Below are 56,097 nucleotides of genomic sequence, written 5' to 3' on the forward strand. Positions count from 1 at the left end.
ACCCCGGTTCTAAGAACGGCAGCGGCCTGTTCCAGGTGCTGGTGGGTCTCAAAATGCGCGCCACCTACGAGCGCCTAATCGCCGCCAACCGCGAAGTAGCCGCCACCGCCTAGGATCTGGCTCAATGCGCTGAGCGCGATAGCGTATCTGGCTCAATCAGGAGAGGATATCGATGCGGATGTCCTCTCCTTTTTACGTGCCATGGAACTGACTACTCCGGCCCTGCTGTTTCCCGCTATTTCGCTGCTGCTGCTGGCCTACACCAACCGCTTTCTGGTGCTAGCTCAGCTGATTCGTCAGCTGCACAGCGCCGATCGCGACTATTTTCAAACCATGGTGCAGCGCCAGATCGCCAATCTTCGCCAGCGCATTGCCCTAATTCGCCTGATGCAGGCCCTGGGGGTATCGAGCTTTATTTTTTGCACCCTGTCGATGCTGGGCTTGTTTGTAGCCCAGCAGCAGCTGGCGGAGATAATGTTTGGCCTCAGTCTGCTGCTGCTGATGGCGTCGCTGCTGACCTCGCTGTACGAAATTGCCATCAGCACCCGGGCGATCGAGGCCGAACTGGCTGACATCGACGCCAAGTGTCGTATTCCCCCTAGCTAGCAATTTAGGCCAGGCGGCATCGAAGCCCGGAAGCAAAGCCTACTGACTCGTCAGAGTCAGGGTCTGGTTAGGCTCTACCACTACCACCCGCTGGGCGGTTACATTGCCAATCACGGCTCCGGCGGCGGCCCCACCAACAATACTACCAATGGAGATGCGATTGCTGAAAATCCCCCCCAGGGCGGCCCCGCCCGCCGCGCCAATACCAGCGTCGGTCAAAATAGAACCGGTAGAGGTTTCGCGCGGGTCTTTGATGTCGCGCAGCAGCTCACTGGCGGCGTTGACCGGGTAAACCTGGTTGTTGACTTCTACCGCTGTGGCTACGTAGCGCACACCACCCTTGGCTGGCTCAAACCGACCCCGAATGGTGGACCCGGCAGGAATACTGCGCCCATTGAGGTTAGTGGCGGCTCCGACTCGTAGGGTTTGCTCAACCGTTGCGTTGGTGTTCAGGTAGAGCCTTTCGCTGTTGGGGGTAACCGCCTGAATAGGCGACGAGACAAAGAGCTGAGCCTGGGCAGCGGACGCTTGCCCCAGGACAGCCACAGGGCTTAGGGTTAGGGCCAGGGCGGCTAGAAAAGTTGCTTTCATCACGACCTCTAAAGGGAATTGAGAATGAAACGGTACGAGTTTTGTAGCGCAGGGGTAGAGTAAGTAGCGAGTGGTAGCCGAGGCCTGCTGAGGCTTGCGGTTAAACTTGTGGGCAAGGCGCTTCAGGGCTACTCAGTGGGCTATGGGTTTAACCTCAATCCATAAAGCTTAGCGTCAAAGCTTACCTATAGAATATGAGGACGTGTTGAGTAGTTCCCATGTTCCGATCTGTCGTCAAGGTCACCTCCTAATGGAATCTACCGCCGAATACACCTGCGCCTTTTGCGGCGAGCCCAACACGACCTTTGTGGATCTCTCTGCCGGGCTGACCCAAACCTACACTGAAGACTGCCAGGTGTGCTGCCGTCCCAATCAGCTCTACATCACGGTGGACGATCTTTCCCTGGCGATCGACATTGCCGCCGATTTTGTGGAGTAGCTCTGTAAGCTCTGGGGTTCTGGACTGAGCGGCTGCGGGCGGGGGCATTTCTGTTGCCCCTGGGCAGTTAGCTACCCCTAGCTTGGGTATGCTGGGCGAGAATGGCGATCGCGCCCCGTCCAGGCCAGTTGTCACCCCAGCCCCCGGTGTCTGGGCAGTACCCTCAGGCCTGCTCACTATCTCGCCTCCAGAGCCTATGGCACTGCTAGACTATGCCCGCCGCGCCCCTAACTCCCTCTGACGCCTTCAAAGCCCGCTTAAACAAAATCCTGCAAACCCCAGCCCTGGAATTTGCGCTAATTGGGCTGATTTTGCTGTCGGTAGTGCTGATTTTTTTAGAAATTTCCACCAGCCCAACTCAGCCTGGCTATAGCCAGCTGCTGCACCTGCAAGCAGCGCTGACGGCGGTGTTTTGGCTAGAACTTGGCGCCCGCTGCTGGGCCTCTAACAACCGCTGGCGCTTTTTGCGCCTCTACTGGGTCGATATTCTGGCGGTGCTGCCTTTTCCGATCCAGTTTCCCATTTTGCGGCTGCTGCGGCTGTTGCGGCTGCTGCGGGCCAGTGCGCTGCTCAACCGCAATCTGGCCCGAGTCTCCCCCACCCTGGCCCTAGGGCTAGGGGCTCAAATTGGAGTACTGTCTACCATTGGCGTGATCGTGCTGATTGGGGCGCTGGGGCTGTACCTGATCGAATCTGGCACCAACCCAGGCGCTGACACTCTGACAAAAACCTTTTGGTGGAGTCTGTTTACCCTAGTCGCCTCCGAACCCGTGGGGGCTGAGCCTGAAACCCTGCTGGGGCGACTGCTGGTTTTAATGCTAATGCTGGGTGGCCTGACCCTGTTTGCGGTCGTGACCGGCCTGGTCTCTGCAATTATGGTGCAACGACTGCGTACGGCGATGGAGTTTCGCGCTATGGAACTGGATGAACTGTCGGGCCACACGGTGATCTGCGGCTGGAACCGCAACGGTGCCCACGTGGTAGAGGAAATACTGTTTGACCCCGATATGCTGCACAGCGCCATTGTGGTGGTGGCTGAGTTTACCGAAACCCCCGAAAAGGAGTTGCAGCATCTGAATTTATCCAAACTGTATTTTCACTCGGCCGACTATACCCGCATCGATGCCCTGCAAACCGTCGGCATTGCCCACGCGGCCAGGGCGATTCTGCTGGCCGACACCTCGCGGCCTCGCAGCGACCAGGACATAGATGCCCGCACGGTACTGGCTGCCCTCACCATCGAAAAGCTCAACCCGGCGGTGTACACCTGCGCTCAGCTGCTCGATCGTCTCAACGATGTCGAGCTAAAGGCGGCCGGGGTAGACGACGTAATTGTGGCCGATGAGATTACCAGCCACATCATTGCCACCTCGGCCCGCGCCCAGGGGTCGGTGGATGTGCTGGCCGAGCTGCTCACGGTGCAGGTGGGCAACCAGATCTACAAAGTGCCGGTGCCCCTGACCTGGGTTGATTTGCCCTTTTGGCAGGCGGTCGAGCGCATGAAACAGCGCCAGGACGCCCTGCCCATTGCGGTAGAAATTAGCCAGTCGGCGGGGCAGCCTAAGCGGCGCACCCTGGTCAATCCCCCCGCGACCTATCGCCTTGCCTACCGAGATCAGCTGGTGGTGATTGCTCGCAAAATGCCAACCATTGTTGAAGATTAAAGCTTAAAAAAAGCCCCGTCTGATCATCGATCGCAGACGGGGCAGCGGACACACAGATTTACCGCCTTGACGGCAGGGTTAACTTAGAAGGACAGCTCGGCCAACATGTTAAAGATGAAGATGTCGGGGTTGCTGCTGAAGTTGTTCGCCTGCTTGATCCAGTAGAAAGAGGGCATAAGCGCAATGTTGCGGTTGAGCGGGTAGCGGTAGGTAAACTCTAGCTCCTGCTGCCGCCCGCCATCGCCATATCCTGAGGCCAGAAACTGCTCTCCGCTGACGACACTAAACGGGACAAGATAGGAGACGGTAGCCAGCGACCCTTCCCTAAACAGGTTGGGAAAGGCAACCCCGACCTGGAAGGACTGGGCGTCGATACTGCCGATGCCGACTCTGCTAGTGGCAGAGGTTAAGTCGACGCTGCCGTAGCTGTAGCGGCCAAACAGCCCCAGCCAGTCTACAGGCGTCCAGTCGAAGTTCACCAGAAAGGTATCGGCTGGGGCATTGGTCAACGGGCCGCCAACGCCATCGTCGGCAAAGCCGTAGATGGGTTCGCTGAAGGTGCCACCGATCTGCCCGGCGCTGTTGGGCGTCAGGTTAGATCGGGTATACAACAGCCGCAGGTTGAAGTTGTTGAAAGGCCGCACGCCGATCTGACCGGTAATAGTGCTGGTGCCCCCAAACAGACCGACACTCGGATCTTCAGGCGCCTTAGGGCCACCGATAAACTCAGTGTTTTCGGCCAGATAGCCCACGCGCACATCCAGCCAGTCGGCAACATCCCAGACCGCGATCGCCCCCGTGCCCCGGTCAACGGCGTTGACCTGGGTGCCGCCGCTGGAGTTAAAGCTGTTAGCCCCAGTCAGGAAAAAAGTGTAGCGGTTGTTATCGAAGTAGGCGTACCAGTTAACGCGAGGGCCAACGTCGATGGTAATGCTGTCCCCCACCGGGAAGGAATAGCTGAACTCGCGGATAAACACGCTAAAGTCTTGCCCAGAAGGTACCCCACCCTGATTCACAAAGGTTGTACCAAAGGTATTAAACAGACCCGCTGAGCCGTAGAGGTTGGCGGGGCCGGTTCCGGCACCAGTAAGCAACTGTAGCTTCAGGCGATCGCTGCCGCTGAAGGAGGTGTCTAAGTTAAGCCAGAGCAGGTTGGTGGTATTGATCGCAGGGTTGCGGGAGATGGTGCGCACCGTGGTTCGCCCATTGGCCCCCCGAGGCCCCGTGGCAAAGATATTGACACCCTCGGCCAAAATATTGCCGTTGGTGAAACCGCCACCAAGGTTAGAAAACACCTGGCCCCGCAGCTTGGTCACGGTGGAAAACTGCTGAGCTTGTAGCTCGGCGGTGTCTGCTTCAAGCTGGTCTACCCGCCCCCCCAGGGAGGCCAGTTCGGCGGCAAACTCCTCTTGCAGACGGCGGATGGTGGCCAAATCCTCCTCAGAAACATCGCTGCCCAGGGTGCTAACAATGACATCCAGGCAGGCATTGAGGCCAGCGGCAAACTCAAAGCGGGTCAGGGAGCGCTGCCCCCGAAAGGTGCTGTCGGGATACCCCTGAATGCAGCCATAATTTTCGACCAGGTTGCTGAGTGCCTGAAAGGCCCAGTCGGAGGGCAGCACGTCAGAAAAATCGGTAACTCGGGTCACCTGGGCCAGGTCACTTGCCGCAGTTGGGCTTACCTTAGTATCGCTTTCAAGCCCCGCCTCCAGGTCGTCAACCCGAAACATAGCGGCCTCGGCGGGGGCCGCCGGTGGCTCAGCCGCGGTGGGTTCAGCAGCCTCCAGTGGCTCAGCAGCCATTAGAACCCCGGGAGCTGCTTCAGCAGACTCGGCTGGCGCAGCTGCGCCAGCGGTCGACGCCAGGGGGGCTAGCCCAGGGGCGGCGTCTCCTTCAGCCTCGGGGGCGATCGCCGCGATCGCCGCCTGGTCACCCTCATCTCCAGTCTCCGTCGCAGGCACAGCCGCTACCGCAGTAGTAGCCGACAGCAGCAGCACCGAAGCTGCCACCAGGCCACGCTCACCATTATTCACGCAGAGGCGCGCCAAAGCCCGCCAGGACAAAACGTTCACCATTGATTTTCCTCACACCTAAACACATCCACACATTCGTCGGCCCTTAGGAACTTAACGGGCACCAACCCGTCTACGGCCATTAGACCTCGTCGTTCCTAAGCCATGAGAAACGGTCTTAAAACCCTAGAAAGCTGCCTGGACACTCACCCGGCTTTCCTGGATTTCTCCACCGTTGCCGACCTCTCAAGCCAAATAGCCCCAGCCGCTAGGGGCAAAATCTTGACCGTGGGCTAAATCAAAGCCCACAGCATGCAAAACCACTCGCGCCACAACCAGAGGTGGGCCTGGCCAAGGGCCTTCGCCCAGCCCCCCTCCAGAGGAAATCTATTCTGAGACATCAGCATCAGCAGGTCAGCGCAGCGCACTGACCTGGCCGCCGCGACCTGACGCACTGACTCAACCCTGCCCTGTGGCCGCCAGAGTAGACTGCGCGGCCATGGAGCAGCCCATCCAACCCAACGCTAAGCCTCAGAGAGCTCGGCGCTGGGTTCGACCCTAACCTTAGGTCGACCGGGCAGCAGGATATTCAGCAGAATGGCCGTTAGACCACCGGTTGAGATGCCGGACGAAAACACGTTTTTGATCAGTGCTGGTTTGTCGGCAAAAATGTCGGGGGAGTAGACCACCCCCAAACCCAGCGCCAGAGACACCGCAACGATGACTGCAGAGCGGCGATCCAGCCCGGTAGAGGCCACAATATTCAGTCCGGCTACGGCAATGGAGCCAAACATGACCAGGGTTGCCCCACCTAAAACCGACTGAGGAATAACCTGAAAAATACCCCCAATAATAGGGATCAGACCCAGGATGGCAAAGATAGCCGCCACGTAGAAGCCTACATAACGGCTGCCCACCCCCGTCATCTGAATAACACCGTTGTTTTGACTGAACGTCGTATTCGGAAAGGTGTTTAGCAGAGCCGCAATGGCTGAGTTCACGCCATCGCCGAGCACCCCGCCCTTGATTCGGCGGAAGTAGATTGGCCCCGAAACCGGCTCACCCGAAACGGCCGAGGTGGCCGTCAGGTCGCCGATGGTTTCGATCGCAGTAATCACGTAGAGAATGATAAAGGGAGCAAAGGCAGCAAAGTTGAAATCGAGGCCGTAGCGCAGGGGCAGGGGCAGCCGAATAATCGGCAGGCTGCTGAGGGAGCTAAAGTCTACTAAACCCAAAAAGATGGCAATGACGTAGCCAATCGCCAGCCCGATCGCGATCGCCCCCATTCTCAAAAAGCGATTCTGCGACAGAGTCAAAAACACCACAATGGCCAGCACCAGACCGCCCAGGGCCAGGTTTTGGGTGCTACCAAAGGTCTCAGTCTTCAGCGCCGCCGCCCCTCCAGCCAGGCTAAAAAAGCCGGTTTTAATCAGGCTGAGGCCAATAATCATGACCACAGTGCCGGTTACCACCGGGGTAATAATCTGCTGGAGCAGATGCAAAAATCGGCTCAGAATAATTTCGATGGCGGAGCCAAAAAAGCAAACACCAAAAATTAAGGCCAGCGCCTGTTCGGGAGTACTGCCGCTGGCGACAGCCGCCGTACCTACCCCAATCACCGGCCCCAAAAATGCAAAGCTGGTACCCTGCAAACTCAGGAGACCAGAGCCTATAGGCCCAAACTTGCGGCACTGAATAAACGTGCAGATACCGCTGGCAAACAAAGACATGCTGACGATAATGCCCGTGTCCGCAGGACTGACCCCCAGCGCCCCACAGATGATTAATCCTGGGGTGATGATGCCCACGAACGCAGCCAAAACGTGCTGAATGGCAACAAAAATAGACTCGCCGACCGGCGGCTTATCGGTCAAACCGTAGAGCAACTCAGACTGAAAACTAATTCTGTCACCGCCCATCTCCTGCTCGATGGTGCTTTCGCGGTCTGCCTGTGACATGTACCCTCCCACAACAGTATTTTGTAAAATGTCCGATTTTCCCGACCTAAGCCAGAATTGCAAGCAGCATCAACATTTTTTGTTCACTTAGTTACCAAAAACCTGCTTTGCCGCTGAAATGGGCAAATTCCTAAAGAAAATCCACCCACTTCCCCCAAAAACCAGTGAATCTGCCAGTTGAGCAGCGTCATCATGAATACGGTGCACTGTATACACATATTCAGAAAACTTATAGGAGAAAGTACAGAGAGATTCTGTAGTCCACAGCACAGGACTGGTTGAAAGTCCCGCAGTTTCCACGATTACAGCTGAGTCGAGATCGCCTTCGCAAAAGATAGCGGTCGGCCATCGACACCTAAAAGCCAGGGAATCGCCAGGGAGGCGTCGCTTTGAAAGCGTATCTAGAGTAACAAAGTTAGCCCTGGGCAGCGGCTACGATAGGGCCTCAAACTATATAAACCATTCGTATCAACACCTTTTTCACCACAAGGGCTAGTTATCTATGGTCAAAGGGCTGGGAAATATCCTCGGGGCCTGCCTGCTGAGCTTATGTTTACTTCTGCCCAGCTCCCCCGCCTGGGCCGACAAGGTGGCCACGCCCATGGTGTTTAATGCCGGTGACGACGCGATCGTAGTGCTGTCGCTTTACGAGACCGACCCTGCTACCCAGGCCGATGCCGTTAAGTCGTTTTATAAGATCGCGAAATCGTTTTACAAGACCATTCCCGGGTTTGATGGGCTGGGTTTGTTTTCCAGCGCCGACGGGTACCGGGTTGTAGAACTCAGCCAGTGGGAAGATCAGGCCAGCTACGAAACCTTTCAGGCGTCGCTGGCGGGGGACGGTGCAGCAGAGGACTATACCAAGTACTACGAAAAATACGCCAGCGCCAAGGGCGAAAAAGGTAAGGGCAAAGGCAAAGCGAAAGACACCCCAGTTGACTTAGGGGAACCGTTTTTAACCGCTACTTTTGCCGTTGAGGATGTGGTTTCGCCGCCGGGTATGGTTGCGGCAATTCCGGGCAGTATGGCCGTGGTGCAGATTAGCGACATTACCGCCGACTCCTCCGATCGCCAGGCCGACCTCATGGCGGCAGGAAGGGCGATTTTGGCCGATTTGCCAACCCTTTACCCAGCCCCCCGCACCGCCGTATTGCTCAAAGGCATCGATACTCCCCACATTGCTCTGTTGGCCAATTGGGGCAGCGCAGCCGAATTCAGCGATTTAGATCAAATCCCCACCCTCAAGCTGGCGATTTCCAAACCGGAGATTGGAGAGGCGGATGCTGAAGATACAGATGCTGGGCTAGACGAATTTGCCTTCACCACAGATAGCCATCTGTACCAGACCGTTAAGATGATTGCCCCCAAACCTGAGACCTACTGCAAGGGGTAATACCGTTAGCTCTGCTACCGACGACAGGCTAACAACCTCCGATGATGACCCCAAGTTTAGATATCTATCATGGTTGCGAGTTCTCCTACAAAGTCTGAGTTTAGCCTTGGCAGCTACTTTCTCAGCGATGGCCCAGCCGGGTTCATGCTGAGCTGGGTGGCGGGGTTTGTCGACACCTCGGCATTCATTATACTGTTCGGCATTTTTACGGCCCACGTCACCGGCAATATTGCCCTGGCCGGGTACGAGTTTGTAATGGCTGACGAAGAGTCTGTAATTACCCACCTGCTGATGATTCCAGCATTTATGGTGTCGGTGGCGGGGACGTCGCTGCTGGCCCGCTATGCTCGTAAGAAGAAGTGGCCTGTTTTTGCGATCTTACTAACCGCTGAGGCCGTGGCCTTGACGATTTTTTTGATCGTGGGCGTCAACTTGTCTCCCGCCCTGATTTTCAGCGTCCAAGAAGAATATATTCTGCCCATTGGCATTGCTGGGGTGGTGGCTATGGGTATTCAAAATGCCTTAATGAAAGAGGCAAAAGGCGTCTTCAAAAGCTATATTCCCACCACGGTCATGACCGGCAACACTACTCAGCTCACCATTGACTTAGTTCAGGTGGCCATATCTAAGTTTGCTGCCGCTGGAGATGAGAAAGCCGCTTTGGCGGCAGCAGAATCGGTAGAGCGGATGGGCCGAGTTGTGCCGATTATTTTAGGGTTTGCCCTGGGAGGCCTGGGGGCAACCTACTTTGTGTTAATTTCTGAAACCTGGTGGAGCCTGGTGATACCGGTAATTGTGATATCGTTTATGGCAGTTGTGGCCTTCTCTGAGCATTTTAAAGCAGTAAGTGACGAGAGCTAGGCGGCCCTCTGCGGTCGACGGTTGCAGTTCTAGTCGTGTCAAATAGAGTTGTGTTAAACAGATAGGAGAATTCCCCGATATGTTGAGAAAGCTGCTCGCCATTGCGCTGTGCACATTGGTTTCACTCACCCTGGCCGTTAGCCCTGCTAGTGCTAATCCGTTCCCTTTTTCGCTGCCGTTCTTTAACAATATTGATTTGACCGAGGGGCAAGCGGCGCTCATTGAAGAGCTTCAGTCCAAATACGTGCCCGAAATTGAGAATATTCTCTTCCCTGAGCAAGCCGAAAAGTTTGAGCAGGCCATTCAAGAGGGCTACAGCCTTCGCAAGGCCTTTAAGAGCATGGCGCTGACCCTTGAGCAAAAGTCAGAGCTGGCCTCGATCATGAAGACCATTCCCAAAGGTGAGCTGTTTGCTGCCCTCACCCCGGAGCAGAAAAAAGAGGTCTTCATGAACAAGAAAGAAATGTTCATGCCTACGCCGGAAGAGATTGCCGAAAAAATCAAGATAGGTATGGAAAGCAAAGGGATGTTTGCCCCCGATGTAGAGGGTGCTGAAATGGCCCCTACCCCCGAAGAGATTGCTGAAAAAATCAAGCTGGGCTTTGAGAAAAAGAAAGAATTCATGCCCACCATGGAGGAAATCAAAGAAAAGATTTCGGCCAAAATGGAGGCGGCCATGGAAGCGACAGACGAGTAGGCCTGCCGCTGTTTGCTGTTTTCTCTTCAGCAGAGGCCCCAGGGCCTCTGCTTTTTTGCAACTGTTTAGTGACCCTATTTAAGTGAACTCTGTTTAGTCAGCTCTGCGCGGGGGCGAGCTATGCCCCGGCTGATGAGCAGAGCCTCAATTTGCTGAAGCAGTTCAAAGTCTGCCTCCGGTAGGGATTGACTGGGCTGGGCTGGAGCGCTGCGCAGGAACTCAAAGGCGGCTAGAAATTGGGCTGGGGTAGCGGCAACTGGAGCTTCCAGGTGGGCGGGGATAATGCGCTCAAACTCCCAGGTGGCCACGGCGCTGGCCCAGTCTAAAACCGCCTCCGGTCCTCGGTTAAAAATCAAGGTTTTGAGGATCGGGGCGACCTGCATTTGGCCGTGGTTGTGCAGGGCCGCAAAGGACTGGGGCCAGTCGGGCCGCCAGCGGAAGGGGTAGAGGCCAAAGTAGTGCTGGCGCGATCGCACCGGGGCCTGCTTCGCCTCTCTAAACATGTCTCCCGCCGCTGCCACATCCAGCGTGCTGGGGCGAAAGTAAAAGGCAAACAGGGCGATCCGCTGCCAGCCCTTGCGCCGGTTGGCGGGGGTATCGACGATTGCCTCGGCGGCACTGTCTCGGGCGTGGAACAGCAGCGGAAAGGGGTCGAGCTGGAGAATCGCAGGCGGCTCTGCTGGAATCGCCACGATCGCGTCGGTCACCAGCAGCGTGCGGCTGGCCCGGTGAAAGCAGGCCGTCTCGCCAAAGGGGCCGAGGCCCAGATCGATTTTGGGCAGCAGGGCGTAGTCTACCTGGTCGGCAAAGGGGGCCTGGGAGCTATCGGCAGGCAGCAGGTGGGTGCGATCGCCCGGCAAACCCAGCCAGGGCAGCGGCAAATTGAGCGGAAAGCTCCACTGGTTAGGGGTGACATAGACCTGGGCGGCTGGAAAGCGGCGGGCAAAGGGGCCAACAAACACCTTGTGCTCAATGCCCGTTACCGTAGACATGACAATGTACTTGACCGGACCGTGGCGCTCCTCTAGCTCGCGCACCAGAGCAATGCACTCAGAGGTAGGGGCCACCGGGGAGTACACCAGCAGCCCGGTGGGTTCCAGCCGCACCACCGTCATGCGAATGGGCACCACCACGTAGAAAATGCCCTGGAACTGCTCAAAGGTCCACAGGGTATCTTTGACCACTTCTACCCGCTGGGTGGGGCGCTGCCCGTAGGGGTAAAGGGGCACTACGGGCCAGAAGGGCCAGGCGCGATCGCGGCGGCTAAAGGGAGCAGAGGTAACAACTGACATAGGGGTTCGGCGGCCATCCCTGAGGGACATCAATGGTAGTCATAGCCTACTAAAGAACGGGGGTTCAGGGGAATTGGGGCAAATTCTCACGGCCCTATCAGGGTTGCCCAGGGCAGATACGTTAAGTTAAATAAAACGGGCCGCCGGGCGATGGCGAAGCTTCCTTTTAGGGAATCGCCTGCCTGCAACCGGCCTATACCTATCGATGGTTTGACCCCGCCATGAAGCGACGTAAGCTCCTAGAAGCCGGTACCGCCGTAGTTGGCGGCACCTGGCTGCTCAATCACCTAACCGCTGAGAGTTTTTCTAAACAACTAGACACTATGGCCACTACCAACGAGCAATTTACCGTTAACCACACCGAAGCCGAATGGCGCGATCAGCTCACCCCCGAGCAGTTTCGGGTGCTGCGTCAGCACGGCACCGAGCGGGCCGGTTCCAGCCCCCTCGACAAGGTCTACGAACCCGGCACCTACAAGTGCTCGGGCTGCGGCACCCCGCTGTTTACCTCCGACACCAAGTTCAACAGCGGCACCGGCTGGCCCAGCTTCTACGCGCCGATTGAGGGGGCGATCGCAACCACCACCGATCGCTCCTTCTTCATGACCCGCGTAGAGGTGCACTGCGCCACCTGCGGCGGCCACCTGGGCCACGTCTTCCCCGACGGCCCCGCCCCCACCGGCCAGCGCTACTGCATGAACGGCGTCTCCCTGGAGTTTGTGCCCGAGCAGGCCTAGCGGTTGGCCCGACTTAGCGGCCCCGATTGCCCCAGGGCGATCGGGGTTTTTGGTTGCAATTCCTGTAACCCTGGACGGCTTGCCCAGGCGGACTCCCTAGAATAGGGCCACAGTCAAAGGAGACCGTGAAGGAGATCGCTATGGGCAAACAATCGTTATGGCGGCGGTGGTGCGGGCTGGCTGCTGGCGCCAGTCTGCTGGTTTTGGCCGGAGCCTCCGCCGTAGATGCGGGGATCGCAGCCACAGGCCTTGCCCAGGCCGAACCCGACTCGGCCCTGCCGGAGGTCTGGCAGCCCGCTAGCGAAGATAATCAGGCGCAGATTTGGCATGTTGTGCTGCAAAGTCCGCTGGGCATTGCGGCCCTGAACCAGCTCGCCATCGAAGGGTTTATTAGCCCTCTCTGCGAAAAGACGCTCTATACCCACGCGGTCTACGAGTCATTTCAAACCCTGATGCAGGTGCAGTGCCCCACCCCGCGCGGCGTCTCTGCCGCCCGCGCCTACGACGAAATGCGCATCACCTTCAACCGCTTTGAAGACACCATCACCGACTTTTCGATTGAGCGCATCTATGCCGAGTGATCCAGTGATACGGTAAGGCCATGACTCGACCCCTTGATGAGCTTTTGGCTAACCGGCCCACTGGCTACTGGCTGTGCAACGCCCGCCTTCCCCTCGCCTGTCTCGATGCCGCTGCCCCCCTGCGCACCCCCATTGCTGAACTCGCGGCCTCTCCCCGCCTGGAAGAGCTAGTCGCCGCCCACCTGCGGATTCAGGATGGGGCGATCGCGGCCCTGGTGCCAGCCTCCTTGCCCCCAGACGACGGCCTGCCCCGCTACGATCTTGGCCAGGGCATGGTGTGGCCCTGCTTCGCCGACTGCCACACCCATTTAGACAAGGCCCACACCTGGTTGCGTAGCCCCAACCCGGACGGCACCTTTGCCGCTGCCCTCAGCGCCGCCGCCGCCGATCAGCGCCGCTGGAGCGCCGAAGATCTCTACCCCCGCATGGCCTTTGGCCTGCGGTGCAGCTACGCCCACGGCACCCACGCCGTAAGAACCCACCTGGACTGCCTGGAGGGCCAGGCCAAAATCAGCTTTGCGGTATTTGATCGACTGCGGCAGGAGTGGGCCGATCGCCTTACCCTCCAGGCCGTCTGCCTGGTCTCGGTGGACTACTACGATCGCCCCGAAGCCGAAACCCTGGCCGATACTGTAGCCAGCTATGGCGGCATTTTGGGCGGCGTGATCTACCCCCAGCCCGGCCTTGAAGCCCAGATCGATCGCGCCTTTGCCCTGGCCGAAGCGCGGGGCCTAGACCTCGATTTTCACGCCGACGAGAGCCTGGACCCCCAGGCCGAGGGGTTGCGGATCGTGGCCGAAACCAAGCTGCGCCGGGGGTTTACGGGCCGGGTCAACTGCGGCCACTGCTGTAGCCTGTCAGTGCAGGCGGGCGATCGCGTCCAGGACACCCTCGCCCTGGTCAAAACCGCCGGGGTCAGCGTGGTCAGCCTGCCGATGTGCAACCTCTATCTGCAAGACCGCCAGCCGGGCCGCATGCCCCGCTACCGGGGAGTCACCCTGCTGCCGGAGCTGCGCCAGGTTGGCGTAGCGGTGGCCCTAGCCAGCGACAACTGCCGCGACGCCTTCTTTGCCTACGGTGACCACGACATGGTGGAGGTGTTTACCCAGTCGGTGCGCATTGGCCAGCTCGATCGCCCCTTAGGCGACTGGCCCCAGGCGGTAACGCGCACCCCGGCCCAAATCATGGGGCTGGAGGCGGGGCTGATTGGCGTCGGTCGCCCCGCCGACCTGGTGGTGTTTAAGGCCCGCAGCTTTAGCGAACTGCTGGCGCGGCCCCAGGGCGATCGCGCCGTGATTCGCCAGGGCATCCCCATCGACACCACCCTGCCCGACTACGCCGAACTCGATGCCGTCGTCGGCATCAGCTAACTCCACCTCCCCCACGCTCCCATGCTCCCCCTCCCCCACTCCCACCCCACCTCGACCTGGAAAACCGAACTTCGCTGAGGCCTTGGGTTTGCTAGGCTAAACCCAGGTTTGGTAGACGGTTGGGGAGATAGCGACAGCGCCTCTCCCTCAGCCGAGAGTTGACTACAATAAAGTCGCCTTTTAGGCAAACACTGGCGCGGGTTTTTAGGAGGACAGGCATGGCTGCTACGGGCTTTAAAGACTACTACGCGGTGCTGGGCGTCAGCCGCACGGCGAGTGCCGACGACATCAAACAGTCGTTTCGCAAGCTGGCCCGCAAGTACCACCCCGACGTTAACCCTGACGACAAAACCGCTGAGGCCAAGTTCAAAGAGGTCAGCGAAGCCTACGAAGTGCTCTCTGACCCCGACAAGCGCAAAAAATACGACCAGTACGGCCAGTACTGGCAGCAGGCCAGCCGGGCCGGGGCCGGGGCCGGAGGTGCCTACGGCAGCCCCTTTGGCGGCCCCAGCGATGGCGGTTTTGACTTTAGCAACTACAGCAGCTTCGACGAATTTATCAACGAGCTGCTGGGCCGCTTTTCGACCTCCGGCGGTGGCGGGCGATCGTACTCCTACGGTACTCCGGGCGGCGCTCCGGGCGGGCCGGGCTTTGGCTACGACACCGCTCCCCCCAACCAGTCCTTTGATCAGGAGGCCAGCATTCGCCTCACCTTTAGCGAGGCCTTCCACGGCACCCAAAAGCGCCTGCGCATCGGCAATGACAGCGTTGAGGTGCGCATTCCCCCCGGGGCCAAGCAGGGCACCAAAATTCGCCTCAAGGGCAAAGGGCCGATGAACCCCTACAGTAAGCAGCCCGCCGACATTTATCTGGTGGTGCAGCTCGACACCCACAGCTTCTTTAAGCTGGAGGGCGACAGCCTTACCGCCGAGGTGCCCATAGCCCCCGACGAAGCGGTGCTGGGCGGCAAAATCGACGTGCCCACCCCCGACGGCAGCGTGACGATGAACCTGCCCGCGGGTATTCGCTCGGGCCAGAGCCTGCGGCTGCGGGGCAAAGGCTGGCCCAGCCCCAAGGGCGATCGCGGCGATCTGCTCATCAAAGTTGTGATCACGCCCCCTGCCACCCTGAGCGACACCGAACGCCAGCTCTACGAACAAATTCGCGACAGCCGCACCGCCAGCCCCCGCCAGAGTTTGGTAAATACCCAAATCTAGGCACCTCGAGCCTGTTGCTGCGCTTTTTGGCTTAAAAAAAACCACGGTAGGAGCACCACATCCGGTGCCCCTACCGTGGTTTTAGAGATGGCCCAGTTGGGGTAGATCAGGTCTCCTCGGCTCGGCGCAGGTCGCCATAAAACAGGCTCAGCAGCGCGCCGCAGCCCACCAGCTTTAGCGCCTCTAGGCCAAAGTACAGGCCGTGCATGCTGTCCATCGCAGCCGGGACAGCGGTGGGGGCGAAGGGGTCTAGGGATGCGCCCAGCGCGCCCATGGCCGGGGCGATCGCGTAGGTCAGCACCAGGGTAATTCCCAGCAGCCCGACGGCAATTTCGGTGGACCAGCGGCTGCGGAGACCGCTGGCAATCACATCCTGCTCGCGGCGAGACTGGCGGGCCACCAGCAGCCCGGTGAGAATAACGCCCACACAGAGCAGCTCAATGCGATTAAAGACCCAAAACATGGCGTAGCCAGCGGGGCCAAAATCGGGCTGGCTCATCATGCCGCCCACGTATAGACCGGGCATAATCACAAAATCCATCAGCAGGCTGCTGCTGAACCAAAACATGAGCGCGAACAACACCGCCCCGACCCAGCGGGTGGGCCTAGCAGCGGCGGAATGGGATAGCGTATTCATCGATGTATGCCTTGTGACCTATAGATAGCAAAAGCTTGGATTAAGGAACAGAGCAAGAGCTGAGTTCCTTATTTATCAATGATTTCAGCCTAGCGAACTTTATTGGCTGCCGGTGTGAACTATTCTTTCGGCGCCGCGATTTCGGCCTTGCCGTTACACAGCGACACAAAGGCGAAAACCTTTTGAGAATTAGGGGTTAGGGCGATCGCAGGGGGAGCACAAACGCCCCTTTCGAGAAAAAAACGTAACCTCCTGTCACAGACGGTAATGCTCTGGGGCATGCCCTTGCCAACCTGTACTGTCGACTGGCTTGCTCTAAAAAGCGGCAGCCCAGGAGTCGGACTGATCCCAAATCCAGGCTTGCAATACGGACACCGGGGGCAAAGCCCGGTTAATGTGGGTCTGGTGAATTTTTGGTGGGGCAGCGGCAATGGCCATTACGCACATTGTGTGTGACATGGGTGGAGTGCTGATTGAGCTACAGTGGCTCGATCGCGTCAAAGATCTGCTGGGTCGCCCCGTGACCATTGACGAGGTGCACAGGCTCTGGGTGAGCGCCCCCAGCGTGGTCGATTTTGAAAGCGGGCGCAGCGATTTTGACGGCTTTGCCGCCGCCTTCGTGCAAGACTTTGATCTGACGATCGCCCCGGCGGTTGTGCAGCACGAGTTTCTCGAAATCGTGCGGGCGCCCCTGCCCCAGTGCAGCGAGGTGCTGGCTGCCCTCAAACCCCGCTACCACCTGTCGCTGCTGTCGAATACCAACCCGGCCCACTTCGATCGCCTGCGCGATCGCTACGACTTTTTCGACTATTTCGATCAGCTCTTTTTGTCCTACAAAATTGGCCTGATCAAGCCCAGCGCCGCCATCTTTGAGTACCTCTTAACCACCCTCGATACCCCCGCCGATGCCGTGGCCTTCTTTGACGACGGCGATCGCAACATTGCAGCCGCTCGCGCTGCGGGCATCCACGCCTACCGGGTCGATTCCCCCACCGAGATCATGGCCGTCGTCCAGGGGTTTTCGTAGTTCTTGCAATCGCTCGGGCTGTCCATAAACTGTCCAAAAAATCAGCTGTGCGCGGGGGTAAACTGGCAGACCCACGCTACGGAAACCGGCACACCACCCGACCCAAAATCTCCTGCCGTGGAACCAGGCCAAACTCGCGGCTGTCAGTGCTGGCGGCGGCGTTGAGCCCCTTCAAAAAACAGCCCTCGCCATCGGCATACACCACCCATTTAATCAGCCGCAGACCCGGCTGATGGGGATGGCGGGCCACCACCAGATCCCCCGGTGCGGGAAGTTGCAGCCGGTAGGCAAGGGGATCGACCAATACCTCACCTCCCGCCTCCAGCAGGGGCAGCATGGACTCACCCACAACGCGAAACCGCCGCCGCCGTCGCAGCAGCCACAGCACCGCATCGGCGGGGCGACTACTGCGCAGCTGCGACGGCGGCGCGGTTAAAAGGGGATCGTTCACCGGTATCGAACCTAGGGAAAGCGATGGTGAAACTGGCAAGCCAGGGAAATACGAGGATCAGGCACAGCCTTCACCGTTCCCATCCCCCCTATCTTCCCCATCTTCCTCACCTCCTCTACCTGCATCTAGCTAGCGGTGTACCAGGAGACATCGCGGTTCTTGGTGGCCCAGAACATGTTGTGGATTTTGTGCACGGCTTCCATCAGCTCGGTGGCGTGCTGAACGCTGACCTCTACCTTGGTGGCAGAGCAGAGCTTGGCGGCCTTCCAAAAGGTGTCGTGCAGGTCGGGGAACTGCTCTAGGTGCACGGGCTTGAAGTAGTCGGTCCACAGAATTAGCAGCTCATTTTTGGTGATTTGGGCCTGCTCTTCTTTGATCGCGGTGTAGCGCGCGAAGGTGTTGTGGTAGGCAACGGCAGCGGCCTTGTCGCCACCAGCGGGTAGCTCCAGATCGACCAACTTTTTGGTCATCGACAGCACGGCTTCGGCGGCGATGCGGGCCGAAGAGGGGTCATAAACGCCGCAGGGGCCATCGCAGTGGGCGTGAACCTCAGCGGCGGGGAACCATGCCTGTAGCTGGGCAATTGCTTGATTGAACATAATCATCCTAGTAGTGAATGGGTATAAAGCGTAAAAACGGTAGCGTTTGACAATTCCTGGTGCCTCTGGCCTCAACTGCGCCCGCTCTGGATAGGTATCCCTATGCCAGGCAGGGGCATAGGCCAGGCCACGTCTCACATTGTTAACGCTATCGAGTCCTTCCGCAACCTTTAAGCCTCCTCCTGACGATAGATTCGGCCTGAGAAAGGGGCACGTAGCCCTTGCCCAGGCTCGGCCTTTGAGTACATTTGTATGAGTCAACATCCCAGTCGTCTGGGTTCTTTAAATTAACCACCTGTAACTACTTAGCCATGGCCTTTTTTCAGATGCGTTCCTGGAGCCGATTGCTGGTGCTGTTTGCCCTGGGGGCTGGGCTGGTAGGCTGCGGCGATCTGCTGCTGCTGGCAGGTAGCTGGATGACTCCGGTGGACCGCTCAACCCTGCCCCCCTGCGTGGATGATGACTGCAACTGCGGAGACTTTGCCAGTCAGGCCCAGGCTCAGACGGTGCTGGATGCCTTTGCTCGCGACCCCTATGGCCTTGACGGCGACGGCAACGGCAAGGCCTGCGAGCTACTGCCCCCGGTACCGCTGCCGCCGGATCCACCGGCTCCCCCCTCTAGCAATCCTCACCTGGTGCTGGGCAACCCCAGCCAGGCGGCCACGACAAACCCCAACAACTATATAATTCAGCGAAATCAGTACGTGCTGTCCTACAGCCGCGATCGCAACCTGATCAACTGGGCCAGTTGGGAGGTGGATGCCGCCTGGCTGGGTTCGGTCAAACGCCAGGATAACTTTCGCCCCGACGGGGCTCTGCCCGCCGGGTTTTACCAGGTCACCCCCAACGACTACCGGGGCAGCGGCTACGATCGCGGCCATGTGGTGCCCTCGGGCGATCGCACCCGCACTGCAGGCGACAACGCCGCCACCTTTCTGATGACCAACATCCTGCCCCAGGCCGCCGAAAACAATCGCGGCCCCTGGCGAGAACTCGAAGAATACGGGCGGGATCTCGTCTACCAGTACGATCACAGCCTGCACGTGTTTGCCGGGGGCTACGGCAGCCAGGGCAGCCTTGGCAACCGGTCTATCGCCGTCCCCTCCCGCCTGTGGAAAATCATTGTGGTGTACGATCGCCTCCCCAGCGGCAGCCTCGGGGTGGGGGGCGACACCCAGGTCATTGCCGTGGACATGCCCAACACCGATCAGGTCGACCCGGACTGGCGGCACTACCAAACCTCGATTCAGCGCCTTGAAGTGGCCACAGGCTATACCTTTCTAGACAATTTGCCCCCTGAGCTTCAGAGCGCTTTAAAGGCTCGGCCTAGCGATGTACCCTAGGCCGCCCCCGTTCTGCCATTCCAGAATTGAGTGTGAGCGTTTATACTGGTTTGAAAGATAACGCTACGTTTAGGGTTTATGCATGATTTTAAGTCTGAATATTAGTTAGGAGTTAAAACTGGCAGGAGTTAAGACTAATAGCACTGGTACCGGTCGCAATGGCAACCCATTATGTCCCCATCGAATGGGTTTCAGTCAGCGGGTGTATCGATGAACAGCTTTGGGCAAAATCGGGAGTTTCTACTCTTCCCCAGGGTTTATGCTGACTGATCTGCGGGGTGGTTAGGCTGTGGGGGATACCCGCCCAAGGGCCGGGGCTGAAGACGGCTTTTTACGACCAGGGTAATTGTCAGGGGCTAAAGCGTCGGCACGGGCTTTTATGGCCTGACCATGGCGTAGTTTAAGCCGTGCCTGCACGGAGGCTTTATTGCTCTATGAATCATGGGTTGGAGCCAGGGTTAAGCTGATGCCCAATCCACGATTGGCCCAAGCGACCCTCCCCAGGGCAAGTTTGCTCCCGCCCTAGATTTTTTGGGGAGAAACCGTTACACTCTTACCCTTGCTTATATATGTGAACGAGTGGGTTCTGTCTAGCCGCTGGTCAGCGACCTTAAGCAACTGTCTAGGTGTTTAGCTCAATCAATCAAAAATCCCGACATCTACGCCGATTATAGGTACTTTGTTAAGTTGATTACTAAATAATATTTATGTCTAATAAGTACGGTTTAAAGCGCTTATCGATATTCGTAGACGGCAACAATATGTTCTACGCCCAGCAAAAAAACGGCTGGTTTTTTGACCCCAAGCGGGTTCTGGAATATTTTTTAAGCCTGGATGGCGGCGCTACTCTGGTCAACGCCTTTTGGTACACGGGCCTTAAAGACCCCCAGGATCAGCGGGGCTTTCGAGACGCGCTGATCAGCCTGGGCTACACTGTTCGAACTAAAATCCTCAAAGAATATTACGACGATACCTCTGGTCGGTACTCCCAAAAGGCCAACCTTGATATTGAAATCGCGATCGACATGTTCAACACCGTCGATCAGTACGATGAGGTGGTTTTATTTAGCGGTGACGGTGATTTTGAGCGCGCCATTGAGCTGCTGCGCTCTAAAAATACTCACATCACCGTAGTCTCTACCGAGGGCATGATTGCCCGCGAACTGCGCAACGCCACCGATCGCTACATCGACCTCAACAGCGTGCGCAAGTATATCGAAAAAGACTGACTCTGCCCGCGCGATCGCCGCCGCCCCGCCAAGGGCACCGGCAGCGCTGACGCTGCGAAAACAGACGGCTCTACAACGGCTATAGGCCTCTACCCGCACCCCCCGCCAGCTCGGGTAAACCCCTGATTGAAAGGGTTTTGGTGAACTGTTGCCGGGCAGGCCAGGGCCGAGACGCCAGGGCCGACAGCGCGTCCACTAGGCCCTCGGTGGCGTAGTCGTAGCTGTAGCGGCAGATGTGCGCCTGAGCGGCCTGCCCCCACTGGCGCAGCGGACTGCCATCTTGGTCAAAGGCCCGCCGCAGGCAGCCCGTCAGGGCATCAATATCCCCCGCCGAAAAAACCAGCCCCGTCTCAGGTTTGACCAAATCGGCTGCGCAGCCGACCTGGTCGCTGGCGATCGCCGCCCGCCCCAGGCACATGGCCTCGTTGATCGCCAGACCCCAGGTTTCGCCAGGCCCAGCGCTGGGCAGCACCAGCACATCCCCCGCCGCATAGGTACGGGGCATCTGGCTCTGGTTTTGAAACGGAGCAAAATAGATATGACAATTTTCAGAGGCCTGGGCCTGTTCTTTTACGGCGGCCTCCAGTTCGCCAGACCCGACAAATAGTAGGGAAACCTGCGGCAAATTGGCCTGCAAAAAAGCCCGCAATAGATCCAACGGACGCTTTTTAGGAATTAGCTTTCCGGCAAACAAAATCACTTGATGATTGGCGGGAATGCCCAATTCTCGCTTCCAGGCCGTTGCCTCTTGCTGGGCAGTAGCGGCCTGGCTTATGAAGCGATCGTTGTCGATCGCATGGGGGGAGAAAAACAGCCGTTCATCCTCAACCCCGTGGTACTTAAAATAGTCGCGATTTGCCTGCCCCACATACAAACAGGCCTCAAAACGGCGATAAATTTGCGTGATCCACTGGCGCTTTAGAGCTGCTTTTGCGCCAGTCTGCGGCACCAGCCGGTGGGAATCGCCCCGAAACAGCAGCGGCGTATCGCGCCAGCCGGCCAAAAATCGGTAGAGGCTGACGTAGTTGTAGTTCATCATCAGCACTGCATCGGGCTGAAACGCCTTCACCTGGGCCATCAGAGTAGGGTTTTGCAGCCCCCAAAAGTGGCTGGTGCCAGGGCGGCGGCTGATATTGGGCACAAAATCATAGTCGTAGCCCTCCAGCAGCGGAATATCCCACTGAATCGCCTGATTAAACTGGCGATCGGCCTGGGCGGTAATGCCAAAATCCCACAGGTAAAACACTCTCAGGGTGAGGTCAGCGGCGGTGGTCAGGTGGCGAAACCAGGGCGCGTAGTACTGGATCGGGTGGGAGGTGACGATCGCAAGACGAAGCATAGCAAGTACCAATTTTGAATATTTTGAATCTTGAATTTTGAAAGACGGCGTGATCTATCCCCTCCCCAACGGCACCCCCCCAGGGCGAGGTGAGGGAGTTTGACCGGGAGCGGCTCTCTCCCTGGGCTTTGGCTGCACCAGGTAGGGGTACAGGGGCTGCCCCGAGGCGGTGAGGCCGGGCGATCGCGGCGAGAACTGAGGCCGATAGATTTTCATAAATGCGTACTTGATGCCCACAATCGGCACCGACGACTGAAACAGCGTCGCCGCATAAACCCCGGCGGTCCACTCCGTCGAGGCCAGGGCCAGGCTCATCACCAGCACGCAAAACATCATCCGGGCCGAAAAGGGCGGCGTGCCAATGGCCGCCAGGGTAATCACGCCGTAGAACGCGCCAAGAATGCCGCCGATGAAGGCACAGCCAAAGTAGCCGAAATTGGCGTAGGCCTCGGGCAGCAGCCCCCAGGCGATCGTGGTTTTTAGCGTTTGTTCGTAGGTCTGTCGCTGCACATGTATGTTGAGCATGTGGGTGCCCTCGTGGCTGCGCAGCTTGTGGGGGTTGAGCGCCCTGGGCACAATCAGCCCAGGAATGATGGCGTAGGTCTTGCCTCCCAGGAAGGGAAAGGGCTCAGGAATTTTGGCCTGGGCCATCATCAGCATGTGGATGACGCTCGATCGCTCCACAAACGACTCTTTTTCTTCTATTTTTTCCCACCGCTGGGGGACGCGGTTCTTGTTGGCCTGGGCATAGCCCCACCACTCCTGAAACCAGGCCGGATATTGCCAGGGCTGCACATAGTGGGCCGTAGGGCCTTCCCAGTACTTGTGGCGCATCTCGTGCTTGCCGTGGTGCAGGGGCAGCAGCAGAAAAATCCCCATCAGCAGGCCCAAAATGGGCAGCCGTTTGCCGCCAATCACGTAGGCCATCACCGACAGCAAAAACAGCGTCAGGGCCGTCTTGAGAATCAGCCCCGCCGCCGCCGTGACAATGTTGGCCACCAGGGCAATAAAGAAAATGTACTGCTTGGTGCGGGGCATCGAGTTTTGCCCGGCCCGGTAGGCGAGCACAAAAATGCCTAAAAAGCTCAGCCCCAAAATGATCCCCCGCACAATGGTGAACAGCTTGTCGGGAATGCCGCTCCAGCCGCCCACCACGTACATATTTAAAAACGCCCCCGCCGCCACCATTGAGATAAACACGTTGTCGGCTGTATCGGTCTTGAGGGCGCGAAAGGGCTTTTTGATGGTCTGCGGCGTGCCAACAATTTGCAGCCACACCACCGTGCCGCTGACCAAAAACAGCACCGTGGTCAGCGCCGCCTTGAGGTGGGCCTCAGGGCTGTAGGACCAGACATTCAGGTTGCCGCTCAGCAGCGGCAGGCAAAAGGTCCACAGGTAGGTCAGCGAGAAAAACGGAAACACCGGCAGCCCCTGCACCCGCCCGGCACACCACAGATACACCGGGTACATGCAGGCCACCCCAATCAGCAGCGCCCCGATCGCCGTCGACTGGGGCACCTGACGCAGGCTATCCAGATTCGCAAACAGCAGCGCCGCCATTCCCGCCCAGAAGAGCAGGGTCATGGTTTCGGTTTTGGGTGGGGAGGAGGACATAGGGAGTGGGGGAGTGGGGGAGTGGGGGAGTGGGGGAGTGGGGCGTAGAGGCGTAGGGAAGGTGGGGGAGTGGGGGAGTGGGGGAGTGGGGGAGTGGGGGAGGGCTTTAGGGGTTGGATTGGGGAATGCAGCGATCGAAAGCTTGGCAGAGGGTTTTGGTCATCGCGTGGGCGGTGTAGGGGGCAAAGGCGGCCCAGTCGGTGGCGGGCGGGGTGCGGCTGGGGCGGGCCAGCAGGGTTTGCAGGTGGGGAATCAGCTGCTGGGCCAGGCGATCGGAGGAGGTCTGGGCGTCGAAGGTCACCGCTTCGCCCGCCTGGGTCTGGCGCAAAATATCGACAACTGAACTCTCGGCGTGGAAAATGGCCAGAATCGGCTTTTTGGCCAGCACCGCCGGGTAGAGCTTGGAGGCGGTGTAGCGGGGGTCGGCGGAGCCGATCAGCAGAATGGCGTCGCTGTCGGTGAGCAGTTTTTGGGCTTCAAAGTAGGGCACCCGCTGGGGATGCTCGGTGACGAGATCGGCGACACCGTGGGCGATCGCGAGGGGTTCGATGGTTTTGGTGGCCAGCTCTGGCGGGGCATAGCTGGTGCCGATGAAGTGGAGGTGCAGGGCAGCCGCCAGGTTGGGATCGCGAGATTTCAACGCCCTCAATCCCTCGAACAGGCCGCCCAGGGCTGGCGCCATGTCCGCCCCGCCCCGGCCCACATAGACCCAGTGCTGGCGGCCATCCTGGGGGTCGAAGTGGGTCTGCGCCAGGGGCAGATGGGGCAGTTGCTCAAAGTCTGCTTCCGGAGCCCCAAAGGGCAGCACCGTAAACTGGTCGGCCCGGAGCCAGGGATAGCGCCGCTGCAACAGATTTGGGTAGGCGGGTGACACCGACACCACCTGGCTCACCCGCCCCATCACCCTGGGTTCCCAAAAGGCCGCCAGGGCTTTGTCGAAGGCGTATTTGAGCCGACCGCCGGGGCGGTGCTGACCAGCGGGGGCGGCCTCCACCCGCCAGGGGTCTTGAAAATCGACCCCAAAGGGCACCCCAAACCGTCGCTGCCAGTAGGGGCCGAGGACCATCACCGGAAAAATGGTGGTGGAGAAGAACACCAGGTCAAAGGACTGTTGCGCCAGCAGTCGATTGCCCGCCTGAGCCAGGTAGGGCAAAGCGCGCCAGCCCACATTGCCTAAGCCCACAGCCCTTGTCCACCGCCGCGGCAGCGCCCCCACGGCGTGAACGGCCAGCCCTTGCGGTAGGGCCTGGCTGAGGAGGGGGTCCTGGGGATGGGGAACTTCCCCTGGGGTAATGGTCAGAATCTCAGCCTCCCAGCCAAACTCCGCCAGATAGGGCAGGGCGGTGCGCAGGCGCTGGTGGTCGGGGGCATTGACGGGCGGAAAGTGGGGGCTGATCACCAGCACGCGGCGGCGGGGTGACGCCGCCAATAGGCGGGCTGGGCTGGGCTGAGGTTGGCGCAATGAGGTGAGAGCAGGGGTCATGGGTATAGCGGTGACGGTAGTCTCTCTACCCTGGCAATCGCCTGTTTGCGATCGCGGTTGCGATGCCGCCCCTGGGCTGGGTTTCAAAATATTTATGACAGAACCTGTGGCGATAACTCGCCAGGGCAGCGAGTAGGCTAGGGTAGCGAAACTGATATTTTTACCGCCGATTGGTTTGCACCACTCGGCTTGCACCACTAGGGCCAGGGCTTAAGGACAGCTTGCTATGACAGTTGCAGTGTGGCGAGACGAATACCGCACCGGACACGACACCATTGACCAACAGCACCGCGATTTATTTGCCCAGGTAAATCACATCTATGCTCTGACCCAGACAGAACCCCAGGACAATTTGGGGATTAGGGCTCAGCTTGCAGACTTTGCGGCCATGGCCATCGCCCATTTCGATCTAGAAGAAGCCCTGATGACCCAGTATGACTACCCCAACTTTGAGGTGCATTTCAAAACCCATCGGGCCTTGGTCAACAAGGTGCAGGCCCTGCTAGAGAAGCCCGATCGCGGTCTCGATGGCCTGCCCGCCGAGGTTACTCAGGTGCTGGCTGACTGGATGGTGCATCACATTCGCGGCGAAGATCAGCAGATGATTCGCTTTTTGCGGGAGCAGTCGATCGCAGCGGTTGGCGGGTAGCCGTGACTTGCCGCCGGTAAAGCGCCTCATACTGACTCACGACCGCCTCAGCAGAGAAGCAATCGACCACCCGCTGACGGCAGTCCCGGCGCTGGAGCGTGGGGAGCTGGGCGATCGCGCCCACCGCCTCATCCACAGACTTCACCAAAAAGCCGTCTACCCCGGGGCGCACAATCTCCGGCAGCGACCCCCTAGGGGTCGAAAGGACCGGCGTACCGCAGGCCATGGCTTCGGCAAAGACAATACCGAAGGGCTCATCCCACTCGATCGGCACGATCATCGCCGCCGCCTGACCCAGCAGAGCATTCTTCTGGGCATCATCCACCGGACCCACGTACTCGATCGCCCCCGGAACCAGGTGGGGCGCGATTTCGCTTTCCCAGTAGGCGTTACCAGCGGGGGTGTCGATGCGGTTGCCTGCGATCAGCAGGCGGCGGTTGGCCCGCTGGGCGGCGGCGATCGCATTGTGGGCGCCCTTAATCGGGTCGAGCCGACTGAGAAACACCAGCGGCGCATCTGCGGCCACCTGGGGCTGAAAGGTAAATTTCTCCAGCTGCACGCAGTTGTGGATGGGGTGCCACTGGCCCCCGGCGGGCCGCCCCTGGCGACAGATGTGCTCGCTACAGCCGGTAAAGGTGAGGCTGGGGCCAGCCAGTTTTGCAGCCAGGCCTACGGTGCGCCCGGTGGGCTGGCGCTGGTACGACATTACCTTAGGCAACGCCGTCGGCAGCAGCGGCAGCAGGTACTGCAACCGCGAAAAGCTGTGCAGCATATCCGGCTGAAACCGCTGCACCGCCTGCCAGAGGGCCGCCGTATTGCGCAGGGTATCCCAGCGGGATTGTGAACTCAGCCCCGGCCAGGGGTAAAAGGCATCCACCGCACAGGTCGAGTCGCGATGGGCTACCAGGCCTACCCGGTGGCCCCGCTGCCGCAGGCCCTCGGCGAGCAGGTCGAGGATGCGTTCAATGCCGCCGTAGAGGGTGGGCGGGACGGGGAGTTCGGGGTCGGCGGTGAGGAGGATGTTCATGGTGGTGAGGGGATGAGGGTGGTGAGGGGATGGGGGGATGGGGGATGGGGGATGGGGGGGAGCTTCCCGCTGGGGAGGGTGAAAAACAACGGAAACCCGTAGGGTGCTGTTAGGCCTAAAGCCAATCGGGCCGATCGCAGAATCGCATTATGCCTGGCCGTAACGTACCGCTGGCGAATCTCAAACCAGGGAAAATCTCACGGCTCGGCCAGCGGCCTTGGCTCTAGGGCCAGAATTGGTTCTGTCCGGTTAACGCTCGACTTGGTGGTTGCCAAGGCCATTTCGGCGGCGGTCAGCAGCGTCTTCGCCTCTAGTTCCCAGCAAAAGCGGGCCTGGGTCGCCTGGCGGGCCGCTGCTTTCGCGGCCTGGAGCTGGGCAGGATGGCACACCAGATCTTCGATCGCGGCGGCCAGGGCGATCGCATCGCCCCCCGCCACCAGACGCCCAACTGCCGGAGCCTGGCGAAACACCTCGCGCTGTCCGGCGGTGTCGGTGGCAATCACCGCCAGCCCCGCCTGGAGGTACTGAAACAGCTTGTTGGTCACCGTCAGCTCGCGGCTGGGAGGGTCGGCCTGCTCCAGGGCCAGACCGATGTCGTTTTTGGCAATGCGGGCGGGCAGGTCGCCATTGGGCACGGTGGCGTGGATGTGGATGTGGCTGGCCCACCCCACCGGAATCTGCTGGGCCAGCCAGGTTTGATGGGCCGGTGAGCAGGCTCCGCGCAGGTGCACGTCCACCGGCAGGGGGAGATGGGCCAGGGCCTCAAACAGCAGTTCTAGCCCCCGCCCCGGCCCGATGGTTTGGGAAAACCAGTGCAGCCGCACAGGGTTGGAGGTACAGAAATCCACCTGGGGCAGTTCGGGTTTCGCCTGGGGGAACAGGTTGTACACCACCGTGGGCGACGAAACGCGATAGTGGGCCGCGATCGCCTCGGCCATCGCCTGGGAAGGAACCAGGCGGTAGGGGCAATGCCGCAGCAGGGCGTCCTCTAGCTCGGCGATCCAGGCGGTGGGGCGAGTCTGGCGGGCGGTAGGCAGCAGGTCCTGGGAAAACCAGTCCTCAAAATCGACGCCCACCGCGTAGCCCTGCTGCATCAGCTGTTGCCCCACCCACAGCCCGGCTTCAGAATGGACGATGGTCAGGTCAGCGGCCTGGGCTTGGGCAAACCGCAGCAGACGGCGGGCACCGTAGCCCAGCAGGGCGGGCGTCTTCAGCCCCAGACGCCGATAGAGCTGGCGAGCGACCGCTGCCTGGAGGCGCACCCCCAGGCGATCGCCCCGGCCCGGACGAAAATCCAGCACGGGATCAAAGCGCCAGGGTTTATCAGCCAGCAGGGCGGCGTCTCGGGCGGCAAATTTGGCATCGAACCAGACCCCCGCCACCGTCACCTCGTGACCGGCGGCGGCTAGGGTATCGGCCTCCTTTTGGGGCCGGGGGGCGGTGCAGAGATGGCCGCCAATTAAAATCAAGATTCTTGCCATTGGGGGCGGTCCTCCTGTTGGGACGGTGCTGTGGCACTGTCGGTCGCAGCAAAAATGCGCCCCAGGGCCAGGCGGCGATAGCCCCACTGGTTCACGAAAAGCTGGGCGTGGCGGGCGCGCTGCCATCCGATTAGCCGGGCCGCCAGCTGAAAGAGGGGGCCACCCATTGGTTTTTCGGTGGCTCCCCCCAGGTTGCGCACCTTCCTGGCGGCCAAATTTCGCAGGGAGGGCACGGCGGGAAAGACTTCGTAGATGAAGCGCTGCATCAGGTTGGCGCAGACCTGGCGGGTGCGATCGCTGTTCTCTGCCGCCAGCAGGTGCTGACTTTGCAGCGCCAGCGCCTGGTACTGGGAGGCCCAGGCCGCTGTGGTTTTGCGCCCGCTGAGGCTGGTGCGATTGCCCGAGCGGTAGTAGCTGCGGGCGGCGGGGCAAAAGCGGATGCCCTGGCTCGCCAGGATGACGCGAGCGAAGTATTCCCCATCGTCGTTGAGGGATAGGGCGGTTTGCCAAGGGCCAGCGGCTCGAATCAGCGATCGCGGCACCAGCCAGGCGGCGGGCGGCATCATCCAGTGGCCCGACCAGGCGCACACCAGCCAGTCTACCGGGGCCATGTTCCGCCACGGAGGCTCAGGGGTAAAAACGGCCTCCTGGGGATGGTGGTGAAATCTGGCCCAGGCTCCGGCAATCAGGCAGCCGGGATGGGCCGCTAACAGCGCCATCTGCCGCTCGATCTTGTCGGGGGCCAGCAGGTCGTCCGCATCGAGAAACTGAATCACCTCGCCCTGGGCCAGCTCTAGGGCCAGGTTGCGGGTGGCGGCAGCGCCCTGGTTGCGCTGGGCAATGATGCGCATATGGGGGTGGTTAAACTGGCTGACGGCCCGGCCAGCGACGACCAGGCTGTCGTCGGTGGAGCCATCGTCAATCAGAATGATCTCGGTGCGCGGCCAGGTCTGGGTCAGGGCCGATTTGAGCGTTTCTGCCAGCCAGGGCGCGGCGTTGTGGCAGGGAATCAAAATTGAAACAAGGGGTTTCATCGCTATGCAGCCTATGGAGATAAGCCCGATCCAGATCTAGCGTTTTTCCTTAGCAGAAACACCCTTCTGAACCTGGACTGGGGATGGTCGACTGTGGTTACTCTGGTTATTACTCTGGCCGCCCCAGGGTGGCGAACGGGTATACGAAAGGGGCTGGGGCGTATGCGTTAGGGGCCAACCTGGCGGGATTATCCCCTGGCTACGTGTCGCCAGCCGTAGCGAAAATACCAGGGCTTCGATTCGGCGACGTAGTGGTGCATGACCGCCTGGGGCCGCTGGGCCTCCTGGCGATCGGGCAGCAGCCGGTAGTCGGTCGCGGGGGCGATCGCACAGTCGCGCCCCGCCAGGTACAGGCAGCTCAACCCCTGGGTGACGTTGTAGTGGCTGCCCTCCTGGGCCAGAAAGGTTTGCAGCCAGGCTTCGATCTGGTGCCAGTCGATCGCCTCGCTTTGCAGGCCAAAAATGCCGATGTTGACCTTTTGCGGCAGCGGCCCGTCTGCCAATTCCTGCAAGAGCGTTTCGGAATAGCCGTAGGCGTTCTTCACATCCACCATGTAGCAGGGGGCCTGGGGTTGGGCCAGCCAGTCGAGCAAAAACTGAGGCTGCCGAAAAAACACCATATCGGAGTCGAGGAACAGCTTCCAGCCGGTTTCGCCCGCGTGGAAGTCGATCAGTTTGCGAATTAGGGGCTGCTGGAGCCGGTGCGATCGCAGGCAGGGAAACTCAGCCTCGGGCAGCACCCGCTCCAGACGCGCCTCCACGGCGGCGGGGGCCACAATCTCGCCCTGGGGAAAAATCCGCAGAATTTCGGCCTTTTGATCGGGCTGGAGTGAGCCGTCGTCGTAGACCACCGGGCGCAGGTTGACCGGCGATTGCTGCTGCATGGAGTAGGCGCAAAAGCAGGTCTGGTACCAGTATTTGCGGCCAGTCATAAAGTAGATGTCGTAGCTGGGGCGATCGGCGTCAGCGGCCAGGGGCCGGAGCTGGCCAACCTGCGCTTCCATCTGCCGCTGGCCGCGATAGCTCAGATAGCGGTTGAGCGGTCCCCGCTGCCAGGTGGTTTTGACAAATCCTCGCGGGGCGTAGACCAGTTTGTAGGCCAGCTTGCCCAGCCCCAGGCGGCGGCTGAGGGCTGGTAGGGAAGGTGCGGAGAGGGTCATGGGTTGAGAGTCCTAATGGGGTGGGGAATATAAAATTCAAAGTTCAAGATTCAAAAAAAACCGTAGTCCCGTAGGGTGGGCATTGCCCACCACAAAACGCCCTGTAGCGTAAGCGGCTCAGGGTAACTGGGCCTGCCCTTCCAGCAGGCCGCAGGCCCCCTGCCAGCGAATGGCGGCGGCGGTGCTGCGCCAGGGGCGCAGGTGCAGATAGCTTTTGGCCTGCCGCAGGGGCAGGCTCCAGGCCGAGATCTTGGGCCAGGGGCGCAGGCCGTGCAGGTCGAGCACCTGCACCCAGGAGCGGCAGGAGTCGCGGTTCATGCGGCGCAGGTAGGCGGGGCTGAGCCGACCAGCGGCAATCAGGTGCAGTAGGCTGAGCTGGGGAAAGTAGCCCACCGACCAGCCCTGCTCCAGCAGGGTCATGATCAGGTCGTTGTCGCCGCCGGAGGAGAGGCTGTTGCCGGTGCGATCGAGGGCCAGGCGGCGCGGGTCGTGGGCCAGGCTCTCGTTGTAGGCGGCCATGGCGGCGGTGCGCAGCATTAGCCCTGCGCCAATCGGTGCCCAGGCGGGGTACCGGCGGTCTGCTGTCGTCCCGGCCATTGGCTCAGCCTTGGGTTCAGGGCTGGCCCAGGCGTGGGTTTTTTCTGCCTCGCCAAAGTCGCGCAGGCCCAGGGGAATGCCCAGATCCTGGAACCACGGGGCGGGGGGCTGCTCAAACTCGGGCAGGCATTTGCCGCCGATCGCGCCCAGCCGGGGCGATCGCGTCAAAATCCCCAGCCCCTGCTCCAGGTAGTTCGCCGCCAGCACGTTGTCGTCATCGACAAAGGTCAGAATTTCAGTTTGGGTTTCGCGGAAGGCGCGCAGCCGGGCGGGGGTGAGCCCCTGCTGGGTCTCTACCACAATGCGGGCGCGAGGGTGCCAGCTGAGGTCGAGCCAGTCGGCCACGGCGGGATTGCTGGCATTGTCGATCACCAGCAGATTCCAGTTGGCCAGGGGCAGGGTTTGCTGCCGCAGGGCCACGATCGCGCGATAGAAATAGTCGCGGCGCGGGTTGTAGGTGCAAATGGCAACGGTCAGTGAAGGAGACATGGTGGGTAGGCTTCAAAATCGTTGAGTTCAGTGTGGAGAGTGGGGGTTTGCGATCGCGCCCGCGTTTTCTGTTTGCGTTCTGGGCGGCTCACCCCGCCGTTTGACCACTCGGGCGGGCACCCCCACCGCGTAGGCATTGGCCGGAATATCGCTTACCACCACCGCCCCGGCCCCAATCACGCAGCCGTCGCCCAGGGTGACGCCGCCCAAAATCGTCGCCCCGGCCCCGATCCACACGTCTGCGCCAATGGTGGTGGGCAGCGGCAGATTGGGCTGCGATCGAATCGGAATGCCCGGCGCTGGCACGGTGTGGTTTGACGAGACAATGCGGCTGTGCATGGCAACCAGCGTGTTCTGGCCAATGTGGACGCCGCCGTGGCCGTAGATCACCACGTAGGGACCGACAAACACGTGGTCTTCCAAATGAATCGCGCCGCCGTAGCTGTGCAGCACCGCCCCCACCTCCACCTGGCTAGAGCGGCCAATGTGCAGGCGGCCCCGCTGGCCCTGGGCCAGCCCCAGGCGGCAGTCTACCCCCCGATGAATGACGGCCCCCGCCCCCACCCGAACCCCCAGCTGGCGCAGCCAAAACCGCCGCCACACCCGCCGCAGCCGCTCCAGGCGAAAGCTCAGGGACAACATCGGCAGCGCCTTAGCGGCCATGGCTCACCAGGCTCCACTCAGCGGGCACGTGCATGGGGCCAATCACATCCACCGACGGCATGTTGGGAATAAACCGGGGCGACATGAACTCAAAGGTTAGGGCATCCTGGCGGGAGTCGTAGTTTTGGTGCTGATCCCCCAGCCACACCGACAGCTTGTAGGTGCCCGAGTGCAGCGGCAGGTCCTGGAGCCACATCACCGCCTCTCCTTCCGACAGCTTCTGGGGGTTAAAGCCCACGCTGTGGAGGTTGGGGTTAGAGCCAAACAGCGGCGTGCCGTAGAGGTTCGACACCACGATGCCAATCATCGGCGGGTCCAGGGGCCAGGGGGAATGGAAGCGCACCCGCACCTTCAAATGCCCCGCCTGGAGCGCCGCCTGGTCTAGCTCAATCTGGCGAATGTGGGGAGCATCGCGGTTTTGCTCTGCAGTGAAGACCGATTGGTCAATCTGGCTGTTGTAGAGGTTGAGGGCTTCCATGCAGTCGGTGTTGGCCAGCAGCCGCCCCCGGTCTAGCACAATGCCGCGATTGCAGAGGTTGGCCACGGCGCTCATGTTGTGGCTGACAAACATCACCGTGCGCCCGGAGGCGCTGACGGACTGCATCTTGCCCAGGCACTTTTGCTGAAACTTGGCATCTCCCACCGCCAGCACTTCGTCAATCACCAGAATTTCGGGCTCCAGGTGGGCCGCCACCGAAAAGGCCAGCCGCACGTACATGCCCGAGGAATAGCGCTTGACCGGGGTGTCTAAAAATCGCTCAACTTCGGCGAAGGCGACAATTTCGTCAAACTTGCGGCGAATTTCGGCCTTGCCCATGCCCAGCACCGCGCCGTTCAGGTAAATGTTTTCTCGCCCGGTCAGCTCGGGGTGAAAGCCGGTGCCCACCTCCAGCAGGCTGGCTACCCGGCCCCGAATGCGAATTTCGCCCGTGGTCGGCTCGGTGATGCGGCTGAGAATCTTCAGCAGGGTGGATTTACCCGCGCCGTTGCGGCCAATTACGCCAATGCGATCGCCCTGCTGAATCGAAAAGCTGAGGTCGTCCAGCGCCCAAAATCCCTCGTCCAGGGATGGACTGGTCCGGCGTTTGCCGACCAGACCGCGCCGCATGCGCCGCACCTGGCGGGCCAGAGTATCGCGCAGCGACTGGTATTTTTCGGGGCTGCGGCCCAGTTTGTAGTATTTGCCGAGATGGTCGACGGTGATGATGGGGTGGGTCATGGGTGGGTGGGGAGTGGATGGGTGGATGGGGAGGGGGGGAGGGAGATGGGGAGATGGGGAGATGGGGAGATGGGGAACCGTAGGGGCGCAAGGCTTGCGCCCTGCGGGGAATTGGGGTGAGTGGATGAACGGGAGGAGCCGTAGGGTGGGTTAGGCCCTCCCCAAACCAGCGCGAAGGCGATCGCGCTGGCCAGGGCCGTAACCCACCGGAAAGCATTGGGCGATCGCGCGGGTCCCGTCCTTGGCCACTAGATCCGCGCTGCTGGGATACACACAACCAACCGGCTAAATTACGTCCGCAAACGATCGCTCGTAGGCGCGGAAGTAGCGGATGCCAAACCACAGCAGCACCATCACCAGGCCGGTCGAAATGGCGAACCCCGGCAGGTACAGCTGGGCATCGCCGCCCAAAATCGCCCAGCGAAAGCCGTCGATTACCCCCACCATGGGGTTGAGGGAATAGAGCCAGCGCCACTGGGCGGGCACGACGGTGCTGCTAAAGCCGACCGGCGAAATGTAGAGGCCAAACTGCAAAATGAAGGGCACCACGTAGCGAAAGTCGCGGTACTTCACGTTCAGGGTGGCCAGCAGCAGCCCGGTGCCCATGGCGGCGGCAAAGGCAATGGCGATGAAAAAGGGCAGGGTGAGAATGCGCCAGCTAGGCACAAAGTGGTAGACCACCATCAGCCCCAGCAAAATAAAGCCCGAAATAAAGAAGTCCACCAGGCTGACAATGACGGCGCTGGTGGGCACCACCAGGCGCGGAAAGTAGACCTTAGAAATGAGGTTGGCGTTGGAGATCAGGCTGTTGCTGCACTCCGACAGGGCGTTGGCGAAAAACTGCCAGGGCAGCATGCCCGCAAACACCAAAATTGGGTAGGGCACGCCGTCGGAAGGCAGCTGGGCAATGCGGCCAAACACCACGGTAAACACCACCATGGTTAAAAACGGACGAATTAAGGCCCAGACAATGCCGATCGCAGTCTGTTTGTAGCGCACCAAAATATCGCGCCAGGCGAGGAAATAAAACAGTTCTCGGTAGCGCCAGACATCTTGCCAATAGTGGCGCTGGGCGCGTCCAGCAGTAATGACCAGTTCGGGGGAAGGGTAGCCCATGGGAATAGCCGCGAGAGAAATCTATTCACACCGTGGAAGGGGAATGGTTGCGATCGCGTTTGCGCTTTGGTCTACCTTTAGAAACCGTTACGCATTCGGCCCAAAACCCTACGCAAATCTACGGAAATTCACGAATCTGAGCTGATTGAGGGTCTTCTTTTTGAAGAGAGAAGTAGGCCCAATCTGAACCGCTGCCTGAACCGCTTTTCCTGTTGAGCCATTCTGCTCAGCCAGGCTCCAGTTCTGCCAGCTCTCATTGATAGGACCTGAGTCTACAAAACGGTCTACACAACCGTTGGGGGTGCCGCACCGATGTTTAATGGTTTGTCTAATGGTTCACGCTGCTCTCCAGGGCATTGGCAGCGACGATTCTTCCGGCGAGTTCCGCTGGTCCTTGGTTCGCCGCTGCTGGCGATCGCCAGCGGGCTGCTGACGCCTGGGTTGGCCGCCACCATGGGCGAGGCGATGCCAGCCCCCCAGCCCATGTTCCCCAGCGTTTCCCCGCCGGGGCCAGCGCTTCGCCCAGCCGCGCCCGCTGGGCCGCTGGTGTATCCCCTGGCCGACTACCGGCTGACGGTGGGCGACATTCTCTACGTCATTGTCGCCAACGTGCCCGACTACAGCGGCACGTTTCAGGTGCTGCCCGATGGCTCACTTAACCTGCCGGTGCTGGGCCGCGTGGAGGTCTGGGGCAAGACCCTGCCGCAGGTGGAGCAAGCCATTACCCAGGCCTACGCCGCCGCCGAAATTTTGGTGGAGCCGCGCATCACCGTCACGATGTCGCAGCTCAGCCCCCTGCGGGTGGTGGTGATTGGCGAAGTTACCCATCCCGGCGCCTATTCCCTAGACCCCAACCAGGGCCGCCTGCCGACAGTGGCGATCGCCCTCGATGCGGCGGGGGGCATTACCCAGCACACCGACCTGCGCTCCATTCAGGTGCGTCGGGTCAGCGCCGACAACCAGCGCGAAGAGACGATCGCCGTCAGCCTGTGGGACCTGCTCACCCAGGGCGATCGCAGCCAGGACATTGCCCTGCGCGACGGCGACACCATCGTTGTGCCCCAGGCCGACCCCACCATTCCCACCGCCCGCGAGCTGGCCAGCTCTACGTTTTCCGCCGGGGCAATTCGGGTCAACATCGTGGGCGAGATCGCCAAACCGGGGGTGATGGAGGTGCCCCCCGACACCTCGGTGACCGAAGCGCTGCTGCTGGCGGGCAGCTTTACGCCGCGATCGCGCCGGGTGGATGTGCAGCTGCTGCGGCTCAACCTCGACGGCACCGTCACCCAGCGATCGCTGCCGGTGGACTTTGCCAGCGCCATCAACGACGAGACCAACCCCCTGCTGCAAGACCGCGACGTCATTTTGGTGGGCCGCAACTGGTCGGCGGCGATCGGCGACTCCATCGGCACCGTCCTCCAGCCCCTGGGCGCGGCCTCTTCCCTGCTCAACCTGTTCCTGCCTTTTCTTCTGCTCAGATAGTTCAGCCCTTGGGTGGCACCCATCTACCATGACCCGCGACTTCGACCCCACTACCGATACCCCTGCCCTGCCGTCGCCGCCGGTGATGACCGGCGGCGATCCGGGCTCTAGTCTGACCATCGTTTTAGGCGTTGTGCGCCGCAAGCTCTGGATAATGCTGGCCCTCGGTCTAGCCTTTGGCGCCCTGTCGGTGGTCAAAAATGCCCAGGTGGTGCCCATGTACCAGAGCACCTTCCGCCTGCTGGTGGAGCCGGTGCGCGACCAAAAAGATCTGTCCCGCCTCACCGATACGCCCCAGGGGGGCAAACCCCAGGAGCTAGACTACACCACCCAGATCGAAGTCCTGCTCAGCCCCGAAATTTTGACCCCGATTTTGGAGCAGGCCACCGATCGCTACCCCGACGTCGACTACGGCAGCGTGATCAACCAGCTGGCCGTTTACCGGCTGGGCGAAACCAAAATTCTGGAGGTGAAATACACCGACAGCAATCCCGAAAAGGTGAAAGCCCTGCTGGACGTGATTGCCCGAGGCTATCTGGAATACAGCCTGGAATCGCAGCGATCGCAGCTGCTGCAAGGGCTGGCCTTTGTCGATGAGCGGCTGCCCCACATCCAGGCGCGGGTCAATACCCTCCAGCAGGACATCCAAACCCTGCAACAAAACTACCAGTTCCTCAAACCCGACGACTTTGCCCTGGCACTCTTCGATCAGTCGGCCAAAATTACCCAGGCCCGCCAGGAAATCAGGAACGACTTTATCGTCCAGGAATCGCAGTACAACGCCCTGCTCGATCAGGCGAGTGCCTCCGCCACCCTGCGCCAGTCCCAGGCCTACGAGACCATGCGCCAGGAATATCAGGTGCTGCGTCAGCAGTTAGCCGTTGAGTCGGCCCGGTTTGGCCCCAACAGCCCCACCATTCAGCTCATTCAGCGCCAGCAGGAAAATCTGGCCCCGCTGCTGTTCGAAGAAGGCGAGCGGGTCATCCAGGACCAAATTGCCCAGGTGATGGCCAGCATGGATACCCTCGCCGCCCGCGATCAAGAACTGGCCACAACCCAGGCCGCCCTCCAGCGGAAAATCAGCGCCGTGCCCGGCGTGGCCCGCAGCTATCAGGAGCTTCAGCGCGAGCTTGACCTGGCCGCCAACAGCCTGACCCGCTTCCAGGAAACCAAGGAAGTCTTGCAGATTCAGGCCTCGCAAAACGAAATTCCCTGGCAGCTGATCAACCCACCCGCTGACGCCCGCCGCAAACCGAGCACCAGCCCCGTCAAGGCTCTGATCCAGGGTTTTCTCATGGGGGCGGTGCTGGGCCTAGCTTTGGGCTACCTGCTCGAAAAGCTGGCCAACACCTACTACACCCTGGGCGACATCAAAAAGCGGGTGCCGCTGCCGATTTTGGGGGCAATTCCCCTCTACCCAGAGCTGATGAATGCGGCCCCGGAGGCCCATGTGGTAGACCTGCGGGTGGGTGCCCCGGCCAAGTCTGTGGCCGCCGATGCCGACGCCATCAAAGCTCAGCTCAAGAGTATGATCAGCCCCAAGCTAAGCAACTGGCAGGACTATGTTCACGCCGACAGAACGGCGGGCCAACCGGCCCTGGAGCCAGCCAGCAGCGCCGGAAAGCGCGAATCGGGCGGGCCGCAAGAGCCATTCCCCACAACCGCCAACTCCCCCGCCGATCACTGGCTGATGGAGTACGACAGCTATGGCTTCCTGGAGGCCTTTCGGGCGCTACACGCCAATCTGCAAACCTTCTCGCCGCGATCGCTGGTAGTCACCTCGGCCCTGCCCAACGAAGGGGCCACCACGGTGGCGGTGCACCTGGTTCAGGCGGCGGCGGCCATGGGGCTGAAAGTTCTGCTGGTCGACAGTCAATTTCGCCGGGGCGGCACCCGCCTCAGCTCGCTGCTAGGCATTAAAGCAGACCCCGGCCTGAGCGACTACATTAGCAACAGGGCCAGCCTCAACGACATTACCCAGCGGCTCTCCTGGGAGTCAAACCTGTTTGCCATCAGCTCCGGCACCGAGTCGATGGACCCCACCCGACTGCTGTCGTCTGTTCGCATGAAAGATCTGATGGCCCGCATGGAGAAAAACTTTGACCTGGTGGTTTACGCCCTGCCGCCCCTGATGGGCCTGGCCGATGTCAGCCTGGTGGCGGCCAAGACCGATGGCGTGCTGCTCGTCACCTCTTTGGGCCGTCGCCACCTGGCCGATGCCCTCAACCGCACCCTCGATCGCATGCAGGTGGCCCGCGTGCCAGTGATTGGGCTGGTGGTCAACAAGGTCAAGAACTACGCCGTTGACTTCTACGCGCGATCGGCCTGAGGTGCGGGCCATGCCGCAGAACCCGTAGCGGCCAAATGCCTCCATTCAGCTATGGCTTTGGGCGCGGGCAAACAGCTGTTTGCCCGCGCCCAAAAGCGTTGCAGGTTTGAGCGATATAGCTGCAACCAGTCTGGTTAAGACAGTCTCCCCTGAACGTTCAAACGTTTGAACGTTCAGGGGGTTTCTGGATATCCTAGCCAGCCTGACTATTGCTATACCTGTGGGATGCGGCGTCAAACAGAATCGCCGCCCTCAACACCCCTGGGCGATGGCGATCTAAACCCCAGCCAGCCCAGCCAGCCCAGGGCCACCAGCGTAACGATTTGCCCGCCGCTGGCGCTGTGCCAAAACTGAAAAACCGCAGGGTTGTCCACCACCGCTGCCATCAGGGCGACGCGCACCGTGCTTAGCAGGGCGGCGATCGCCACCGACCAGCCCGCCAATCGCGCCAACCCCCGCCCCTGGGCCATGGCTGCCAGCAGCACCGAAACCTGAAGCAGCAGCCCCAGCAGGGCCGCCCCGGTGCAGGCAAACTCCACCTCCACGGTGCCGCCGGGTAGCTGAATAAAGCTGCCCTGGTGCACCACCTCAAAGCCGACGTAGTGGAGGTCAAAGGCGGCGATCGCCGCTGTGGCAGTGCGAATGCGCTCTCCCAGCACCGTTTGCAGCAGCAGCGGCAAGGCCCTGGGCGGCACCGACAGCGTCAGCACCAGCGCCCAGGTTGGCCCCCAGGGCAGCCATCGCCAGCCCTGCCCCAGCAGCCACCACCCGGCCCAGGCCGCCAGCGGAAACAGCCGCACAAAGGCCGTTTCCGTAGCCTCCAGGTGCCAGGCTTTGAGCATTAGGCCGCCGACCAGGGCGGCTCCGAGCAGGAGGGCGGGGCGCGATCGCGCCAGGCGATCGGGCCAGTGCTGCTGCACCTGCGCCCCAACTGCGCCCCAAAACAGCAGACTGAGGGCAAGCTGGTCGGGGCTGCCCGTCACCTTCACAATCAACGTCAAGTGCAGCCCCACCAGCCCCAGCCCCGCCAGCCGCAGAGCGCCGGGGTTTGATGAGGCCCAAGGCGGCCACCGCCGAATCGCCAGTCGAGTTGCCGGTCGAGTCGCCATAGTCGTTACCGAATCCGGTGCTTCATGCGTTTGGGCTTGCGGCCCATCAAACGACCAACCCGTTGCCCAAAGGCCGTTGCCGGGTTGATTTGCGGGTCTTCGGCGGCGGTTTTGAGGGTGCCCTTGCCCCGTCTGGCCCAGCGGCTAATCAGCCAGGCGTAGAGAAACAAAACGCTGCCCAAGATGCTTTCGGCAATCAGCTTGAGGCTATTTTTGGTCAGGTTTTGTTTGACATTGGCGCGGGCCTGGGCCGCCTGGTCCGCCGCCCGCTCCTTAGCCTGGTTCAGGCTGTTTAGAATTTGTGCCCTGGCGTCTTCGGGGTTAACCGGCACGTTGGGCAGCTGCCCCTGCTCGTTAGGGGTTGGCACCAGGCTTTGCAGCTGCCGGGGCGTGGCCTGTTCGAGCTGGGTGCGGGTCGCCTCAATCTGCTGGCGCTGCTGGTTTACCTGGGTGTTGATCTGCTCGTTGTTAAATCGGTGAATGCGCAGGGTGTTGGCGGCCGTGAGGGGCACCAGCAAAAACAGGGTGACGCTAAACAGCAGCGTCAGCCAGGAGAGAACCCTGAGAATCGGCCATTCCACCTCCTGCCGCTCGACCCCATCGCCGCCAAACACCAGGATCAGGGCCAGCAGCGGTACCGGCACCAGCTTGACTAGATCGCCGGCAAACTGGTATTCCCACACCGGGTCCATAAATTTGGCTGGAATCAGCACGTAGAGAAAGTCTACGAAGGACAGCAGCAGCAGCCCGTAGCCCACTACCCGAGCCAGGCGCAGCAGTTGGCCCAGGGACAGGGGCAGGGCCGCATCCTCAGCGGGATGCGGGGTATGGATACTGTCGTCTGCGGGCGGCTGCGCCCGCAGCGATGGCGTTGGCCTGGAAGCAGAAGCCATAGGAATTGTTCTCTTAGCAACAAATAAATTCACCCTAAGCAGGGCGTGTTTGCGTTTTGGTTTGTGTTTACCCGGCCTGTCAAAACAGATGCGATCGCAACCACCCCGGTTCAACAGTAGAGACAGGTTTGGTTGTTGCGTTTTCCAGAGGTCTGCATGTCTGTCTTGAGCAATTCCCTGCGCTATCAAAGAGCATTTCTGTGGCGACGCGGCCAGCGCTTCTGCCTGCGGATTTTGCTCAGCGGCCTTTGCCTGCTCCTGCTGTACGGCCCCGTCAATCTGGCCATTGCCCAATGGCTCTGGCCCCATCCCGACGGCATTTTAGTGCTGGGGGGGCAGCCCCACCGCGAGGCCACCGCCGCCCGGCTGGCCATGCTCCATCCCCAGCTCCACATCTGGTCGTCTTCGGGACTGGGGCCAGACATGGCGTATCCCATTTTCGATGCGCTGAGGGTGAGCCGCGATCGCATTACCCTCGACTACCAGGCCGTCGATACGGTCACCAACTTCACCACCCTGGTCAAAACCTTCCGGCAGCAGCACGTGCATCACCTCTACCTCGTCACCTCCGACTACCACATGCCCCGCGCCCGCGCGATCGCCACCATTGTCCTTGGCAGTCACCACATCGCCTTTACCCCCGTTGTCGCTCCTTCCAGCCAGGCCACCGAATCCCCCTTTCGCATTGGCCGCGACATGGTGCGCTCCTGGATCTGGCTCACCACCGGCTGGAGTGGTGCAGCTATCCGCAACGTTTGAGTTTCCCTGCGTCCCAAGGGTTTTCCCAAAACCCCATACCTGGGGCAGCCGCGCTCCTCTCAACCCGTCTATACCCTTTCTCGTTTAAACCACTATGGCTCTATCTGTTGGCACCATCGAAACCTACTCCACCGAGTTGAATCAAATCCAGTACAGCGATTTAGGCACTCAAGGCAGTGATTCACTGACCCTCTCAGACAGTAACCTCTGGCTAGTCGATAGTACAAGCCTGAACGGGCTAGATACGAGCGCGTTGAACCTCGATGGCTCGCTCAGTCTCTACAGCGACGGAAACGGCTACGTTGCGCCTGTATCAAGCACCAGCATGGAGTCCACCACCGGGGATATTGCTGTGTATGGCAGCGACCCCAATGCTGACAGCGTTCTGTACACCAACACCTCTTCTCCCCAGACCAGCGGTGACATTTCCCTACTTGAGGTTGGGGGAGTGACCCAAAGCGGTTCTTCCCTGACCTCTAGCAGCGGAGAACTCAGCTCTAGCTCGACCAATAGTGACTTTACTCTGGCTAGCTCAGGCTCAACCACCGGCGGTACAAACTCCGGTGCCGCCCTTGCCCTGCCGAGTAGCGGTGACCCGACCGCAAGCAGCGACCCAGCCAGCGGCATCACGACCGAAACGACCATTGCTGCTAACAGTGTTTCGGGCGGCAATCTGGCCCCTTCCACCGACATCGAAGCCGTTCCCCTCGAAATCCACAGTGCCCTAGGCCTGGTAATCATTGCGGCGGTTATCATCCTGCGCCGCAGTCGGGGGTGGCGGCGGCGGCAAGCTATTAACGTTGAGTTAAACCAAGTTCAATACAGCGGTGGGGAATTGCGATCGAAATGCAGCCTTTAAATAGGTTTTTCTGTGAGCAGTCACAAACCAGCGATCGAAACATTGACAGCCACAAAAATCGATTTTTGCTCCTAATTATTTGAGGCGGTGGGGAGCTGCTATTTTTGCGATCGCGTCACACTTCCAAACGCAAACGCAAATGCAAACCCCGATTCATTAGTCTCAAAATATAGCTGCGGCCAATGCGCTTAGGAGAATAGCGATCGTTAGTGCGGAGACAGGGACAGCGCATTGGCGTATAGCTATCGCACAGGAGCTACCTGTGAAATGTCCTAACCTTTTTGACTCTAGCTATAGCAAGCTAAATTCTTCCGTAGTCAAGGCTTTTCTATCCTTTCTCAGTGGTCCTAACCATGTTTCAGATCTTGCGCCGTAATCTTGGGGTGCGCTCAGATGCCAGCACCAAACATCGCCCCATTCGTCTATCGATTGTGACCCAGTTCTTTCCCCCCGACTTTGCCGCCACCGGCCAGTACATGGATGAACTGGCCACCCAGCTGGGGCAGCAGGGGTTTGCGGTGCAGGTGTTTACGGGGCAGCCCAGCTACGCCTTTGAGGTGGCCGAAGCCCCCGCCCAAGAGCAAAAAGGCCCGGTCCACATCACCCGCTCGAACCTGCTGCGCAGCCGCTCTCGCCGCATGGCGGGGCGCACCATCAGCAGCCTGGCGTTTTGTGTCCATGCCGCCTGGCACTTGCTGAAAAACCGTCGCCAGAGCGACATTACCCTCTTCGTCAGCGAGCCGCCCTACGTGCAGGTGGTCGGCTTCTTGCTCCACCTGCTGTTTGGCACCCCCTACGCCGCCCTGGTGTACGACCTGTACCCCGACGTGGTGAGCGGCCTGGGCATGCTGCCCGCCCGCCACCCCGTGGTGCGCCTGTGGGATGCAATTAATCGCCGGGTGTGGCAGCGGGCCGAGGCCGTGATTGTGCCCTGCGAAACCATGAAGGCGCGCATTGTCGCCAAGCACCCCGACCTGGGCGATCGCATCGCCGTCATTCACAACTGGTCCGACCCCGACTGGGTCAAGCCCCTGGCCAAGGCCGACAACGCCTTTGCCCAGGCCCAGGGGCTGGCGGAGACCTTTACCGTGCTCTACTCGGGCAACATGGGTCGCTGCCACGACATGGATACCATCCTGGGGGCCGCCCAGGCCCTCCAGGGCGAGCCGGTGCAGTTTTTGTTCATTGGCGGCGGCCCCAAGCGCGACGCCACCCAGAGTCAGATCGCCGAGCTGGGGCTGACCAACTGCCGATTTTTGCCCTACCAGGACAAAGCTCTGCTGCCCCAGTCCCTCACCGCCTGCGACCTGCACCTGGTCAGCATCGACACCGATATGGAAGGGCTGGTGGCCCCCAGCAAGTTCTACTCGGCCCTGTCCTCGGGCCGACCCGTGGCAATTATCTGTGAGTCGCATTCCTACCTGCGGGGGCTGGTGTCGGAGGCCAACTGTGGGGCCGCCTTCAGCAACGGCGACAGTCAGGGGTTGGCCAGCTTCATCCACTACCTGCTCAAGGATCGCGAAGTCACCCAACAGCTGGGGCTATCGGGCCATCGGTTTATCCGCGAGCGCTTTACGGTGGGCGCGATTAGCCGTCAATACTACCGGCTGCTGCGGCGGGCGGTGGTAAAAAATGCCGATCTCTACCAGGCGATCGAGCGCAGCGAATTTGAAGTCTACTACCAGCCGATCGTGAACCTGGGCAATGGACGCATCGACACCCTCGAAGCCCTGGTGCGGTGGCACCACCCCCAGCGGGGCCTCTTGCTGCCCGAGGACTTTCTTCCCGCCGCCCAGGATACGGCCCTGATCATTCCCCTGGGGTGGTGGGTGCTGGAGCAGGCCTGCCAGCAGCTGGCCACCTGGCAGCAGCAGTTCCCCGAAAAAAGGTGCCGCATCAGCCTCAATCTCTCGACCCAGCAGTTCCTGCACCCAGACCTCTTTACCCGGCTCGATCAGGCCCTGACCAGCCACCATCTGCGGGGCGAAGATCTGGTCTTAGAGCTCAAAGACCACACCGTCATGGCCGATACCGCCGCCACCACGGGTATTGTTACCCAGCTTCAGGCTCGCGGCATTCAGCTCTGCATCGACGGCATCGGCACCAGCTATGCCTCCCTCAGCTTTCTGCACCGCTACCCCGTCAGCAGCCTCAAAATTGACGCCAGAACAATCAACCGTCTGGATATCGACCCCAAACTGGCGGAGTGGCTCAAGAGCCTGATCATTATGACCCACGACCTGCACATTGACCTGGTGGCCCTGGGCATTGAAACCGCTTTTCAGCATCGCCGCACCCGCGAGATGGGCATGACCTACGGCCAGGGCTTTGGGTTTACCAAACCAGAGCCCGCCGCCACAATCACCCGTCTGCTGGCCCACAGCAACCCGTTTTCGTTTCTGCTAGAGCCTCTACCCCTATTGCCCACTATGTCCCACCCTGAAGATACATCGCTAGTGCTGGTTGTAGACGACGATCGCTCCCTGCGCCGCCTGCTGACTCTTGCGGTTAAGCAGGCGGGCTACCGCACCCTGGAAGCCACCAACGGCAGCGAGGCCCTGGCACTCTACCAGCAGCACCATCCCGATTTGGTTTTGCTAGATGCCATGATGCCGGAGGTGAATGGGTTCACCTGCTGCCGTCAGATTCGCACGCTCCAGGCGGCCGAGGCGCTGAGTCCATCGGATCCAGCCGCTGCCACCGTGCTCACCCTGCAAAGACAGCCCTTCCCCATTCTGATGATCACCGCCCTGGACGATGACAGCTCGGTGGAGCAGGCCTTTGCCGCCGGGGCCACCGACTACCTGACCAAGCCGATCAACTGGTCAATTCTCAAGCAGCGCCTCAGGCAACTGCTTGGATAGGCGAACCCCAGGCCAAATCCTGGGGCATGACCAAGCGCCCCAACACCGAGCACAAACAATCCTCTAACCAGGGCCGATGGCCACTGCATCCAGGCCACCCACCAAACTGGTGATTGTTACCCCGGCAGACGCCTACCCATCCACTCCCCTTGTATTTTAAGCAGCAGGACGGTAGACCGATCTCCCCCCGGTTCTAGAAACCGAGATTTAGTCCAGGTCGCCGTTCTGCCATTTGTCAACAGCTCGAAAAATCGCCAGGGTCATGAACCCGCATCGAACAAGGTCGAGTGATGAATGGTCATTCTATTCCTCAGGAGGTGCGTGATGGGGACGAGTGAAGAACGGCAATGGGTGGGTATTGATGTGAGTCAGGCCAAGCTGGACGTAGCGCTGCGACCCTCGGGACGCTACTGGCAAGTGGCTAATGACGAGTCGGGATGGCAGAGGCTGTTGAATGAACTACAGGCTGTCACCGTCGCGCTGGTGGTGGTGGAATCCACAGGTGGGATGGAACGGGGCGTGGTTCAGGTCTTGCAGCGCCATGAAATCGCGGTGGCGGTGATCAATCCGAAGCGGGCGCGGGACTTTAGCAAAGCGTCTGGGCGATTGGCCAAGACCGATCGCATTGATGCGTCGATGTTGGCGCATTTTGGCGAGGCGCTGCAGCCGTTACCGAAACCGTTGGCCTCAGAGCATCAGGAAGCGCTCTCTGACTTGGTCCATCGGCGTTCTCAAGTGATTGAGATGCTCAACAGTGAGCAGCGTCGTCGCCACAGTGCGCGCAACCGCACGGCCCAGGCCGATATTGATACTCACATTGACTGGCTCAAGCAGCGGGTCAAAGCCCTTGATGCGGAGATCGACCAACTCCGTCAGGCCGATGAGACCCGCCAGCAGCGCTACGAGTGGTTGACCAGTGTACCTGGAGTCGGGCGAGTCGTGGCCACCACCCTATTGGCGCTACTGCCGGAGCTGGGCCAACTCTCGACGAAACGGTTGGCTAGCCTAGTGGGTGTCGCCCCGTTCAATTTTGACAGTGGCAAGCTTCGGGGCAAACGCCACATCGTGGGCGGTCGCGCCCTGGTACGCTCCACGTTGTATATGTCAGCCTTGGTGGCCATTCAACACAACCCCGTCATCATCGCGTTCTATCAACGTCTGTTAAGCGCAGGGAAACCCAAAAAGGTCGCCTTGATTGCCTGTGCCCATAAGCTGTTAGGCATCCTCAATGCGCTGGTCACCCAAGGTCAATCGTGGCGAGACCCTAAGGATACAGAACCCGCTCAGACTGCCACGCCAGCCACAAGTGGTTGACAATCAAGATAATCGCTACATCCCCAAATTCGCCGCCAAAAACGCCCACTTGTCCGACACCTCTTCGATCACCTTCGCCGTCGGCTTACCCGCTCCGTGGCCCGCCTTCGTCTCAATGCGAATCAGCACCGGGGCCTCGCCGCCGTGGGCCGCCTGCAGCGCCGCCGCAAACTTAAAGCTGTGGGCGGGCACCACGCGATCGTCGTGGTCGGCGGTGGTGATCAGCGTCGCCGGGTAGGCCGTCCCGGGCTTCAGGTTGTGCAGGGGCGAGTAGCCGTAGAGCACCTTAAACTCGTCCTCATTCTGGGGCGAGCCGTAGTCCGACTCCCAGGCCCAGCCGATGGTGAACTGGTTAAACCGCAGCATGTCCATCACCCCCACCGCCGGTAGCGCCGCCGCAAAGAGGTCGGGGCGCTGAGTCATGCAGGCCCCCACCAGCAGGCCGCCGTTGCTGCCCCCCGCGATCGCCAGCTTTGCCGCCGAGGTATAGCCCTTGGCGATCAGCCACTCCGCCGCCGCTATAAAGTCGTCGAATACGTTCTGCTTGTTGAGCTTAGTCCCGGCCAGGTGCCAGTCTTCGCCGTACTCGCCGCCGCCGCGCAGGTTGGGCACCGCGTACACCCCGCCCATCTCCATCCACACCAGGTTGCTGACCGAAAACGAGGGCGTCAGCGAAATGCTAAAGCCGCCGTAGCCGTAGAGCAGGGTAGGGTTCTGCCCGTTCAGCTCAAGCCCTGTTTTGTGGGTAATGAACATTGGCACCCGCGTCCCGTCTTTGCTGGTGTAAAACACCTGGGTGGTGGTGTAGGCGCTGGGGTCAAAATCGACCTCGGGCTGGCGGTAGAGGGTGCTCTCGCCCGTCACCATGTCGTAGCGGTAGATGGCGGGCGGCACCGTAAAGCTGGTGAAGCTGTAGAAGGTTTCGGTGTCTTCGGTTTTGCCGTCAAAGCCTCCGGCTGAGCCAATCCCCGGCAGCGCTACCTCTCGCACAAGTTCCCCAGTCAGCGAGTAAATGCGAATGGTGGTGTAGGCATCCTTCAGATAATCGGCCACAAACTGGTGGTTGAGAATGCCCACCCCCTCCAGGGTGTCCTCGCTTTCGGGGATGATTTCTTGCCAGCGCGATCGCTCCGGCTGAGCAATATCGATCGCAATCAGTCGTCCCTTGGGGGCCTCCAAATCTGTCGTAAACCAGAACAGCGACCTGTCGTTATCCACAAAGCTGTAGCTGGCCTCAAACTCAGAAATTAGCTCCACCACCGGGCTATCGGGGCTGCTCAAATCTTTGTAGAAGACCAGATTGTTGGGGTCGGTCCCCTTCCACACCGAGATGATCAGGTACCTGCCATCTTCGGTGACGCCGCCGCCAAACCCCCACTCCTTCTGGTCGGGGCGCTCGTAGATCAGCATGTCCTCGCTCTGGGGAGTGCCCAGGCGATGGTAAAACAGCTTTTGGTAATAGTTCACCGCCTCCAGCTTGGTGGTTTCGTCCGGCTCATCGTAGCGGCTGTAGAAAAAGCCCGCATGATCGTGGGTCCAGGATGCGCCCGAAAACTTCACCCACTTGAGCAGGTCATCGGTGTCTTCGCCAGTGGCAATATCGCGCACGTGCCACTCCACCCAGTCGGAGCCGCCGCTGGATAAACCGTAGGCCAGGTAGGCCCCGTTCTCGCTCACCGCCATGCCGCTGAGGGAAACGGTGCCGTCCTCCGACAGGGTGTTGGGGTCGAGCAGCACCCTGGGCTCGGCCTCCAGGCTGGGCAGGGTGTAGAGAACGCTCTGGTTTTGCAGCCCGTCGTTCTTGAAGTAAAAGTAGCGCCCGCCCCGCTTGAAGGGGGTGCTGTAGCGCTCGTAGTTCCAGATCTGGGTGAGGCGATCGTTGATCTCCCGTCGCTTCGGCAACGTTTGCAGATAGCCTTCGGTGACTGTGTTCTGGGCCTCAATCCACTCGCGGCTGGCGGCAGACTGAGGATCTTCGAGCCAGCGGTAGGGGTCGGGCACCGCCACGCCGTGGTAAGTATCGACCTGGTCGTGTCGGGGGCTGGGGGGGTAGGCGAAGGAATTTGCAATCATAGGAGGTGCAGAGGGCCGAGGACTACCGTAACCCTAGCAGGAAGAGCCGGGTAGCGGGCATAGGTCAGCCCCGGGCGGAAAACTCTGGCGGAAACCGGCGCGATCGCCCCGCCAACCTGCGCCCAGAGGCCGCCAGCCCTCCCCAGGCGGCCTCTTCAACGGCTACAGCAGCAGCATTTCGGTGGCACTGGCGATCGCCATCGCCAGCAAACCCACCGACACATACTGCAACAGGGGTGGCCGGTGCTGCCGCCGCCGCTCGGCCGAGCGCAGCGCCGCCGAAATGTGCGGGGCACCGAGCAGGAAAAAGAACAGCTGGAGGATATCAACCTTTTGCCGCTCCAGGGTCATCTCGGGTTGGGGGTGCATAGGTGGTTCTCCTTCGTCATTGGCGCGCTTGTGGCCAGGCACAATGTAACACAATATTAAAAAGCGTTGTGTTGCGGCGCAGTATAGGCACCTTCCCCGCTCTAGGCCTGGATTAGCAGAGCAAAGAGCTGCGCCATCAAATCATCGCGCTGGTCCCAAACGGCTAGTCCCAGGCGGGCGCGCCGCTGGTACTCGCGCAGGCAGGCGGTGGCCTCGGTAATGTAGCTATCGAGATGGCCGTTATAGCGTTTCTGACGCTTGATCAAAGCTCTTTCGGTGCGGGAGCTGGGCGAGCTTTGCATATTGTGCAAACTCAGCAGCAGGGCGTCAATATCGGCCTCCAGGGCGGCTCCCTCGGCGGTGGGCACCAGCGACAGCCGCAGCACCAGGCAGGCGACGGCAAAGAGTTTGCCCAGCTCAGAAATTTCGCTAATCCGCCGAGGGTAGAGGTCGCCAATAGAGTCCACATCGGGGGACGAAAAGGCCGCCGCCCCCCCCCGACGATTAAACGATCGCGAAATGCGGTAGGTGCGTCTGCCCTGGCGCTTGTCTTTTTGCACCGACCCGCCCGCCTCAGCCATGGCCCATGCGGTATTTAGCAGGCGGGCGGCGTGGCGCAGCTTGGCATCCCAGTCAATCGCTTCTTTGGGGGTATCTTCAGCGTCAAACTCCTGGGCCACGTTGCTGCACACCATATACAGCCCCCGAATAAAAAACAGGTAGCAGGCGTTGGTGCCAAACAGATAGATCGTGCGAGTGGGGTGGTGCGGCGACAGCTTGGGCAAATCCTTGGGATACACCGCCAGCAGCGACATATCTAGCACCAGCAGGTCGGTGGCCGACTGACTCAGCTGGGTGTAGTGCTCGCCCCGAGTCTCGTAGATGGGCGGAATCTTTTCGATGCAGTAGGCGCCAAACTGATCCAGGTTGTCTTTCAGCAGGCCGCTTTTTTCTTTGATTTGGTAGTAGCACTGGCGACCGGTCTCAGCGTAGGTAATCAGGGCGTGGTCGCGCAGCTGTTTGGCCCAGGCAAAGCACTGGCTGGGGCCGAGCTGCCGGGGCAGCGTACCGCTGCTGGCCCCGGCCAAATTTAGCTTGCTGGGCTCGGCGTAGGCGGCAATTAAATAAATCCACGACTGCATGGCCGCAAAGCAGGCGTAGATCTCGCTATTGCCGTCGGCGGCGGCGTAGAGGCGAGATTTTTCGGCCAGATAGAGCCGTCCCCAGTGAATGGAGGCTTCGGTTCTCTGCCGCCCGACAAAGCTTTCGGTGGGCAGGTAGTCATCGTCGCGGGGCACCCGGCGCGGAAAAAACAGCAGCAGCTTGGTGCGCAAAAAGGCAATCCGGCTGAGCAGCAGGTAATGGGGGTGAAAGGTGCCCTGGGAAACCTCGTTGAGCACCACGTATTTTCTCAGTCGCAGGCTGATGTGGCGCTGGGCCTGGTCGAGGGCTTCCCAGGCGCGCTGCACCAAAATGTCGCGGTTGACGTCGGCTTCGCAGTTAGGCGGCAGATAGCGGGGGTCGCGGTCGTCGGTGTCGTAGATGTAGTAGTAGTTGGCCAGGCACAGCAGATAGCGAATCACCAGCGCCCCCGAAAACACCTCAAAGGGTTCGGTGCCAATGGGGTTGGTTTCCAGGCCCTGCTCTACCAGGCGATCGAGAATTTCTAGCCGCCGCAGGTAGGGGCGCACCGGGCGGTATATGCCCTCGTCGAGCAGGGCTTCGGCGATCGCCAGGCAGGCGTCGAAGTAGATGTAGGGATCGCCTTTTTGCAGGGGCGCTGCGGCCGGGCCGCTGGGCAGCAGGTTTTGCTCAATCATGCCGATCATGGCCAGCGACGAAAAGGGATAGCCCTGGAGGCAGGTCCAGGCGTCTTGCATGACCTGCGATCGCTCGACCCGCTGGCACAACTGCTGAATGTACTGCCCCGGCTGTATGCCGGCGCTGCGAATAGCCTGAAGCCTGGCCTGGAGCGACGCCTGAACCTGGGAGAGCAAAAAGTCGAAGCCGCAGTAGTCGCCGTGGCCAATCGGGTCGGCAAAGGAGAAGTCTTCATAGTTGCTGAAGCGATCCTCCTGGCAGGCGTGGAGGGTCTGCCCCAGCACCTGGCGGCGGCACAGCTTGACCAGGCTATGGGCCCACACTGGCGAGGCCACATTGTCGCGAATAATGGCCTGGGTCGAGGTGACATCGTGGGCGATGGGGAAGTAGTCGTGCAGGCAGGGAATATCCTGCAGCAGCGCCCTGTTGATGACTTTGATCACGTGGGAGAGGGCGCCGCCAATGCCGGTGCTGCTGAGGCTAAAGTCAATGCGGCGGCGGTCCTGGCTGCCGATGCGATCGAGCCCATCGCCCAGCAGCGGCTGGTAGCCCTCGGGCACCTTAACGTAAAACTCAAGCACCACCTGGGTAGCCTCCTGGGAGGCCAGTTCGTAGTCACCGGGGCCGGGCAGGTCGCTGCGGCGAGGGCGGCCAATGCCCTGGTCGAGCTGGCGCAGGGCCGGGTGCAGCAGGGCCGGGTAGGGACCGCTGGTTTGCAGGGCCGAGCCGAGGTCCTTGTCGGCAAAGGGCAGCGGCCCCGAGGGAATCAGGGTAATGCGCTTGAGGTAAACCGGAAACTGGTCGGTCAGCCGCTCGTTGGCCACGATGGTCTGGGCCAGCTTGGTGACAAAGGCGGGCTGTAGGTAGTGGCAAACGTAGGAATCGACAATGGCTTCGCCCGAGCCAGCCAGCTGCTGGTTGCCGCTCCGGGCCAGCAGGCGGCGAACCTCCCGGCGAGCCTTGAGCGTCAGCTCATGGATCGTGTCTTCGCGCCGCTGCACCGACGAGTGCCCCGCCGGGCGCGGGGCCTGGGGGGGCAAAAAGTCCAGGCTCTGGCGCACCACGTCGGTAATCAGATCGTCCACCTCACCCAGGTTGGTCAGGGTCGGCTCGGCCCTGGCAAAGTCTAGCCCTACGGCCGCCTTGTAAATGCGCATCAGCATTTCGTAGTTCTCCAGGCCGCCGACGGTCTGGAGAATCAGCAGCGATCGCTGCAAAAGCGTCAGCCCGTCCCCCGCCCGCAGACCAAGGGTGTTGCGCTCGGCGGGCGTCAGCTCCACCAGCCGAGACAGGGCCGCCAGCACATCCTCCGGGGTCAGCAGCCGGGTATGGGGTAGCTCAAAGGCCTGGTAGGCCGCCGCCAGATTTTGGCGCAGGCTGCCCAAAAGGCTGACCAGATCTCCCGTGGTGGTGAGACTGAGTCGACTGAGCTTTTTCTGGCGTTCCTCCAGGGTAAGATTCTCCTGCAAGAGCGCCGTAACGAATCGGCGCAGCTCCTTTTTGCCCAACCGCTCGCCAATGGCGTTGGCATTGATCTCGCCGCTGCTTTTCTGGCTAAAGGCCAAGCAGGCGAACAGGTAGGCATAGAGGTGGTAGCTGCGATCGTAGTCGGCCAGATGATCAGAGGGCATCGGCGGCGTCAGTAAAGAAGTATTGAGAAACTTGGTTGACGTTTTAAGGAAAGCCTCACCCGCCCGGGCACGCCCTTGCTTTATAAAGCTGCCATGAACCTGTGCTCTACCCTGTAGCCAGCACTACCAAAAAAATGCGAAATCCGTTCTGAACGCAATTTTTTGTAAAAATAGCTACAAAAAAAGTGGTGCATGCGACCCACCCATGGTGCCGCTGGCCCCTAAAAACCTTCCTTGCCCTTGGTATACAGAATTCAGCGCCGCGCCTAAAAATAAGGCCAGGGAATCCCGCTTTAGGCCGCTGGCTTCCCTGACCGCTGATCACCAGAACATTGTTCTGATGTCTTTCAGAGACTACTTCAAACGGTTGAAATTGTCTCTAAAAGCCGTCGTCTTTTATCGGCCCCGGCCCAGAGGCGGCCTAGAACAATGCTGCCTGGTATTGCTCTGGTAAACCCAAGCTCCCCAGGAGGAAAATCTGATGTTAGTTCCGTACCGTGAAGGATCTCATCCCCACCATCCCCACCACTTGGAGTGCCCCCACTGCGGGCGGCACACCATTGTTACCAAGGCAGAAAGCTATTACGTCTGCCTGAACTGTGGTTGGGAGCGCGATTTGGCCAACGCCTGGCCCCGTGGCTCAGTGGAGGTGCTGCTGTTTATTGGCGCCGTCCTGCTGGTGCTGTTTGTGCTGTAGTTTGGCCGCCCGTCCGCAGGCCGTTTGCCCTCTGGCATGCGGCCTTTTTGCCCTTGCTCTACCAGGGATCGCCCAGCGGATCGGGGGCCGCCGTCGAACCCGATCCGCCTTTCTCCCAAACATCGACCACCAGCTCGGCCAGGCACTGCCCGACCCAGGCGTTGCCCTCGACGCTGAGGTGAATGTGGTCGAAATAGAGCCGTTCGGAGCGGGTTTGCTGAAACCGGGGCAAAAAGTCGAGGTAGGGAATGGCCTCGTCCTGGGCAAAGGCGGTCAGGCGCTGGCGGGCAACGCGCTCGTAGTCGCGGGGGCCGTCACCTTGCAGCTCGCGCTTTAGGGGGGTCATGGCGATCGCCAGTTTTCCCCCGGCCAGCTGGACCGCCTGGTTGAGCTGGCGCAGGGCCTCCAGGTTGACGCCAACGCGATCGCCGGGCTGGTCGTAGAGGGCCTGTAGTTCGGCGCTAGGGGTGTACTTTCTGCGTCGGGCTGCCGCCTCCCACAGGGCCAGGGGGGGGCGGCGGATAGGGTACTGGGGGTTGCGGCCCAAATCGTAGCTGTGGGGCGCGATCGCAAACAGATCGTCGGTATTGAGCACCACCACCACCACCTGCGACTCAAAGGTGCCAAACCGCAGCACGTAGCCCAGTTCGTTGCGCGGTCCCCAGGAGTTGGCCGAGGCGTTGAGCACCTCCACCTGCTGAAACCCAGCGGGCTTTAGATCCTCTAAGCCTGCCTGCACCTTGAGCGACAGCAGCTCAGACTGGTCGGTCCACCAGCCGCCGTTGACAATGGAATCGCCCAGCATCAGCACCCGCAGGGTACCGGCGACTGGCTGGGGCGATATGGCTGGCCCGCGCATGGAGTATTCGTTGATGGCAATGTGGTTGCCCCGTCGGCGCAGGCGTTGGTCGGGAGCCAGGCGGTAGCCGGTGCGGGCATCGGCCACGTAGAGGGGAGGATTGCCCAAGCCATACCTGACTCGCAGAAAAACTTCTGCGATCGCCACGGCCACAGCCAGGGCTCCCAATACCCAAAACACGATTCTTACCAAGATTGCGCCAGTTGCAGCACCAGCATTTTAGTCACATTTCTAACGATTGGGGACCTTGGCCCACCGCTCTGCGATCGTAGAACTGGTACTCGAAAGCTGAAATACGCAGGCTATTCCCGCTCGCCTGGCTCCCTGGCTCCCCTGCTCCCTCGCGATCGGGCATAGTCCAGAAACCTATACCGCAGTCCACTAGCCTGCTAAAGACTGACTTCTGCCAGCAGAAAGGCTTTCGATCATCAGCCTGATGGTGTGCCTATGGGCGTCTAATGTTGTTCCATCTAGGCCCAGATAATTTGGATCTGTACCCCAGTTCAGCACCTTTAGAAGGATTTCGACGGGTGCTTGGGCGTAGGCAGAGCGGGAAACCGCCACCACGCATTCCGCCAGGCTTTTTTTGATGCAGGCATCAGAGCTTTCAGGATTTTGCAGCAAATGCTCCAACTTCGCCAGCTGGGCCTCAAAAATTTCTGTGCAGAACGGCAGCACCGGAGACACAATAAAATCTCCCGAAGCATCGACGCGGCTAGAGGTCTTCTCAACGGCGTTGACCAGCATATTTGCTTCCGTAGGGTCATCCCAGTCAACCTGGCCGCGAAAGAAGCCCTCCTCATAGCCAGCCGGGCATCCCTGAAAGTAAATAGGCAGTCGTTGGCCAGACACCAGAATTTTATACAGAGCAATTTCTAGCGTTTCCACCGGCCAGCCTAAATTGCGGCAAACCAAAAACTCTAGCTGCCGGGGTTGAGCGACAGCCAGGCTATTGAGTAAAAGGCTGACGGCCTCGTGGACATTTTGAGCGCAAATATATTTATCCGGGGCGTGTATGTTGACCGTCTCACCCCGTCTCACCTTTTGATCGTACTGATCGCAGACGGAGCTATTGTCCAACATATGGGTAAATCTAACCATGCCGTAGACGGTAGACCCACGCTGACTGGCCTGGGCAAACAACCATTCACAGACTTTTTTAGTGGCGGCATAGACCTCACTCGTAACATAGCGAGAGGCCTTGCCCGTGGAGGAAAAGACGCAGTGCTTCACGCCATACTTTTCACAGAGGCGAATCACGTTTTGAGTGCCGAAGATATTGGTAGATACGGCCTCTCGGACCTGTTTTTCCGCCAGGCCAGGGAGGCGCAGGGCGGCCAAATGAAACACTACGTCAGGTTTTTCGGCCGAAAAAACCCTGTCCAGCTGATCAAAATCTCTAACATCAGCTCGGCAATATATTTTTCTGTGCTTTGGTAGGGCTGAATCAGAACGTTCTGTCTCGTGATATGGAGCAATATCTGCAATGATTATTTTTTTGACCTCAAAGGCTTCCAGCGCCTGAATGAGATGGCTACCGACACAGCCACTGCCGCCTGAAACTAAAACCGTAGCTCCTTTAAGCTTCGGCTTTACGCTACTTTCATAGCAGTGAACTCTGCGATTCCAAACATCCCTGAACGGGTCGTCTTGCAGCTGCCCTGCCGCCTGATAGGCCTGTATGAGTTCGTCAGTCAGTACGGATAGCTCCCTCAGAATAAATCTATCGCTAGGCTTGGGAGAACCTACGGGCACTAGCTGCTGGATAGTATTGATAATCGAGCATCGCTGATTTTTGGGTGGAGCCAAACAGTCAAGATGAGATCCGATGCTTGGCAATGAAGAATTTCTCAAAATTAGGCTTTGATCGAGATATGTCATGGCAGCGTAAATTGACAGGAACATAATTTGAGAACCGATTGCTAAAATCGGTCAGTCATTGATCTATTCTCCGAAAGAATAGATCAATGAACAAAAATGCTTAGCAACAGCCAGCTGAAAAAAAATATTTCAAAATATGGCTATAAAGGATTGAATCCAAACAAAGCTAAACCCATTTCCCATAGATTAGGCGCTTACTTGGAATCAGATTAATCTCTATATAACTATTGGTCATCAGAGTCTCTACGGAACTGAAAAAACTTTTAACCAGAAAGTTATGTATATAAAGTTTTTGCGTTTCACCCCAGATCGTAGATATTTAGAGCTGTATTTGGGTCAGCTTTTCAGGCTGCCTTTCTCGAGCTGTACCTGCAAAAAAACTTAACTGAGTAGCGCCAGATCCAATCGTGCGAAAATTGCCAGCAGCCCGAGAAATGGAATGGTTTTAGGGCCATTAAACCTCTCACGGCGCTGCGCCTGAGGGATGCGGCCTGTGAAAGCTTTAGCGATTCTGGACCAAAACAAACATGGCCACGGCTAGCAGGAAGTACCCAAAGGATTTTTGCAGTTTTTGGGCTGGAA

General features: G+C 60.0%; 48 protein-coding genes (2 of these 48 running past the window's edge). 22 read left to right on the plus strand and 26 right to left on the minus strand.

Annotated elements, in window-relative coordinates; genetic code table 11:
• Positions 1-113 carry the end of a phosphoribulokinase gene (locus LEPTO7104_RS0100805; protein WP_026072248.1) on the plus strand. Its footprint begins 892 nt before the window's first position, so 113 of the gene's 1,005 nt are visible here — the last part of the coding sequence; its start codon lies beyond the left edge, outside the window; it ends in the stop codon at positions 111-113.
• Between the two features lie 88 nt (positions 114-201).
• A complete protein-coding gene (locus tag LEPTO7104_RS0100810; RefSeq protein ID WP_017296637.1) occupies positions 202-606 on the plus strand; it encodes a DUF2721 domain-containing protein in 405 nt (134 codons plus the stop codon).
• A 39-nt stretch (positions 607-645) separates the two neighbouring features.
• Here LEPTO7104_RS0100810 and LEPTO7104_RS32175 read toward each other — a convergent pair whose 3' ends face one another.
• Entirely contained in the window at positions 646-1,197 is a 552-nt protein-coding gene (locus LEPTO7104_RS32175; protein ID WP_017296638.1) for a hypothetical protein, read from the minus strand.
• A gap of 250 nt (positions 1,198-1,447) precedes the next feature.
• Here LEPTO7104_RS32175 and LEPTO7104_RS0100820 point away from each other — a divergent pair, with 250 nt between their 5' ends.
• Positions 1,448-1,636, plus strand: a complete 189-nt coding sequence (locus LEPTO7104_RS0100820; RefSeq protein ID WP_017296639.1) for a CPXCG motif-containing cysteine-rich protein — start codon at positions 1,448-1,450, stop codon at positions 1,634-1,636.
• Between the two features lie 212 nt (positions 1,637-1,848).
• On the plus strand, positions 1,849-3,300 hold the full coding sequence (locus LEPTO7104_RS0100825; protein WP_017296640.1) for an ion transporter: 1,452 nt from the start codon (positions 1,849-1,851) through the stop codon (positions 3,298-3,300).
• Positions 3,301-3,383: 83 nt separating this feature from the next.
• Here LEPTO7104_RS0100825 and LEPTO7104_RS0100830 read toward each other — a convergent pair whose 3' ends face one another.
• Both LEPTO7104_RS0100830 and LEPTO7104_RS0100840 read right to left on the minus strand, forming a co-directional pair.
• The gene (locus tag LEPTO7104_RS0100830) at positions 3,384-5,375 is read right to left on the minus strand and encodes an iron uptake porin (protein WP_017296641.1); all 1,992 of its coding nucleotides are present in this window, start codon (positions 5,373-5,375) and stop codon (positions 3,384-3,386) included.
• Between the two features lie 461 nt (positions 5,376-5,836).
• The gene (locus LEPTO7104_RS0100840) at positions 5,837-7,270 is read right to left on the minus strand and encodes a uracil-xanthine permease family protein (RefSeq protein ID WP_017296643.1); all 1,434 of its coding nucleotides are present in this window, start codon (positions 7,268-7,270) and stop codon (positions 5,837-5,839) included.
• Positions 7,271-7,772: 502 nt separating this feature from the next.
• On the opposite strand from LEPTO7104_RS0100840, the gene LEPTO7104_RS0100845 reads away from it, so the two are divergent.
• The 3 genes from LEPTO7104_RS0100845 (at position 7,773) to LEPTO7104_RS36535 (ending at position 10,221) form a co-directional block, all read left to right on the plus strand.
• Positions 7,773-8,663 (plus strand): antibiotic biosynthesis monooxygenase, encoded by an 891-nt coding sequence (locus LEPTO7104_RS0100845; protein WP_017296644.1) that lies wholly within the window; start codon positions 7,773-7,775, stop codon positions 8,661-8,663.
• Between the two features lie 69 nt (positions 8,664-8,732).
• Entirely contained in the window at positions 8,733-9,524 is a 792-nt protein-coding gene (locus LEPTO7104_RS0100850) for a YoaK family protein (protein ID WP_017296645.1), read from the plus strand.
• 79 nt (positions 9,525-9,603) lie between these two features.
• Positions 9,604-10,221, plus strand: coding sequence for a hypothetical protein (locus LEPTO7104_RS36535; protein ID WP_017296646.1), 618 nt, complete (start codon positions 9,604-9,606; stop codon positions 10,219-10,221).
• 74 nt (positions 10,222-10,295) lie between these two features.
• Here the strand turns inward: LEPTO7104_RS36535 and LEPTO7104_RS0100860 are convergent, their stop codons facing one another.
• Positions 10,296-11,513, minus strand: coding sequence for a DUF4336 domain-containing protein (locus tag LEPTO7104_RS0100860; RefSeq protein WP_017296647.1), 1,218 nt, complete (start codon positions 11,511-11,513; stop codon positions 10,296-10,298).
• A gap of 221 nt (positions 11,514-11,734) precedes the next feature.
• Here LEPTO7104_RS0100860 and msrB point away from each other — a divergent pair, with 221 nt between their 5' ends.
• The 4 genes from msrB (at position 11,735) to LEPTO7104_RS0100880 (ending at position 15,418) form a co-directional block, all read left to right on the plus strand.
• A complete protein-coding gene (msrB, locus tag LEPTO7104_RS32185; RefSeq protein WP_017296648.1) occupies positions 11,735-12,250 on the plus strand; it encodes a peptide-methionine (R)-S-oxide reductase MsrB in 516 nt (171 codons plus the stop codon).
• Positions 12,251-12,390: 140 nt separating this feature from the next.
• Entirely contained in the window at positions 12,391-12,831 is a 441-nt protein-coding gene (locus tag LEPTO7104_RS32190; RefSeq protein WP_017296649.1) for a hypothetical protein, read from the plus strand.
• A gap of 20 nt (positions 12,832-12,851) precedes the next feature.
• Positions 12,852-14,201 (plus strand): cytosine deaminase, encoded by a 1,350-nt coding sequence (locus tag LEPTO7104_RS0100875; RefSeq protein ID WP_017296650.1) that lies wholly within the window; start codon positions 12,852-12,854, stop codon positions 14,199-14,201.
• Positions 14,202-14,419: 218 nt separating this feature from the next.
• Positions 14,420-15,418, plus strand: a complete 999-nt coding sequence (locus tag LEPTO7104_RS0100880; RefSeq protein WP_017296651.1) for a DnaJ C-terminal domain-containing protein — start codon at positions 14,420-14,422, stop codon at positions 15,416-15,418.
• Positions 15,419-15,524: 106 nt separating this feature from the next.
• Here the strand turns inward: LEPTO7104_RS0100880 and LEPTO7104_RS0100885 are convergent, their stop codons facing one another.
• Positions 15,525-16,055 carry a hypothetical protein gene (locus LEPTO7104_RS0100885; RefSeq protein ID WP_017296652.1) on the minus strand — a complete coding sequence of 177 codons (531 nt, stop codon included), beginning with the start codon at positions 16,053-16,055 and terminating at the stop codon, positions 15,525-15,527.
• A gap of 430 nt (positions 16,056-16,485) precedes the next feature.
• Between LEPTO7104_RS0100885 and LEPTO7104_RS0100895 the strand changes: the two genes are divergently transcribed.
• Complete coding sequence (locus LEPTO7104_RS0100895) at positions 16,486-17,082, plus strand: HAD-IA family hydrolase (RefSeq protein ID WP_017296653.1); 597 nt, start codon at positions 16,486-16,488, stop codon at positions 17,080-17,082.
• A 76-nt stretch (positions 17,083-17,158) separates the two neighbouring features.
• On the opposite strand, the gene sodX is transcribed toward LEPTO7104_RS0100895, so the two are convergent.
• Together sodX and sodN are read right to left on the minus strand one after the other, a co-directional pair.
• A complete protein-coding gene (sodX, locus tag LEPTO7104_RS0100900; protein ID WP_017296654.1) occupies positions 17,159-17,533 on the minus strand; it encodes a nickel-type superoxide dismutase maturation protease in 375 nt (124 codons plus the stop codon).
• 125 nt (positions 17,534-17,658) lie between these two features.
• Entirely contained in the window at positions 17,659-18,132 is a 474-nt protein-coding gene (gene sodN, locus LEPTO7104_RS0100905; RefSeq protein WP_026072252.1) for a superoxide dismutase, Ni, read from the minus strand.
• A gap of 311 nt (positions 18,133-18,443) precedes the next feature.
• Between sodN and LEPTO7104_RS0100910 the strand changes: the two genes are divergently transcribed.
• A complete protein-coding gene (locus LEPTO7104_RS0100910) occupies positions 18,444-19,475 on the plus strand; it encodes a DNA/RNA non-specific endonuclease (protein ID WP_017296656.1) in 1,032 nt (343 codons plus the stop codon).
• A 707-nt stretch (positions 19,476-20,182) separates the two neighbouring features.
• On the plus strand, positions 20,183-20,704 hold the full coding sequence (locus LEPTO7104_RS0100915) for a LabA-like NYN domain-containing protein (protein WP_026072253.1): 522 nt from the start codon (positions 20,183-20,185) through the stop codon (positions 20,702-20,704).
• A 79-nt stretch (positions 20,705-20,783) separates the two neighbouring features.
• Here the strand turns inward: LEPTO7104_RS0100915 and LEPTO7104_RS0100920 are convergent, their stop codons facing one another.
• From LEPTO7104_RS0100920 to LEPTO7104_RS41075, 3 genes are all read right to left on the minus strand, one after another.
• The gene (locus LEPTO7104_RS0100920) at positions 20,784-22,043 is read right to left on the minus strand and encodes a glycosyltransferase family 4 protein (RefSeq protein ID WP_017296658.1); all 1,260 of its coding nucleotides are present in this window, start codon (positions 22,041-22,043) and stop codon (positions 20,784-20,786) included.
• Positions 22,044-22,097: 54 nt separating this feature from the next.
• Positions 22,098-23,657, minus strand: a complete 1,560-nt coding sequence (locus LEPTO7104_RS41070) for a hypothetical protein (RefSeq protein ID WP_017296659.1) — start codon at positions 23,655-23,657, stop codon at positions 22,098-22,100.
• A 106-nt stretch (positions 23,658-23,763) separates the two neighbouring features.
• Positions 23,764-25,140, minus strand: a complete 1,377-nt coding sequence (locus tag LEPTO7104_RS41075; protein ID WP_017296660.1) for a glycosyltransferase family protein — start codon at positions 25,138-25,140, stop codon at positions 23,764-23,766.
• 226 nt (positions 25,141-25,366) lie between these two features.
• On the opposite strand from LEPTO7104_RS41075, the gene LEPTO7104_RS0100935 reads away from it, so the two are divergent.
• Positions 25,367-25,789, plus strand: a complete 423-nt coding sequence (locus LEPTO7104_RS0100935) for a bacteriohemerythrin (protein ID WP_026072254.1) — start codon at positions 25,367-25,369, stop codon at positions 25,787-25,789.
• Here LEPTO7104_RS0100935 and LEPTO7104_RS0100940 read toward each other — a convergent pair.
• From LEPTO7104_RS0100940 to LEPTO7104_RS0100975, 8 genes are all read right to left on the minus strand, one after another.
• Positions 25,686-26,816, minus strand: a complete 1,131-nt coding sequence (locus LEPTO7104_RS0100940) for a glycosyltransferase (protein ID WP_017296662.1) — start codon at positions 26,814-26,816, stop codon at positions 25,686-25,688. The genes LEPTO7104_RS0100935 and LEPTO7104_RS0100940 overlap by 104 nt on opposite strands.
• A gap of 197 nt (positions 26,817-27,013) precedes the next feature.
• The gene (locus LEPTO7104_RS0100945; protein WP_040695227.1) at positions 27,014-28,297 is read right to left on the minus strand and encodes a glycosyltransferase family protein; all 1,284 of its coding nucleotides are present in this window, start codon (positions 28,295-28,297) and stop codon (positions 27,014-27,016) included.
• Positions 28,282-29,331: a glycosyltransferase family 2 protein gene (locus LEPTO7104_RS0100950; RefSeq protein WP_017296664.1), complete on the minus strand. Its 1,050-nt coding sequence runs from the start codon at positions 29,329-29,331 to the stop codon at positions 28,282-28,284. The genes LEPTO7104_RS0100945 and LEPTO7104_RS0100950 overlap by 16 nt, the downstream gene beginning before the upstream one ends.
• A gap of 188 nt (positions 29,332-29,519) precedes the next feature.
• Complete coding sequence (locus tag LEPTO7104_RS0100955) at positions 29,520-30,491, minus strand: hypothetical protein (protein WP_017296665.1); 972 nt, start codon at positions 30,489-30,491, stop codon at positions 29,520-29,522.
• Positions 30,492-30,608: 117 nt separating this feature from the next.
• Complete coding sequence (locus LEPTO7104_RS0100960) at positions 30,609-31,577, minus strand: glycosyltransferase (protein WP_017296666.1); 969 nt, start codon at positions 31,575-31,577, stop codon at positions 30,609-30,611.
• Positions 31,578-31,604: 27 nt separating this feature from the next.
• A complete protein-coding gene (locus tag LEPTO7104_RS42720; RefSeq protein WP_017296667.1) occupies positions 31,605-32,240 on the minus strand; it encodes an acyltransferase in 636 nt (211 codons plus the stop codon).
• Positions 32,230-33,459, minus strand: coding sequence for an ABC transporter ATP-binding protein (locus tag LEPTO7104_RS0100970; RefSeq protein ID WP_017296668.1), 1,230 nt, complete (start codon positions 33,457-33,459; stop codon positions 32,230-32,232). Before LEPTO7104_RS0100970 ends, LEPTO7104_RS42720 begins: the two co-directional genes overlap by 11 nt.
• A gap of 285 nt (positions 33,460-33,744) precedes the next feature.
• Complete coding sequence (locus LEPTO7104_RS0100975) at positions 33,745-34,575, minus strand: ABC transporter permease (RefSeq protein WP_017296669.1); 831 nt, start codon at positions 34,573-34,575, stop codon at positions 33,745-33,747.
• A gap of 324 nt (positions 34,576-34,899) precedes the next feature.
• Between LEPTO7104_RS0100975 and LEPTO7104_RS0100980 the strand changes: the two genes are divergently transcribed.
• Positions 34,900-36,057, plus strand: a complete 1,158-nt coding sequence (locus LEPTO7104_RS0100980) for a polysaccharide biosynthesis/export family protein (protein WP_225886905.1) — start codon at positions 34,900-34,902, stop codon at positions 36,055-36,057.
• Between the two features lie 28 nt (positions 36,058-36,085).
• Positions 36,086-38,386, plus strand: a complete 2,301-nt coding sequence (locus LEPTO7104_RS0100985; protein WP_017296671.1) for a GumC family protein — start codon at positions 36,086-36,088, stop codon at positions 38,384-38,386.
• 233 nt (positions 38,387-38,619) lie between these two features.
• On the opposite strand, the gene LEPTO7104_RS0100990 is transcribed toward LEPTO7104_RS0100985, so the two are convergent.
• Together LEPTO7104_RS0100990 and hpsJ-A are read right to left on the minus strand one after the other, a co-directional pair.
• Positions 38,620-39,495 (minus strand): archaeosortase/exosortase family protein, encoded by an 876-nt coding sequence (locus tag LEPTO7104_RS0100990; RefSeq protein WP_017296672.1) that lies wholly within the window; start codon positions 39,493-39,495, stop codon positions 38,620-38,622.
• Between the two features lie 5 nt (positions 39,496-39,500).
• The gene (gene hpsJ-A, locus LEPTO7104_RS32200; RefSeq protein WP_017296673.1) at positions 39,501-40,388 is read right to left on the minus strand and encodes an HpsJ-like protein, cyanoexosortase A-associated; all 888 of its coding nucleotides are present in this window, start codon (positions 40,386-40,388) and stop codon (positions 39,501-39,503) included.
• 156 nt (positions 40,389-40,544) lie between these two features.
• Here hpsJ-A and LEPTO7104_RS0101000 point away from each other — a divergent pair, with 156 nt between their 5' ends.
• From LEPTO7104_RS0101000 to LEPTO7104_RS0101015, 4 genes are all read left to right on the plus strand, one after another.
• Positions 40,545-41,147 carry a YdcF family protein gene (locus LEPTO7104_RS0101000; protein ID WP_017296674.1) on the plus strand — a complete coding sequence of 201 codons (603 nt, stop codon included), beginning with the start codon at positions 40,545-40,547 and terminating at the stop codon, positions 41,145-41,147.
• A 94-nt stretch (positions 41,148-41,241) separates the two neighbouring features.
• Entirely contained in the window at positions 41,242-42,006 is a 765-nt protein-coding gene (locus LEPTO7104_RS0101005) for a hypothetical protein (RefSeq protein WP_017296675.1), read from the plus strand.
• Between the two features lie 353 nt (positions 42,007-42,359).
• Positions 42,360-44,870, plus strand: a complete 2,511-nt coding sequence (locus LEPTO7104_RS37765) for an EAL domain-containing protein (RefSeq protein ID WP_017296676.1) — start codon at positions 42,360-42,362, stop codon at positions 44,868-44,870.
• Positions 44,871-45,194: 324 nt separating this feature from the next.
• Complete coding sequence (locus tag LEPTO7104_RS0101015) at positions 45,195-46,184, plus strand: IS110 family RNA-guided transposase (protein WP_040695782.1); 990 nt, start codon at positions 45,195-45,197, stop codon at positions 46,182-46,184.
• Positions 46,185-46,199: 15 nt separating this feature from the next.
• Here the strand turns inward: LEPTO7104_RS0101015 and LEPTO7104_RS0101020 are convergent, their stop codons facing one another.
• From LEPTO7104_RS0101020 to LEPTO7104_RS0101030, 3 genes are all read right to left on the minus strand, one after another.
• A complete protein-coding gene (locus LEPTO7104_RS0101020; protein WP_017296678.1) occupies positions 46,200-48,257 on the minus strand; it encodes a prolyl oligopeptidase family serine peptidase in 2,058 nt (685 codons plus the stop codon).
• A gap of 162 nt (positions 48,258-48,419) precedes the next feature.
• A complete protein-coding gene (locus LEPTO7104_RS0101025) occupies positions 48,420-48,626 on the minus strand; it encodes a hypothetical protein (RefSeq protein ID WP_017296679.1) in 207 nt (68 codons plus the stop codon).
• 101 nt (positions 48,627-48,727) lie between these two features.
• Positions 48,728-52,078, minus strand: a complete 3,351-nt coding sequence (locus LEPTO7104_RS0101030; RefSeq protein WP_017296680.1) for a hypothetical protein — start codon at positions 52,076-52,078, stop codon at positions 48,728-48,730.
• A 481-nt stretch (positions 52,079-52,559) separates the two neighbouring features.
• Between LEPTO7104_RS0101030 and LEPTO7104_RS39780 the strand changes: the two genes are divergently transcribed.
• Positions 52,560-52,775, plus strand: coding sequence for a hypothetical protein (locus LEPTO7104_RS39780; RefSeq protein ID WP_155523467.1), 216 nt, complete (start codon positions 52,560-52,562; stop codon positions 52,773-52,775).
• A gap of 58 nt (positions 52,776-52,833) precedes the next feature.
• Here LEPTO7104_RS39780 and LEPTO7104_RS0101040 read toward each other — a convergent pair whose 3' ends face one another.
• The 3 genes from LEPTO7104_RS0101040 to LEPTO7104_RS0101050 form a co-directional block, all read right to left on the minus strand.
• Positions 52,834-53,814, minus strand: coding sequence for an SGNH/GDSL hydrolase family protein (locus LEPTO7104_RS0101040; RefSeq protein ID WP_225886906.1), 981 nt, complete (start codon positions 53,812-53,814; stop codon positions 52,834-52,836).
• A gap of 201 nt (positions 53,815-54,015) precedes the next feature.
• A complete protein-coding gene (locus LEPTO7104_RS32210) occupies positions 54,016-55,515 on the minus strand; it encodes a polysaccharide biosynthesis protein (protein ID WP_196358080.1) in 1,500 nt (499 codons plus the stop codon).
• Positions 55,516-56,017: 502 nt separating this feature from the next.
• On the minus strand, positions 56,018-56,097 hold the end of the coding sequence (locus LEPTO7104_RS0101050) for a sulfite exporter TauE/SafE family protein (protein ID WP_017296684.1). It continues 697 nt past the right edge of the window; the window shows 80 of its 777 coding nt (coding positions 698-777); its start codon lies beyond the right edge, outside the window; it ends in the stop codon at positions 56,018-56,020.

Origin of the sequence: Nodosilinea nodulosa PCC 7104, from assembly GCF_000309385.1 — a bacterium.
Lineage (GTDB): Bacteria > Cyanobacteriota > Cyanobacteriia > Phormidesmidales > Phormidesmidaceae > Nodosilinea > Nodosilinea nodulosa.

What these genes read in the sequence shown, in the direction of transcription:
- LEPTO7104_RS0100885 (WP_017296652.1), bottom strand. Translation starts at nt 16,055, where the DNA reads ATGAATACGCTATCCCATTCCGCCGCTGCTAGGCCCACCCGCTGGGTC.
- LEPTO7104_RS0100915 (WP_026072253.1), top strand. Translation starts at nt 20,183, where the DNA reads ATGTCTAATAAGTACGGTTTAAAGCGCTTATCGATATTCGTAGACGGC.
- LEPTO7104_RS0100945 (WP_040695227.1), bottom strand. Translation starts at nt 28,297, where the DNA reads ATGGCAAGAATCTTGATTTTAATTGGCGGCCATCTCTGCACCGCCCCC.
- LEPTO7104_RS0100985 (WP_017296671.1), top strand. Translation starts at nt 36,086, where the DNA reads ATGACCCGCGACTTCGACCCCACTACCGATACCCCTGCCCTGCCGTCG.
- LEPTO7104_RS0101005 (WP_017296675.1), top strand. Translation starts at nt 41,242, where the DNA reads ATGGCTCTATCTGTTGGCACCATCGAAACCTACTCCACCGAGTTGAAT.
- LEPTO7104_RS0101015 (WP_040695782.1), top strand. Translation starts at nt 45,195, where the DNA reads ATGGGGACGAGTGAAGAACGGCAATGGGTGGGTATTGATGTGAGTCAG.
- LEPTO7104_RS0100955 (WP_017296665.1), bottom strand. Translation starts at nt 30,491, where the DNA reads ATGACCCTCTCCGCACCTTCCCTACCAGCCCTCAGCCGCCGCCTGGGG.
- LEPTO7104_RS36535 (WP_017296646.1), top strand. Translation starts at nt 9,604, where the DNA reads ATGTTGAGAAAGCTGCTCGCCATTGCGCTGTGCACATTGGTTTCACTC.
- LEPTO7104_RS0100850 (WP_017296645.1), top strand. Translation starts at nt 8,733, where the DNA reads ATGGTTGCGAGTTCTCCTACAAAGTCTGAGTTTAGCCTTGGCAGCTAC.
- LEPTO7104_RS0100950 (WP_017296664.1), bottom strand. Translation starts at nt 29,331, where the DNA reads ATGAAACCCCTTGTTTCAATTTTGATTCCCTGCCACAACGCCGCGCCC.
- LEPTO7104_RS0100940 (WP_017296662.1), bottom strand. Translation starts at nt 26,816, where the DNA reads ATGAACATCCTCCTCACCGCCGACCCCGAACTCCCCGTCCCGCCCACC.
- LEPTO7104_RS32190 (WP_017296649.1), top strand. Translation starts at nt 12,391, where the DNA reads ATGGGCAAACAATCGTTATGGCGGCGGTGGTGCGGGCTGGCTGCTGGC.
- msrB (WP_017296648.1), top strand. Translation starts at nt 11,735, where the DNA reads ATGAAGCGACGTAAGCTCCTAGAAGCCGGTACCGCCGTAGTTGGCGGC.
- LEPTO7104_RS0100970 (WP_017296668.1), bottom strand. Translation starts at nt 33,459, where the DNA reads ATGACCCACCCCATCATCACCGTCGACCATCTCGGCAAATACTACAAA.
- LEPTO7104_RS0100960 (WP_017296666.1), bottom strand. Translation starts at nt 31,577, where the DNA reads ATGTCTCCTTCACTGACCGTTGCCATTTGCACCTACAACCCGCGCCGC.
- LEPTO7104_RS0100840 (WP_017296643.1), bottom strand. Translation starts at nt 7,270, where the DNA reads ATGTCACAGGCAGACCGCGAAAGCACCATCGAGCAGGAGATGGGCGGT.
- LEPTO7104_RS42720 (WP_017296667.1), bottom strand. Translation starts at nt 32,240, where the DNA reads ATGGCCGCTAAGGCGCTGCCGATGTTGTCCCTGAGCTTTCGCCTGGAG.
- LEPTO7104_RS0100830 (WP_017296641.1), bottom strand. Translation starts at nt 5,375, where the DNA reads ATGGTGAACGTTTTGTCCTGGCGGGCTTTGGCGCGCCTCTGCGTGAAT.
- LEPTO7104_RS32210 (WP_196358080.1), bottom strand. Translation starts at nt 55,515, where the DNA reads ATGACATATCTCGATCAAAGCCTAATTTTGAGAAATTCTTCATTGCCA.
- LEPTO7104_RS0100895 (WP_017296653.1), top strand. Translation starts at nt 16,486, where the DNA reads ATGGCCATTACGCACATTGTGTGTGACATGGGTGGAGTGCTGATTGAG.
- LEPTO7104_RS0101030 (WP_017296680.1), bottom strand. Translation starts at nt 52,078, where the DNA reads ATGCCCTCTGATCATCTGGCCGACTACGATCGCAGCTACCACCTCTAT.
- LEPTO7104_RS0100935 (WP_026072254.1), top strand. Translation starts at nt 25,367, where the DNA reads ATGACAGTTGCAGTGTGGCGAGACGAATACCGCACCGGACACGACACC.
- LEPTO7104_RS0100910 (WP_017296656.1), top strand. Translation starts at nt 18,444, where the DNA reads ATGGCCTTTTTTCAGATGCGTTCCTGGAGCCGATTGCTGGTGCTGTTT.
- LEPTO7104_RS0100860 (WP_017296647.1), bottom strand. Translation starts at nt 11,513, where the DNA reads ATGTCAGTTGTTACCTCTGCTCCCTTTAGCCGCCGCGATCGCGCCTGG.
- LEPTO7104_RS0101020 (WP_017296678.1), bottom strand. Translation starts at nt 48,257, where the DNA reads ATGATTGCAAATTCCTTCGCCTACCCCCCCAGCCCCCGACACGACCAG.
- LEPTO7104_RS0100975 (WP_017296669.1), bottom strand. Translation starts at nt 34,575, where the DNA reads ATGGGCTACCCTTCCCCCGAACTGGTCATTACTGCTGGACGCGCCCAG.
- LEPTO7104_RS0100880 (WP_017296651.1), top strand. Translation starts at nt 14,420, where the DNA reads ATGGCTGCTACGGGCTTTAAAGACTACTACGCGGTGCTGGGCGTCAGC.
- LEPTO7104_RS41075 (WP_017296660.1), bottom strand. Translation starts at nt 25,140, where the DNA reads ATGACCCCTGCTCTCACCTCATTGCGCCAACCTCAGCCCAGCCCAGCC.
- LEPTO7104_RS0100810 (WP_017296637.1), top strand. Translation starts at nt 202, where the DNA reads ATGGAACTGACTACTCCGGCCCTGCTGTTTCCCGCTATTTCGCTGCTG.
- LEPTO7104_RS37765 (WP_017296676.1), top strand. Translation starts at nt 42,360, where the DNA reads ATGTTTCAGATCTTGCGCCGTAATCTTGGGGTGCGCTCAGATGCCAGC.
- LEPTO7104_RS0101000 (WP_017296674.1), top strand. Translation starts at nt 40,545, where the DNA reads ATGTCTGTCTTGAGCAATTCCCTGCGCTATCAAAGAGCATTTCTGTGG.
- LEPTO7104_RS0100875 (WP_017296650.1), top strand. Translation starts at nt 12,852, where the DNA reads ATGACTCGACCCCTTGATGAGCTTTTGGCTAACCGGCCCACTGGCTAC.
- hpsJ-A (WP_017296673.1), bottom strand. Translation starts at nt 40,388, where the DNA reads ATGGCTTCTGCTTCCAGGCCAACGCCATCGCTGCGGGCGCAGCCGCCC.
- LEPTO7104_RS32175 (WP_017296638.1), bottom strand. Translation starts at nt 1,197, where the DNA reads ATGAAAGCAACTTTTCTAGCCGCCCTGGCCCTAACCCTAAGCCCTGTG.
- LEPTO7104_RS0100820 (WP_017296639.1), top strand. Translation starts at nt 1,448, where the DNA reads ATGGAATCTACCGCCGAATACACCTGCGCCTTTTGCGGCGAGCCCAAC.
- LEPTO7104_RS41070 (WP_017296659.1), bottom strand. Translation starts at nt 23,657, where the DNA reads ATGTCCTCCTCCCCACCCAAAACCGAAACCATGACCCTGCTCTTCTGG.
- LEPTO7104_RS39780 (WP_155523467.1), top strand. Translation starts at nt 52,560, where the DNA reads ATGTTAGTTCCGTACCGTGAAGGATCTCATCCCCACCATCCCCACCAC.
- LEPTO7104_RS0100990 (WP_017296672.1), bottom strand. Translation starts at nt 39,495, where the DNA reads ATGGCGACTCGACCGGCAACTCGACTGGCGATTCGGCGGTGGCCGCCT.
- LEPTO7104_RS0101025 (WP_017296679.1), bottom strand. Translation starts at nt 48,626, where the DNA reads ATGCACCCCCAACCCGAGATGACCCTGGAGCGGCAAAAGGTTGATATC.
- LEPTO7104_RS0100825 (WP_017296640.1), top strand. Translation starts at nt 1,849, where the DNA reads ATGCCCGCCGCGCCCCTAACTCCCTCTGACGCCTTCAAAGCCCGCTTA.
- LEPTO7104_RS0100920 (WP_017296658.1), bottom strand. Translation starts at nt 22,043, where the DNA reads ATGCTTCGTCTTGCGATCGTCACCTCCCACCCGATCCAGTACTACGCG.
- sodN (WP_026072252.1), bottom strand. Translation starts at nt 18,132, where the DNA reads ATGTTCAATCAAGCAATTGCCCAGCTACAGGCATGGTTCCCCGCCGCT.
- LEPTO7104_RS0100845 (WP_017296644.1), top strand. Translation starts at nt 7,773, where the DNA reads ATGGTCAAAGGGCTGGGAAATATCCTCGGGGCCTGCCTGCTGAGCTTA.